This window comes from Klebsiella electrica (genome assembly GCF_006711645.1).
Taxonomy (GTDB): Bacteria; Pseudomonadota; Gammaproteobacteria; order Enterobacterales; family Enterobacteriaceae; genus Klebsiella; species Klebsiella electrica.
In genome coordinates this window covers 55975-109982 of the sequence record NZ_CP041248.1, presented here as the reverse complement: position 1 = coordinate 109982, position 54008 = coordinate 55975, and the positions used below count along the sequence as shown (strand labels likewise).

Here is a 54008-nt window from a genome sequence, read left to right as displayed (position 1 = left end):
CGGTTCAAGGTCGGCGATCGAGTCATCGGACAGGCGGTCGGGACAACCGTAAATCAACCTGCGCAGGGTGCGTTCCAGCACCACACGATCGTGCTGGACCACATGGCGGCGCCGATCCCCAACAACATTGCCTTCGCTGATGCGGCAGTCCTCCCGCTTGGCCTTGGCACCGCCGCAAGCGGGCTCTACGGACGGACACAGTTGGCTCTCGCGCCACCGTTACACTCGCCGACCGCGCGTCCAGAGGTCGTTCTGGTCTGGGGTGGATCGTCGAGCGTTGGCTGCAACGCCATCCAGCTCGCGGTGGCGTCGGGCTACAGGTGCGTCGCCACCGCTTCGGCGCGCAACGTCGGCCTGTTGAAGGAGCTGGGTGCAAGCGAGGTTCTTGACCACTCGAGTCCAGCCATCGTGGAAGACGTGATTGAGGCAATGCGCGGGCGCAGTCTCGCTGGAACGCTTCACGCGACCGGTCACATGAAAGACTGTTTTGCCGTAGTTGCGAGATGCGAGGGCTCGCGCCGGGTGGCAGCGACGCTGGCCCCGCCCGACGAGCGTTCATTTGGAGTCGAGGCGACGCACATCTCCGGGACGAGCCTCAAGGATGACGAGGTTGGTCCAATGATCTACCGCGAATTCCTGCCGCAGGCTCTCGCGGCGCGCACGTTCGTCCCCGCCCCTCCGGCGAAGATCGTGGGCCAGGGCCTTGAAATGCTCCAGGCTGCCTTGGAAGCCCTGAAGGCGGGTGTATCCGCAGCGAAAATCGTCGTTACCCTGCCTTGAGTGACCAGCCAGGCGGTTTTTCGCGTTCGCAGTCTGAGGTGGCCCGCACTTTGCCGATTGGGAAGCTCTACCGGGAAAACGCGTGTGGGACGCGCGCTGCGCTCCTGCCGGAGCATGCGTTCCCGAAACCTGTTCCCGACTGCTTTTCCCCGAAACTACCTATCGGACATAGAGAAATGGGAATGCAGCGAGTGGTTTGAACGGCCGCTTCCGAAACCGCGTTCCGATCAATTGAGCGGCTAAAAGTGGGGCGATCACCGACATATTAGAATGAGACCGCCATGCCCGATCGGCCGGCTTGACGCGTAGCCAAAAGAATGCGGCTGATGGTAGGCTCGCTGACATTATGAAGCCCCGCCATCTGAGCAGCGTTGAGCTGCCGCAATTGCGAGTCTCCTACGCGTCGTCGTTCTTCTCGCGGTCCACACCTCGCTCATGCAATTCGGCATCGACGGGGCAGTTCGTGCAGCCCTCGTAGCAGCACAAGCGGCAGATGCGGTATGACTGCTCGAGGTTTTCCAAGCGATTTCGGAGAACGCGTTCAGCGATGTCCGATAAGGTTTTCAGTTCGTCTGGATTAAGGATCGATAGCCCTTCGGCAATCACTTGATCGCGCGAGGCCAGGACCTCGTCGCTCGCGACCTTGCCAGTTGGAGTAAGATAGAGGGATCGCGCGCGCCCGTCTGTCGAATGCTCCCTACGCTCGATCAATCCCTCGCTTACCAATCTATCCACCAGGCGAACAGTTCCAGCATGTGAAAGGCCCACCCCGATCGCAAGCATACGGATCGAGAGCCCGGGCTTGTGCGCGAGCAACGCCAGCGCTGAGGCGGCGGGTCCAGCTTCCGGCGCCCGCGATGAACTAGCGCGAACGATGTCGTCGCTGATCATGAGTGCGAACGCCCCGAAAATGTTTCGATCTCGAGGTCCATCCATTGCCACATCTATATGTGCGCGGAGCATAGACAGCAAGCCATACCGTGGTCCTCTTCCTCCGCGCGGCTTGTGGAAAATGTCCTGTTTTAGAAGGGTTTCGGAGGATTTCGACTGATCGAGCGCGCCGAAAAAAACGGGTCCGGCTCGTTAAGGCCGCGGAACCGTTGATACCTGGCGGCTATAGGGCAAGCCTTTTCGCTCGGAATCGCCGTAGGTCGCGCCCGAGAATCACTCCGCGTCAGCGCTGTCATCCAGGCCGCGCAGGTGCAGATCAGCGAGACCTAGCTTGCCCCCGGCGTCGCACTTCCATCGTGTCACCGCGCGCGATCACGATTGTATCAATCCCATTGAGGAACAGTCCGTGCTCCACGACGTCGGGGATTGCGGCGAAACGGGCGAAGACCGCGTCGCCATGCAGCTGAGCGCCTCCGGGCTCGATATCGCGACGGAGCATCCATGCCCCGCGGAGGTTCTGCAGGATTTGCACGCCCGCCGTCACGAGAGGACCACAGTCACGAGAGCACAAGCGCCCCTCTGTGGCGGACCGAAGCACGCAGCAGCACGAGGGACGCCGCTAGCAGAACTGCGTCCTTCAGTAGAAACTGCCCTGGTGCAGCCGAAATCGCAGGAAAGCCGCCGGCAGTCTGCTCCGCGACACCTGGAGTGGTGATGAAAAAGGTCAGCGTGATCAGATAGGTCGCTGCTGACATTAGTGCGCCTAGCGCAGAGAAGAGTGGACGAAATGCACCAAGGATCAGAACGAGACCGGTCGATAACTCGATAACGCCGATGAAATAGCTTTGCCCCTGCGTCCCGAACATGCCGAGCCAATTCATGATCGGGCTGTGTTCGATAAACGGGGCGATACCATAGGCCTCGTACGCTGTGAACTTCATCGCGCCGAACCACAGAAATACGATCACGAGAGCCCATCTAAGCAGGCCAAGATCCCTCCGACCGTGCTCGGGGACAAGAAATTCATAACGGTCGAAAATGCTCATCTAAAATTCCTCAACAGTGGTCCCGTGGGAACGTCACGAACGTCGTCTACGTGCTTCGGGCAGGCGTTGCAGTATATGCGCGACGCATATACCATATACTAATAAGCGAGATATGTCGAGCGGCTGGCTCGCGCTTCGCTGCCTCACGAAGCCATCCTCATCGGCGATGCCTTTACCCAGCAAACGCGCGACCTTTGCGGGATTTTGACTTGATGGGGCTGGCGCTCCGGGTGGGCCTATAGCCCGTTGGCAAACGTCCAGCCTGTACGGATGGACGCGGCCCTGGACGAGATAACCATGCCCACCGAAATCGTAGCAGCGATCGGCGAAGGCGCGCTCGCTTATCGAGAGAGCGGCATTCTCTCACTGGCAGATGGCAGAGTATTCTCCGCGTGCCGGCAGTATCGCTATCGCTTGAGCGAGGACAGTGTTGTCGTCGAGTTCGCAGACGGACCTCATATCGGGACGCAGTTCCTCAGCTTGAGTTTCTCGCGGACGGATACCGGGTTGGAAGCGAGTGGCGTCTATGCCTGCGGAGACGACACCTACCATGCAACCTACAGGATTCTGGGGCCGGCGGCCTTTGAAGTGGTCATCATGGTCCAAGGGCCTGCAAAGGCATACGAGCTAGTCAGCCGATATTCCCGGTCGGGATAAATGCTCATGTCAGGAGGGCAAGTCCTCTGTTGCCCTTATCATGGCCGTGAAAGGCAGCGCCGGAATAACTTACCACGCGCTGCAAATCCGAAGACGATTGTCGTCGTCATCAGAAGGTAGGCGACTATCCCACCAGGTGAAAGAGTCGGAACCGCTGCGAGGATCAACCCATCATTCCCGCCGGGTATGAGCGCGATGCCGATACCCATCAATGTGCCGCCGACGACAGATCGCAGAATGCCATTGGCTGTCGGCAGTTGGAGACGCAGATTGCCTTGGCGAAAGGAGGCGGTTAGGGCGCCTGCGATCGAAGAGATCACCGCAGTGAGCGCGACCTCGCCGGCCGGGGACATTCTGAGAGGAAGGGCGCGTTGAATCACGTCTGCGAAGGTCCAGGCCGGCGAGAGTGCATATAGAAGTCCGCCAGTGATACCGAGTCCAATCATCGAAGCGCCGAACGACCAACCCGGCTTTGTTCGCAGAACGCTCTTCGTGGAAACGAAAACGAGTGCCAGCACGAGCACAACTAGGAAGGCTAGGAGAGTAACGAGGCCTGTTGCGCTCGGTTTGGAGATTAAGCTTGGCCATGTTGAATCGTAGCCGAACCTGCCATGGTCGGCAGCCAAGATACCAATCGTTAATCCCAAGGGTAGAGCTAGAAGTCGCATCTCCCCATCCCCAAGCCGCGCCAGCGATCCGAGCAGGCATGTGTCATTAATGAGTGCGCCGAGGCCGAAGGCGATGGCGCCGATGAGCAGGAGGAAATTGATGCTGGTCGAGGGTGCGAGTGTTGCGCCCAGTGTTCCCGTCCAGACTATCGGGACCGCAACCAGGCCTGCCGCTGCCGACGCTGCGAGAAATCCGACGAACATTTTCGGCGGCTGTCTTCTGTGTAACTCATGAGCGGCCACCACTAAACAGGTTCCGCCTTGGTTCGCCGCATATCCGAACCCGAAGGCAAGTACGCATAGAAGAAGTTCGAGCGCAAACGATCCCATTATTTCAAGCCTGCCTGATCATATCGTCAGCCTTCTGATGCGACGTTCCAGCGTGGCGAGCGCCCCGGCTTAGCTTTACCACGGGAAGGCGCGATCCTGCTGTAGCCGCACAGATGGCAAAGGCTGACCGAGCCATCTTTGTCGAAGCCGTTTGCCACAAGGAGCCGCTCCGACAGCATGCCTAGAATGTCGAGGTCATTGGGCGACAGGGGCGAAATACATTCGGAGATCACCTGCTCCCGTGCCTTGAGCAAGGCGTCCGTTATCTTCTTCCCCGAATTGGTGAGGTGAATGAAGCGCGCCCGCCTGTCGGTGATTTGTCTTCGTCGTTCCACCAACTGTTCGCGCTCGAGCCTATCGATCAATCGCACCGTCCCGGCATGAGAAAGCCCGATCGAGGTAGCCAAAACGCTGATCGGCAGTCCGGGCTCCATGCTGAGTAACACCATCACGGCGGTCCCCGGGCCGCTTGGTGAAAACGAGGCCGAGACACTGGCGATGCTGTCTGCAACGGCCAACGCGAGTGCACCTAAATGGTACTTGGCGACCTCAGGCTCCATACCGCAAGAATATATGCTTCGCGCATAGACTTCAAGCGTGTGAAAATGTATGACCGCCGCATGCATCTATGACAGATTCGGACATGGTCATGCTCATTGAGGGGCTCAGCTCGGATTCCACATCTGAGATCAACGGACGTGCTCGTTCCCCAGGCGCTAGCGGGGGTGGGCTCGATGAAAGTGGACGTGCATGGGTGCCGCTCACCGGGCGCAGGCGGTTCGCCGATGAGACCGCCGGTATGATCGGACGGGTCTCATGCCCGACCTGACTCTTGATCTCCGATACCTGAAGTACGCCGTTCAGGTCGCCGAGGCCGGCAGCTTCCGCCGAGCGGCGGAGCGCCTATCGATATCGCAATCCACCGTCAGCCGACGTGTGCAGCTGTTTGAGCGCCAACTTGGCTTTTCTCTCTTCAAGCGTACGCGAGCGGGGGCAGGGCTGACTCCAGAAGGTGAGCGCTTCCTTCAACAAGCGGTGGTGGGAGCGCGCTACCTTCGTAACGCCGCAACGGAGATCCGCTCCGCGCGGAAACTCAAGACCGGGCTCGTGAGGTTTGGAATGCTTGAAGCGTTCCCGGCGTGCCCGATCATCAACATTCTCTCGGCATTCAGAAATAGACATCCGACGATCGAGGTAAAGCTTGAGGAAGGCACTTCAGAAGAAAACACTTTGGGGGTGAAGCGCGGATTACTGGACGCAGCAATCAGCCTGAGTGCGAGCAAGAGCCCTCAGTTCCAAGTTCGACGTCTCTGCGAACCAGATCTGTTCGTGGCATTGTCCCCGCTTCACGAGTTGGCAGCACGGCCACAGCTGTCGTGGGAGGACGTTTGTGACGAAGTCTTCCTCGTTCGCTCGGATGGCGCTGGGCGTGAGCTCGCTGGCATACTCCGGCGCATGGTGGGCGCCGGAGACGGAGCGGTTCAACTCTCGATCCAACAAGTCAGCCGAGAAACCCTGCTGACGATGGTCGAACAGGGCTTCGGCTTGACCATCACCAGCGTGATCTACCGGCCGGATATCGCGTTGATCCCGCTCCCATCGGCGCGGGCGCCGACGGCCGCTATAATTTCTTCCAGTGACAACGACAACCCGACTCTGCCGCTGCTGCTGAAGTGTTTCGACACCCCCTCTAGAGCGGGGACCACGGATTAATCGGCGCTCCCCGGCGTCAACGTTCGCCTGGCTTTGGCGAAGCCACGGTCTGTCGCGATGAACCGTTGTAACATCGGGACGATTAACCGAGCTGGGTCAACAGCGGACTGACCTTGCTCTCGGCCCAATAGGTGGGCGTAGTCAACAAGGTCCTGGTGGAGAGCTGCAGGTAGCTCGACCTGTACCTTAAGCGGCTTGTCGTCCGCGATGGGGCCTAGCTTAAGCTTCGACATCATCACCCTCCATATGGCTCCAGTACCAAGTCTCGCGTCACGAGAACGCGCACGGGAAATCCGGGCCGAATAGTGATCGTGGGCGCGACGTTGAGCTGACGCCTCACAATCTGCTGCCCTGCGTCGTTGATGGTGTCCTGCCCACCGTTCCGGATCGCCTGAACGAGCTGATCGTCGTTGTCGACCGCGAGTTCGGCGCCGACGCTCAGCAGTGTCGACAATCCCGCAGCCTTGGCCAGATCCCACCAATGGTAATCGACGCCATCCTGCAGCCCGGCGAACCCTTCAGCGTCAGCACCAGGCTGGCGCTCGAGAACGATCGAGCGCCCGTTCGGGAAGACGAGCCGAGTCCAGACGAGCAGGACTCGGCTCTGGCCGAACTGCACGTTGTTGTCGTACTGCCCGACCACACGAGTGCCTTGCGGCACAAGCAAGATACGGCCGGTTGGGCTGTCGTAGATGTTTTCGGTGACCTGCGCGGTGATCTGGCCGGGTAGATCGGATCGGATGCCGGTGATCAGCGCCGCGGATATCACTGCTCCCGCCTGAAGGACGTTCGGCGATACTGGCGCAGCGACGCGATCGGGCGCAACCGTCCTGCGATCGGCCGCGGCGTTCAGAAACGCGTTCTGCCGGTCCTGCGCCGAGGGCGTGGCGGGCGGCGGAGCGAGGCCAATGCTCGCCAAATCCGGCACCGGCGCGAGCGCTGGGGCAGCTCCCGCAGCAGCGGGTGTGCCCCGGCTTTCCGATCCGGAGAAGAGACGGCTGGTGCGCGCGGTCTCGATTTCCTGAAGGCGGCGCTGCTCTTCCGGGCTGATGCCGGGATTGGGCGTGGCCGTCCCGGGTGTGGGCACCGGCTGTCCGCGATCCTGGGTACTAAGGATCGGCCGGCCGAGGTCACCGGGAAGAGGGGGACCGAGCTGTGGCACGCCACTGTAATCTCGCGGCAGGCCGGCCAGTCCGTCAGCGGTCGAGCGGTTCTCGGTCGAATAGAGTTCGTCGTTCGGCCGACCGGCGTCGCGGGTCTGAAGCGCGTAGATCAGCGCACCTCCGAGCCCGACGCTGGCGACAAGACCGAGGCCGGCGAGAACCTTCCGCGACAACCGGGTGACGCGGGGCGGTTCGGCCCGCAGCCGCATCGGCGCAGGCCCGACCGGCTCGCCGGTCAGGGGCTGCGCATCGTCGTCCGGCACTTCCTCAATCCGGGGCGGGTTCTCGCTCACGAGGTCGGCCTCCCGTCTGTGCGGACGATCCTGACGCGCTTCTGCTCGCGGCCGGAGCCGAAGCGAAGTTCGGCAGCCGCGAACAGACGATCAACGATCATGTGGTGGCCGCGAACGCGATAGTTCACGAGCTCAGAGGTGTTGCCCTCGGGGCCGACGACGAAGAGTGGCGGCATCTCGCCCTGACCGATGCCGCGCGGAAACTCGATAAAGACCTGGCGTCCGTCGTCGAAGGCGCGCAGCGGCCGCCACGGCGCACGGTCGCCCTCGATCGCATAGCGGAAGTTGACGTTCGCGAGATCGACGCCGCTCGCCACCGGCTGGGCCGCCTGCGCCTCGGCGTTCTGACGGCGCAGCGCAATGAGCTGGTCTTGCGGATACTGCCATGAGACCGACGCCATATAGGTGCGCTCTGTCGAGCGCAGCTCCATGTGATAGGTGCGCATGTTGGTGTTGATGACGAGGTTTGTCATCAGGTCGGCGCGGGTGGGCTTTACTAGGATGTGGATCTGGCGCGTTGCCCCCGATCCGCTCTCGGTGTCGCCGATGATCCAGCGCACTGTGTCGCCGGCGGCCACCGGGCCTGCGCCGACAAGCTGCTCCCCGGGTTGGAGCGCGATGTCGGTGATCTGCCCGACGGCGGTATAGACTTGATAAAGCGCCCCTTGAGTCCACGGGTAGACCTGCATCGAGTTAATGAAGCCGTCGCGCACCGGCTGGACTCGTGCCGCCTCGTTTGCCTGGTTGACGCGAGCGGTCGGATTAGAAGGCTCCGGGGCACGCCGCGTCTCCTCCACACGCTGCAATTGGCCAGGCAGCGGCAGCGGCCGGGGCAGCTCGACCACGGTGACCGGCGCGGGTGGATCGACGGTCTGCACCGCCGGAGCCGCATTGTCGTAGGAAATCTCCGGCGGCGGATTGGTGGTCGCGCAGCCCGCGAGCGCGGTCGCCGCTAGCAGAACGACCGGGAATGCGGCTCTACGGAGAGCCGGGAGTACGTGTGTGTGTGAAGCCGGGTTTCCGGCTTTACGGAAATACGGCTTCATTGCCCAAGCTCCCGTGACCAGTTGATGGCGTTGACGTAGATGCCGAGCGGGTTCGCCCTGAGCCGGTCGGCGTTTCGGGGGATCTGCACGACGATCGTCAGGATCGCGGTCCAGCGCGTGGTCTCGGCGAGCTGGCCATTTTCGTATCGGCGCTCGACCCAGGCGACGCGGAAGCTGTCCGGGGACGCGCGGATGACGCTGGAGACGTCGACAGCGACCTGCTGCCGGCCGACCCGTGTAAAGGGGTCGTTGGAGCGGGCGTAGTCATTGAGCGCCATGGCGCCGCGGTCAGTCGTGAAGTCGTAGGCGCGCAGCCAGGGGTCGTCTCAGAAAACGGAATCTATGGTCACTCCCGTTTTTGCAACACCGATTTTGACGACAAGTTGGCTTGCTTGAATCTATCCGGCGTCTGAATGGGATTTTATTCCCGCGCCTTGATGAGTTCCGCGCCTGATGAACCTCCAGAAAATATACGGCTTCAATGAGCCTTTCCGTTTTACAGGTTCCTCAACAGGCCGGTGGGCCGTTAGTATCATCAATATCAGTATTCGCAAAACCAGATCAGTAATTCTTTAAACCGGTGTATTTCTGCCGTTATGCTACATAAGTTTGCTGTCGTGCCGTTAGGGCCCAGGCTATTCTGGCCAGCTTGTTTGCCAGAGCACAAGTGACGACAAAGTTGCTTTTCCGGCACAGTAAATCCCTGACCCAATCGGCCAATTTGCCAGACTGGTGTTCCAGTTTTTGTATGAATACCCTGGCACATTGAACCAACAAAGTTCGGATCTTTTTATTACCTCGCTTACTAATTCCCAGCAATGTCGTCCTACCTCCCGTGCTGTACTGCCGAGGTACAAGCCCTGTTGCCGCCGCAAAGTCACGGCTGCTGGCGTACTGCTTCCCGTCGCCAATCTCAGTTGAAATAGTACTCGCTGTCAGTGTTCCGACGCAGGGAATGCTCAGCAAGCGCTGTCCAACCTCATCTTCGTCCAACTTTCGTTTCAACTGGGATTCCAAATCTTTAATCTGCTCAACAAGATAGTGATAATGCTGTTGTAATTTCAGCAATAACTGGCTGAGGTAAAGAGGCAAACTATTGTCCTCAAGAAGGGTACTCAGTCGGCTAATAACGGCAGCTCCTCGGGGAACGCTAATGCCAAATTCCAGCAGAAAAGCATGCATTTGATTGGTTGTTTTTACCTTATCCTGAACCAGGGATTCACGGACACGATGCAGAGCCCGCATTGCCTGCTGAGATTCCGTTCTGGGCTGCACAAAACGCATAGACGGACGCGATGCAGCTTCACAAATAGCTTCGGCGTCGACAAAGTCGTTTTTATTGCTTTTAACGAACGGGCGGACAAATTGTGGTGATATCAGCTTTGGGGAATGCCCCAACTCTTCCAACTTGCGTGCCATAAAGTGAGAACCGCCACAGGCTTCCATTGCGATGGTTGTAGCGGGGCATGTCGCCAAAAATTCGATCAACTTTGGCCGGGTAAATTTTTTACGGTAAACAGCCTTCCCGCGACGATCCTGGCAATGAATATGGAAAGAGTTTTTACCCAGATCGATACCAATGAGCGCAATGTTTTCCATGATAGTTCTCCGAATGAAAGCCTGTCCTCAGCATAATACCGGGAAGGAGGGAGTGACCATCTCATTAAATAAAGCACGCTAAGCCGGTTGCAGCGGCCGTAGCGGCCTGAACTTGCCCGCGCCGATCTTGGCGCTGCTGCGCCAGAGGTAATCGCCGGTCAGGTTGATGTGCTCCCAGCCGAGCGGCGACAGGTACTGCAACAGGCCGTCATCGACGGCTTGACCGTGGCCACGCAAGGCGTTCGCGGCCCGCTCCAGATAGACCGTGTTCCATAGCACGATGGCCGCCGTCACCAGGTTGAGGCCGCTGGCCCGGTAGCGCTGCTGCTCGAAGCTGCGGTCGCGGATTTCCCCCAGGCGGTTGAAGAACACGGCGCGGGCCAGCGCGTTGCGCGCCTCGCCTTTGTTCAGCCCGGCATGCACGCGGCGGCGCAGCTCGACGCTTTGCAGCCAGTCCAGGATGAACAGTGTGCGCTCGATGCGTCCCAGCTCACGCAGGGCGACGGCCAGGCCGTTCTGGCGCGGGTAGCTGCCAAGCTTCCTGAGCATCAGCGAGGCCGTCGCCGTGCCCTGCTTGATCGAGGTGGCCATCCGCAGGATTTCATCCCAATGGGCGCGGACGTGCTTGATGTTGAGCGTGCCGCCGATCATCGGTTTCAACGCCTCGTAGGTGGCATCGCCCTTCGGGATGTAGAGCTTGGTGTCGCCCAGGTCACGAATGCGCGGGGCGAAGCGGAAGCCCAGCAGGTGCATCAACGCGAAGACGTGGTCCGTGAACCCTGCCGTGTCGGTGTAGTGCTCCTCGATCCGCAGGTCGGATTCGTGATACAGCAGGCCGTCGAGCACGTAGGTCGAGTCGCGCACGCCGACGTTCACGACCTTGGTGTGGAACGGCGCGTACTGGTCGGAGATATGGGTGTAGAACGTCCGCCCTGGGCTGCTGCCGTATTTCGGATTGATGTGGCCGGTGCTCTCGGCCTTGCTGCCGGTGCGGAAGTTCTGGCCGTCCGACGATGACGTGGTGCCGTCGCCCCAATGCCCGGCGAAGGGATGTCGGAACTGCGCGTTGACCAGCTCGGCCAGTGCCGCCCCGTAGGTTTCGTCGCGGATGTGCCAGGCTTGCAGCCAGGCCAGCTTGGCGTAGGTCGTGCCGGGGCACAATTCCGCCATCTTGGTCAGGCCCAGGTTGATCGCGTCGGCGAGGATCGTGGTCAGCAACAGGTTTTTGTCCTTGGCCAGGTCGCCTGACTTCAGGTGGGCGAAGTGCCGGGTGAAGCCCGTCCATTCGTCTACCTCCAGCAGCAATTCGGTGATCTTGACGTGCGGTAGGATCATCGCCGTCTGGTCGATCAGGGCCTGTGCGGTATCGGGCACCGCCGCATCGAGCGGCGTGATCTTCAGGCCCGACTCCGTGATGATGGCGTCCGGCAGCTCGTTGGCCAGCGCCATGCGGTTGACGGTGGCGAGCTGCGTTTCCAGCAGCGTCAGCCGGTCATGCAGGTACTGGTCGCAATCGGTGGCCACGGCCAGCGGCAATTCGCTGGCCTGCTTGAGGCTGGCGAATTTCGCGGGCGGCACCAGGTAGTCCTCGAAGTCCTTGAACTGGCGCGAGCCTTGCACCCAGATGTCGCCGGAGCGCAGCGCGTTCTTCAGCTCCGACAGCGCGCACAGTTCGTAGTAGCGCCGGTCGATGCCGGTGTCGGTCATCACCAGCTTCTGCCAGCGCGGCTTGATGAACTCGGTCGGCGCGTCGGTGGGCACCTTGCGGGCGTTGTCGCTGTTCATGCTGCGCAGCACCTCGATGGCGTCGAGTACGTCCTTGGCGGCGGGCGCGGCCCGCAACTTGAGCACGTCGAGAAATTCCGGCGCGTAGCGGCGCAGCGTGGCGTAGCTCTCGCCGATGCGGTGCAGGAAATCGAAGTCCTCGGGTTGCGCGAGCCGCTGCGCTTCGGTGACGCTCTCGGCGAAAGCATCCCAGGACATGACGGCCTCGATGGCGGCGAACGGATCGCGGCCCGCTTGCTTGGCCTCGATCAGCGCCTGGCCGATGCGCCCGAACAGCCGCACCTTGGCATTGATCGCCTTGCCGGATGCCTGGAACTGCTGCTGATGCTTGTTCTTGGCGGCATTGAACAGCTTGCCCAGGATGCGGTCATGCAGGTCGATGATTTCGTCGGTGACGGTGGCCATGCCCTCGATGGCGAGCGCCACCAGGGTCGCGTAACGCCGCTGCGGCTCGAACTTCGCCAGGTCGGCGGGCGTCATCTGGCCGCCCTCGCGGGCGATCTTGAGCAGCCGGTTCTGGTGAACCAGCCGCTCGATGCCGGAGGGCAGGTCGAGCGCCTGCCACGCCTTGAGGCGTTCGATGTGTTCCAGCATGTGCCGCGAGTTCGGTTTGACCGGGGATTGCCGCAGCCAGGCCAGCCACGTCGTCTTGCCGTTGTCGCGGCGCTTGAGCAGATCGTCGAGGCGACGGCGATGCACGTCCGTCAGCGGCTCAGCCAAGGCGTCGTAGAGACGCCGGTTGGCGCGGGTAATCGCTTCGGCGCTCGCCCGCTCGACGGCGTTGAGGGCGGGCACAATGACCGACTGCCGCCGCAGGTGCTCGATCAAGGCTCTGGCCAGCACGATGCCCTTGTCGGTTTGCATGGCCAGCTCGGTCAGCAACTGGACAGCCTGCCGGTAGTGGCCAATCGTGAACGGCTGGAAGCCGAACACCGTTTGCAGCTCGACCAGGTGCTCGCGTCGGGTCTGCTCACGCTGCCCGTACTCGTCCCAGCTTTCGATGCCGACCTTGAGCTGGTTGGCGACCAGTCTCAGCAATGGCGGGAACGGTGGCTCATCAGCGCCAAGGATGACGCCGGGAAAGCGCAGGTAGCAGAGCTGCACCGCGAAGCCCAGCCGATTGGCCGGGCCGCGCCGCTGCCGGATGATGGAGAGGTCGCTTTCGCTGAACGTGTAGTGACGGATCAACTCATCCTTGGTGTCCGGCAACGCCAGCAGGCTTTCGCGCTCGGCGGCGGAGAGGATCGAACGGCGGGGCATGCGGTTTCCTTCTTCTTGAAAACGTAGGTTTGTGACAAGCCCGCCAAGGCAACCGGCGCGGCACGGGAATCAAGGCATTGCGATTCTCGAAAATAGTTCTTGAAATTCTATTCTTGATTGCATATCATCTCAACGAGTTTCGATAAGAAAGGATGCGCATGCGACCGTCTGTTGTGCTTGACATGAAGCGAAGCGCAGTGCGTGAAGCGGTAGGCCGCTTTCGCGCCGCGAACCCGCGCGTCTTCGGCTCGGTGCTGCATGGCACCGACCGGGATGGCAGCGACCTCGACCTGTTGGTCGATGCGCTGCCCGGTGCCACGTTGTTGGACTTGGGCGATTTGGAAGAAGAACTGAAATCGCTGCTCGGCGTTGACGTCGATCTGCTGACTCCCGGCGACCTGCCGCCGAAGTTCCGGGCCAAGGTGCTCGCGGAGGCGCAACCGATATGAGCGAGAACCGCCTGCCCGATTACCTCGACCACATTCAGCAGGCCGCAACCGATGCGCGCAGCTTCGTGGAAGGGATGGCCAAGGACGACTTCTTGGCCGACAAGCGCACCCAGCAGGCCGTCATCATGAGCCTGATCGTCATCGGCGAGGCGGCCACAAAGGTGATGGATGGCTACGTCGAGTTCACCCAGGCGCATGCCGACGTGCCGTGGCGCAGCATGCGCAATATGCGTAATCGCATGGCTCACGGCTATTTCGACATCAACCTCGATGTGGTGTGGGAGACGGTACAGGAATGGCTGCCGGCGTTGCTCCAGCAATTGCCCGCCGTGCGTCAGGATGCCGACGATGAAGACCGTAACGACAACTGTGAAAGAGGGATCTCCGATGACTGTTGAATCGAGAATATTTTCTGTAGCCGAGTATGTTCAGCCGTCCGAAGGCGAGCCTATTCGTTCCGTTGTGCTTGAAACCCGAGACTCAATTATCGTGGTTTGGCATGTCCATCCCGGGCAGGAAATTGCGGCTCACATTCATCCTCACGGCCAAGACACGTGGACTGTTTTGTCGGGAATGGCTGATTACTTTCAGGGCAATGGGATTGTTCGTGCCCTCAGGGAAGGTGAGATAGCCGTGGCAAGACCGGGCCAAGTGCACGGGGCGCGAAATACAGGTACCGAGCCATTTGTGTTAGTCTCGGTTGTGGCATCAGCCAATGCCGGTTTCGTATTGGCTGAGCGATAGAGCCCAATCTCTGGAGTTGGTCCAATGAGCGGTCGGGGAGATAGGTAACAGACATGCAGCGGACACGGCTGCTAAACCAGGTCGCAAACCTCCTTGCGTCGCAGCGTGCCGCAAGCGACGCGATCAATCGAATGGGGTCGGCATGAGACTGAACACCATCCAGTTCCCGACCGCGTAGCCGCCTGTCCTGCCGATCAGGTCTTGACCATCGACGCCTGGGATCAGTCCTGAATGTTCTTGGAGACCACTACGTTATGAGCCGCAGCCGCCGCAAAACACCCATCGTCGGGCACACGACCTGCGGCAGCGAGCGCGAGGACAAGAAGCTCTGGCATCAGCGCTGGCGCACCCGTGAGCGCACGGCGCTGACCAGCGCGTCGCCCGAAGCCCTGAGCGCCCATCTGCCCCTGCTGGAAAACCAGGCCAGCAGCGTCTGGTCGATGGGCAAGGATGGCCGCTCCTACTGGCCCGTCAAGCGCCAGGCCGCCACGGCGGATCGCATCGCCAATCACAAGGGACGCAACCCGCAAGAACGCGCCTCCCTGAAAAAGCGCCTGCTTACACTGTGATTCCTTCAAAATATCTCAACGAAATTTCCCGACACCTGTTTAAGCTATCTTGCTGATATTTCTGTTTTTCGATTTTTGCCGGCGCGATGCCGGCGACGTTGGCCAGCTGCCCCGGGCGCGATACTGAGATCAGTTTCTTTGAACAAAAAAACCGCCTTTTGGCGGTCAGTATTCAGTAGCTGGAACGGTAGTCTCTCCCCCGATTCCAGCGGTCTTGCCAGTGTTCGAGGAATGATTCAGCGAGCTTAGGCATGTTCCAGATCACCACCGCATTCTCCGAGTTTTTCGTTTCGGCCGCTTTGGTGAAATTAAAGCTGCCAGTTTCAACGGTCACATTATCCACGATGATCACCTTGTCATGCTGGATAGGGAAATCACTGTCAGTACGCAAAGGGATGCCGCTGTTCGCTATGTAGTTCATGGCCGCAATGCTGGCGCGCCCCGTATTGCCCCTTTCATCAATTACGATTTTCACATCAACTCCCCGTTTTTTGGCTGCTACCAGTGCTTTCATAATATCCGGGGCGGTAAAAGAATAAGCCATCATCCGTATCGAGGTTTTTGCGGAGTCAATGGCGCTCAGGACGAGAACGCGGGCGCTTCCTTCAGGCGAGTAGCCAACCTGAACGGATGGTTCCACCGCAAAGGCGGGCAGGGCGGCTGTCGTAAATGCTGCGGCCAGAAGCCAGGTTGCTAAGTTTTTCATTACAGGCTCCCGTTCACACACTGCATTTTATATTCAGGGTCAAAATAAATTTCTTTGATTTTCCGCTTTTCCATATGCACCACAACGTCAATGGTGGAGTAGAGCATTCGCATAATATCGCTCATATCGAGCATACGGCCGATAGGGGTCGCCTTGATAAGCAGCCCAATACGGTTAAAGGCATCGCGCGCAGAGTTAGCGTGCGTTGACATAACACCGCCTGGATGGCCGGTATTAAGTGCTTTAAGATAATCCCACGCAGCATCATCCCTAAGCTCAGTCATGATGATACGGCCCGGTGTCAGACGCATACAGGCTCGCAGGGCATCAGTGGCGCTGACGCGGCCGATCTTTCCTGCATCGCCGTACATCATATAAACGGCTTCTACAACGTGATCGACCGTGACTTCGTGAACGTCCTCTAAAATAATTACACGCTCGTCTTTATGTAGCGATTTTAACAGCGCGCGCGTGAGTACCGTTTTCCCCGACCCGGTTTCACCGCAGATCACGATAGTGCGTTTCTTCTCAACGGCGGTTTGCAGGAATGCGGGCCATTTTTCGCTGCTGTGCAGCTCTTTAAGGAAAAAATCATCATCCGTTAGGCTTTGCTTGCTGCCGGTAATCTTCCGGCAGTCACTGAAAATCCCCTCGCGGGTCAGCTGCTCCAGATTTTTATCGGCCGCCAAATCCTTACGAAACGCTACGGCCGTTGTACCGTCAATCACCGCAGGGGGCAGACAGATAACGCCCCTGATCCCGCCAGGCAGGATCACGTCATTAATGGCCTGCATGGTCAGCTTGTTGCTGCTCACCAACGATTTAGCAAGGTTCCTAATAAAATCTGCCGTAATTGCCGCGTTCTGCACAACCCTGCGGCCGCTGAACGTATCACAGATAACTTCCTGAAAGCAGTTAATGCGAATTTCAAAAACAGTAGGATCTTCTAAATACTCGCGCAGTGGGCCAAGTTGATAGAAAGCTGCATCAGTCATGATTACTCCTGAAGAAAAGCGGGCGCTAAGCGCCCACTTTTTTAGTTGTCTGCGAGCGTATAAACGCCGCTGAAATCGAGGTCGCGGGCAACAAAAATGCTCACCGCATCACCCTGCTGATCGTAGAGGGTAGGGGGGATAGACATGTAAGAGCGGAGTGCTTCAGACGCCAGCTGCTCACCGCTGTTTTCTGTACTGTTGTACTGAATGTTATTACTCTGCGTCTGGTTAACCAGCGCCGTTAAGGTGTCAGAGAACAACGAAATCATGATCGCACCACGCAGACGCTCCCACATATGGGTATCCACCTGGCCCGGAATCCCCGCGCTGCCGAGTGAGTTCGTTCCGGCACTGTCAATATTAACGATTGTTCCGTCCTGGTCATTGCGGATACGCTCCCAGAGAACAAACACGCGCGCCTGGCCGTCTTTGATACCACCGGTAATCTGCCCGTCAACCCATGAGCCTTTATCAATCAGCCTAACGAGTCCATCAGCTGAGTAAACGTCCTGTGAAACCCGGCAGGAAACCTGACCCGGAACAGTGGTATCCAGCTCGGTGCCGGTACCACAGGGGATCATTTTGCCTTTCGGAACAGTCAGGCTGGGATTAGCCATGACTCCAGCGCGGCTAGCCTTCAGCCTTGCAGGAGTCAGGTTTTTAGCGAGTGCTGAACTACCTTCGCTTGTTTCGTTGTCCTGGGGCTGCACTCCGGGACTATTGCTTGTAGCCGCCTGATTAGTCTGGGCCAGCTCGCCGCCCAGACGACGCTGCATAGCCAGTTCTTCAGGCGAAGGTTCTTTACGCTTATTAGAGGTACGCGCGCCGGTATTGCTGCTGCCCGCATCTGCATCTGCCTGTGCGGCAGCCTGCACAGCACGGGCATCAGTGGCGCTATTCTGCGCAGTTGCAGGTTTATTAACATCAGGATCGCTGTTAAAGCTGTAGTTTGGCAGTGTATTGGCCTGTTGCGCTTTACCACCGTCTTTATCAGCTTCAGCTTTAGCCGGGGCGCGAATTTTACCCATGACCGTAATCCCGATGAATACCAAAGCAAGCAGCGCCATCAGTATGACAAAGGCTTTCATACCAGGAGCCGAACGGCGGTTACTGCCATTAAATCCGCCACGCTCGCTTTCAAATTCACCGTCTCCGGTGTTTTCATCGAGTTCCTGATCTACATCGACACTTTTACGGGCCATCAGTTATCCTCCCCAATTTGAACCCTGCGCACATCCGGGGAAGCCGTACCGGTTGCTACCGCACCGGCGCCCGGCGCGAAATTATTATTACGAACGCCAACGACTTTATCGCCCAGACGAATACGCCACTCTTTAGCGACGGTTTCCACCTCGATGATGTTGCGGTTCTCACCCACAACATGAGAGTTAGGCAGCGTTTCTTTGCCACTGGCCGAGATCATGTAGACCTGCGGTAACTCCGCATTGGCCGGAAACTCAAACCGGGTAAAGCGGTAGTTATCCCAGACGTGAACCGGCTGGATGCTGCGCATTTCAGGCTGTTCGCTCATTACGTACTGATAGTTCTTCGCCCCCGCAAAAGCCGTCTGCTTCAGCTTCTGCGTAATGCGTTTTTTATCAGCCGCGCTTTTGGCTTTTTCCTGCTGGGGTCGTCTCAGAATTCGGAAAATAAAGCACGCTAAGGCGTAGTCACCCCGTGACTCCCCCGCGCCGATGCAGCGAGCTTCGTTCCGTCTTGCAGTGACGCAATCAGCGGGCAGGAAACGTTCCCTTTCCGCGCATGGCAGGCGCACACCAGTTCAGACAGCACGGCCTCCATGCGTGCCAAGTCGGCCATCTTCTCGCGCACATCCTTGAGCTTGTGCTCGGCCAGGCCGCTGGCTTCCTCGCAATGGGTGCCATCCTCCAGCCGCAGTAGCTCGGCGATTTCGTCCAGGCTAAAGCCCAGCCGCTGGGCCGATTTCACGAACCGCACTCGTGTTACATCCGCCTCGCCATAGCGGCGAATGCTGCCATAGGGCTTGTCTGGCTCCGGCAGCAGGCCCTTGCGCTGGTAGAACCGGATGGTCTCCACATTGACCCCGGCCGCCTTGGCAAAAACGCCAATGGTCAGATTCTCAAAATTAATTTGCATATCGCTTGACTCCGTACATAACTACGGAAGTAAGCTTAAGCTATCCAAACCAAATTTGAAAGGACAAGCGTATGTCTGAACCACAAAAGTCTGAACCACAAAAGTCTGAACCACAAAAGTCTGAACCACAAAACGGGCGCGGCGCGCTCTTCGCCGGTGGGCTGGCCGCCATTCTTGCGTCGGCCTGCTGCCTGGGGCCGCTGGTTTTGATCGCCTTGGGGTTCAGCGGGGCATGGATCGGCAACCTGACGGTGCTGGAACCCTATCGCCCGATCTTCATCGGCGCAGCGCTGGTCGCGCTGTTTTTCGCCTGGCGGCGCATCTACCGCCCGGCGCAAGCCTGCAAACCGGGTGAGGTCTGCGCGATTCCCCAAGTGCGAGCTACTTACAAGCTCATTTTCTGGATCGTGGCCGCGCTGGTCCTGGTCTCGCTCGGATTTCCCTACGTCATGCCATTTTTCTATTAATCACAGGAGTTCATCATGAAAAAACTGTTTGCCGCCCTCGCCCTCGCTGCCGTTGTTGCCCCCGTGTGGGCCGCCACCCAGACCGTCACGCTGTCCGTGCCTGGCATGACCTGCGCCTCTTGCCCGATCACTGTCAAGCACGCGCTTTCCAAGGTTGAGGGCGTGAGCAAGACCGACGTAAGTTTCGACAAGCGCCAGGCCGTCGTCACCTTCGACGATGCCAAGACCAACGTCCAGAAGTTGACCAAGGCGACCGAGGACGCGGGCTATCCGTCCAGCCTCAAACGCTGATCCGTTAACCGAACTCGGGAGCGACACATGGGACTCATCACGCGCATCGCTGGCAAAACCGGCGCGCTCGGCAGCGTCGTTTCCGCGATGGGCTGCGCCGCCTGTTTTCCTGCCATCGCCAGCTTTGGCGCGGCCATCGGACTGGGCTTCTTGAGCCAGTACGAGGGGCTATTCATTGGCATCCTGCTGCCGATGTTCGCCGGCATCGCGTTACTCGCCAATGCTATCGCTTGGCTCAATCATCGACAGTGGCGACGCACGGCGCTCGGCACGATAGGCCCGATCTTGGTGCTGGCAGCGGTGTTTTTAATGCGGGCTTACGGCTGGCAGAGCGGTGGACTGCTCTATGTCGGCCTGGCCTTGATGGTTGGGGTGTCGGTCTGGGATTTCATCTCGCCAGCACATCGCCGCTGCGGGCCGGACAGCTGTGAATTGCCAGAACAACGTGGCTGACGGCAACAGCCGTAGCCACCACAGAAAAGGAAAAATACATGACCACCCTGAAAATCACCGGGATGACCTGCGACTCGTGCGCGGCTCACGTCAAGGAAGCCTTGGAGAAAGTGCCCGGCGTGCAATCGGCGCTGGTGTCCTATCCGAAGGGCACAGCGCAACTCGCCATTGAGGCGGGCACGTCATCGGATGCGCTGACTACCGCCGTGGCCGGACTGGGCTACGAGGCAACGCTTGCCGATGCGCCACCGACGGACAACCGCGCCGGCCTGCTCGACAAGATGCGCGGCTGGATAGGGGCCGCTGATAAGCCCAGTGGCAACGAACGCCCGTTGCAGGTCGTCGTCATTGGTAGCGGTGGAGCCGCGATGGCGGCAGCACTGAAGGCCGTCGAGCAAGGCGCGCAGGTCACGCTGATTGAGCGCGGCACCATCGGCGGCACCTGCGTCAACGTCGGTTGTGTGCCGTCCAAGATCATGATCCGCGCCGCCCACATCGCCCATCTGCGCCGGGAAAGCCCATTCGACGGCGGCATGCCACCCACACCGCCGACGATCTTGCGCGAGCGGCTGCTGGCCCAGCAGCAGGCCCGTGTCGAAGAACTCCGTCATGCCAAGTACGAAGGCATCCTGGACGGCAATTCAGCCATCACCGTTCTGCACGGTGAAGCGCGTTTCAAGGACGACCAGAGCCTTATCGTTAGTTTGAACGAGGGTGGCGAGCGCGTCGTGATGTTCGACCGCTGCCTGGTCGCCACGGGTGCCAGCCCGGCGGTCCCGCCGATTCCGGGCTTGAAAGAGTCACCCTACTGGACTTCCACCGAGGCCCTGGCGAGCGACACCATTCCCGAACGCCTTGCCGTAATCGGCTCGTCGGTGGTGGCGCTGGAGCTGGCGCAAGCCTTTGCCCGGCTGGGCAGCAAGGTCACGGCCCTGGCGCGCAATACCTTGTTCTTCCGTGAAGACCCGGCCATCGGCGAGGCGGTGACAGCCGCTTTCCGTGCCGAGGGCATCGAGGTGCTGGAGCACACGCAAGCCAGCCAGGTCGCCCATATGGACGGTGAATTCGTGCTGACCACCACGCACGGTGAATTGCGCGCCGACAAGCTGCTGGTCGCCACCGGCCGGACACCGAACACGCGCAGCCTGGCATTGGAAGCGGCGGGGGTAGCCGTCAATGCGCAGGGGGCCATCGTCATCGACAAGGGCATGCGCACCAGTAGCCCGAACATCTACGCGGCCGGCGACTGCACCGACCAGCCGCAGTTCGTCTATGTGGCGGCAGCGGCCGGCACTCGTGCGGCGATCAACATGACTGGCGGCGATGCGGCCCTGGACCTGACCGCAATGCCGGCCGTGGTGTTCACCGACCCGCAGGTCGCCACCGTGGGCTACAGCGAGGCGGAAGCACATCACGACGGGATCGAGACCGACAGTCGCCTGCTAACACTGGATAACGTGCCGCGTGCGCTTGCCAACTTCGACACACGCGGCTTCATCAAGCTGGTCATCGAGGAAGGTAGCGGACGGCTCATCGGCGTGCAAGCGGTGGCCCCGGAAGCGGGTGAACTGATCCAGACGGCGGTGCTCGCCATTCGCAACCGTATGACCGTGCAGGAACTGGCCGACCAATTGTTCCCCTACCTGACCATGGTCGAAGGGCTGAAGCTCGCGGCGCAGACCTTCAGCAAGGACGTGAAGCAGCTTTCGTGCTGCGCCGGATGAGGAAAAGGAGGTGTTCAATGAGCGCCTACACAGTGTCCCGGCTGGCCCTTGATGCCGGGGTGAGCGTGCATATCGTGCGCGACTACCTGCTGCGCGGATTGCTACGGCCGGTCGCGTACACCACGGGCGGCTACGGCTTGTTCGATGACACCGCGTTGCAACGGCTGCGCTTTGTACGGGCTGCCTTCGAAGCGGGTATCGGCCTGGACGCACTGGCGCGGCTGTGCCGGGCGCTGGATGCTGCGGACGGTGACGGTGCGTCTGCGCAGCTTGCCGTGTTGCGGCAACTCGTCGAGCGTCGGCGCGAGGCCCTGGCCAGCCTCGAAATGCAACTGGCCGCCATGCCAACCGAACCGGCACAGCACGCGGAGAGTCTGCCATGAACAGCCCAGAGCACTTGCCGTCTGAGACGCACAAACCGATCACCGGCTACTTGTGGGGCGCGCTGGCCGTGCTCACCTGTCCCTGCCATTTGCCGATTCTCGCCATTGTGCTAGCCGGCACGACGGCCGGCGCGTTCATCGGGGAGCACTGGGGTATTGCAGCCCTCACGCTGACCGGCTTGTTTGTCCTGTCTGTGACGCGGCTGCTGCGGGCCTTCAAGGGAAGATCATGACCGCTTCCCAGCCAGCCGAGAGTGGGCAGCTTTGAGCTTCGCTACCAATCTGGAGGAGTACCACCATGAACGCAAACGCCCCGAACACTGCCAGTTGCACCACCTGCTGCGAATGCTGCAAAGAAATTCCGCTCGATGCCGCCTTCACCCCGGAAGGCGCGGAATACGTCGAACATTTCTGCGGGCTGGATTGCTATGAACGCTTCCAGGCACGCGCCAAGGCCGCGACAGAATCTGACATTGCGCCTGTCCCTGGCGGTTCGCAGCCGTCAGATTGAGGCATACCCTAACCTGATGTCAGATGTTGAGCACAAACAACGTCAGAGTAGGGTATTAATTTATATTTATTGATACATTCAGCCAAGGGTAATAGATTTCATCCTGACATTTTTACCTTTGGAGGCATCTTGCAAGGTCAACGTATCGGCTACGTTCGCGTCAGCAGCTTCGACCAGAATCCTGATCGACAACTGGAACAAATAGAAGTCGGCAAGGTATTCACCGATAAGGCTTCAGGCAAGGACACACAACGTCCCGAACTTGAAAGGCTGCTGGCCTTCGTCCGCGAGGGCGACACCGTGGTGGTGCATAGCATGGACAGGTTGGCACGCAACCTTGATGACCTGCGCCGCATCGTCCAAGGGCTGACACAACGGGGCGTGCGCATGGAGTTCGTCAAAGAAGGGCTAACGTTCACCGGCGAGGACTCACCGATGGCCAATCTGATGCTGTCGGTCATGGGAGCCTTTGCTGAGTTCGAGCGCGCTCTGATCCGCGAACGTCAGCGCGAGGGAATCGTGCTGGCTAAGCAGCGCGGGGCCTACCGGGGACGAAAGAAATCGCTGAACAGCGAACAAATTGCCGAGTTGAAACGGCGAGTTGCGGCAGGCGACCAGAAAACCTTGGTGGCCCGTGACTTCGGCATCAGCCGCGAAACCTTGTACCAGTACCTGCGGGAAGACTGACCATGCCACGCCGCTCAATCCTGTCCGCCACCGAGCGCGAAAGTCTGCTGACACTGCCAGATGCCAAAGACGAACTGATACGGCACTACACGTTCAACGAAACCGACCTGTCGGTGATCCGTCAGCGTCGCGGCGCCGCGAATCGATTGGGCTTCGCCGTGCAGCTTTGCTACTTGCGATTCCCTGGCATCTTCTTGGGCGTCGATGATCCTCCATTTCTGCCCCTGCTGCGCATGGTGGCCGCACAACTCAAGGTGCCGGTGGAAAGCTGGAACCATTACGGCCAGCGCGAGCAGACACGGCGGGAGCACTTGGTCGAGCTGCAAACGGTGTTTGGATTCAAGCCCTTCACCATGAGTCATTACCGGCAAGCCGTGCATACATTGACCGAACTGGCCTTGCAAACAGACAAAGGCATTGTGCTGGCCAGCACCCTTGTTGAAAACCAGCGGCGGCAGAGCATCATCCTACCCGCCATGAATGCCATCGAGCGCGCAAGCGCCGAGGCCATTACCCGTGCCAACCGAAGCATCCATGCGGCATTGGCCGATTCCTTGATACCTGTCCATCGCCAGCGCCTGGACGAACTCCTCAAGCGCAAGGATGGTAGCAAAATGACGTGGCTAGCGTGGCTGCGCCAATCGCCCGCCAAGCCGAACTCGCGCCACATGCTTGAACACATCGAACGCCTCAAAGCCTGGCAGGCGCTTGACCTACCTGCTGGCATCGAACGGCAGGTACACCAAAACCGCTTGCTCAAGATCGCCCGCGAAGGCGGCCAGATGACGCCCGCCGACCTGGCCAAGTTCGAGTCGCAGCGGCGTCACGCCACCTTGGTAGCACTGGCCATCGAGGGCATGGCCACCGTCACTGATGAAATCATCGACCTTCACGACCGTATCATCGGCAAGCTGTTCAATGCGGCCAAGAACAAGCATCAACAGCAGTTCCAGGCTTCCGGCAAGGCGATCAACGACAAGGTGCGGATGTATGGGCGCATCGAGCGCACGCTGTTCATTCTGGATTGGCTGCAAAGCGTGGAGCTGCGCCGCCGCGTCCATGCGGGGCTGAATAAGGGCGAGGCGCGCAACGCGCTGGCCAGGGCGGTCTTCTTCTACCGATTGGGTGAAATCCGCGACCGCAGTTTTGAGCAGCAGCGCTACCGGGCCAGCGGCCTCAATCTGGTGACGGCGGCCATCGTGTTGTGGAACACGGTCTATCTGGAGCGTGCCACCAGTGCTTTGCGTGCCCACGGCAAGGCGCTGGACGACACGTTGCTGCAATATCTGTCCCCGCTGGGGTGGGAGCATATCAACCTGACCGGCGATTACCTATGGCGCAGCAGTGCCAAGGTCGGTGCGGGGAAGTTCAGGCCATTGCGACCGCTGCCACCGGCTTAGCGTGCTTTATTTAATGAGATGGTCACTCCCTCCTTCCCAGTACTATGCTGAGGACAGGCTTTCATTCGGAGAACCATCATGGAAAACATTGCGCTTATTGGTATCGATCTGGGTAAGAACTCTTTCCATATTCATTGTCAGGATCATCGTGGGAAGGCCGTTTACCGTAAAAAATTCACCCGACCAAAGCTAATCGAATTTCTGGCGACATGCCCGGCAACAACCATCGCGATGGAAGCCTGTGGCGGTTCTCACTTTATGGCACGCAAGCTGGCAGAGTTAGGGCATTTTCCAAAGCTGATATCACCGCAATTTGTCCGCCCATTCGTTAAAAGCAACAAAAATGACTTCGTTGATGCTGAAGCTATCTGTGAAGCAGCATCACGTCCATCTATGCGTTTCGTGCAGCCCAGAACCGAATCTCAGCAGGCAATGCGAGCTCTGCATCGTGTCCGTGAATCCCTGGTTCAGGATAAGGTGAAAACAACTAATCAGATGCATGCTTTTCTGCTGGAATTTGGTATCAGCGTTCCGCGAGGTGCTGCCGTTATTAGTCGACTGAGTACCCTTCTTGAGGACAGTAGTTTGCCTCTTTATCTCAGCCAGTTACTGCTGAAATTACAACAGCATTATCACTATCTTGTTGAGCAGATTAAAGATCTGGAATCTCAGTTGAAACGAAAGTTGGACGAAGATGAGGTTGGACAGCGCTTGCTGAGTATTCCCTGCGTTGGAACGCTGACTGCCAGTACTATTTCAACTGAGATTGGCGACGGGAAGCAGTACGCCAGCAGCCGTGACTTTGCGGCGGCAACAGGGCTGGTACCCCGACAGTACAGCACGGGAGGTCGGACGACATTGTTAGGGATTAGCAAGCGGGGCAACAAAAAGATCCGAACTTTGTTGGTTCAGTGTGCCAGGGTATTCATACAAAAACTGGAACACCAGTCTGGCAAGTTGGCCGACTGGGTCAGGGAGTTGTTGTGTCGGAAAAGCAACTTTGTCGTCACCTGTGCTCTGGCAAACAAGCTGGCCAGAATAGCCTGGGCACTGACGGCGCGACAGCAAACTTACGAAGCATAAAGGCAGAAATACACCAGTTTAAACAATCATTCATCTGGTTTTGCGAATACTGATATTGATGATACTAACGGCCCACCGGCCTGTTGAGGAACCTGTAAAACGGAAAGGCTCATTGAAGCCGTATATTTTCTGGAGGTTCATCAGGCGCGGAACTCATCGAGGCGCGGGAATAAAATCCCATTCAGACGCCGGATAGATTCAAGCAAGCCAACTTGTCGTCAAAATCGGTGTTGCAAAAACGGGAGTGACCATAGATTCCGTTTTCTGAGACGACCCCCTTATGGCAGCACTTTAAATTGAGTCTCATACAGTATCTGTTTTCTTTCTCTTCATCTCTCATGACCTGCTGCCCACTTACAGACTCCAGGGTAAAGCAAAAAATTCTCCACCGGTGAGCAGAGTATATTGCATATGCCAGTTTATGAGTGTATATATAGCATATGCCAATAAGGAGCCTTCATGCCAAGACCCAGAATTCCCCGTAACATCTGTGGCCGCCCTGCGGATACCTGTTTTAAGCCCAATGCGCGACCGATGAGCCAGCTTGAACATGTTCATTTAAAAGAAGATGAGTTTGAAGCGTTACGGCTGGTCGATTTACTGGGCATGCAACAGCAGGAAGCGGCTGTTGCAATGGGGGTTTCAAGGCAGACACTGGCCAATGTCCTGAAAGCAGCCCGTTTTAAGGTTGTGGACTGTCTCACTCAGGGCAAGGCCTTAATAATGCACTCTGAAAGGGAAGGAGTTACACAAGATGATCACAGCCATTCCAGTGAATGACGACCGGGTAGCAAATCATTTTACCAAAGCGAGTCACCTTGTCCTGGTGGATGAGCGCGGTGTGGAGCTCAGCCGGACAGAAAATCCCGCGCTGGGCGCAGATTGTTCAGGTAAACGGAAGCTGGTTGACCTGCTGGTTCAACAGCAAGTCAGCCGCGTTGTGGTCCGTAACATCGGGGAACGGATGCTGGGTAAATTACTGGGGCATCAGATCGCGGTGTACCAGACTGACTGTGGTCGTCGTTTGTTCACTGAACTGTGTGATCCGGATACCCGTGTTCTGACTGAACTGAATAAGCCGGAGCAGGGACGCCAGTCCTTTCATCATGAGGCGAAAGGGAAAAAATGCTGTCACTCTGACGGGAACACAGCAGAAAATGCGTGCCAGGGTGGGCGTCAGCATCATCACGGAAACGGGCGCTGTTGCCATTCATGAGTTTATTTCATCACGGGCGGTGATTTTTATCAGACCCGTATTGTGTATAAACCAGGAGCCGGAATGTGTGGAGGAGGCAGTAATGATGCCGGGGGAGCCCCTCAGCTGACTGAATTCCGGATGCCTCCCGTCAGTACAACCGGACGCTGAGCAGAAACAGATGAATTGTTATCTTGATGCCAGAAAGGCCCATACCTGTTGTATGGTCTGTAGTTCCCGCGACAACAACCCTGATACGGTGAACTTAATGTTTTCAGAGCACCCGGATGGCTCTGTATGTGCGGACTACACGGCCAATCACAGGCATCAGGGGTATACGGGTCTTTTACATGGCGGAATGACGAGTACCCTGCTGGATGCAGCAATGACTCATTGTTTGTTCATGCAGGGTGTGCAAGCCCTGACGGCTGAACTGACGGTAAGATTCATTTCACCCGTTTGTACCGGAGACAAACTGATGGTATGTGCCAGACTGCTTGGGCAACGCAGGGGGATTTACCTGCTTGAAGCATGGCTGACAAAAGGACAGCAGACAGTGGCACGTGCCACGGCGAAATTCATTGTTCCGTCGCAGGATATTGCTCTGGCGCATCGCTAGTGTGACAGACGACAGGTGTACCTGGTTATTATAAAAATTTGAGGCGTGTTTTGCTCAGACCGGAAAGAATAATCGCATATCGTATATTCCACTGAAACCGTGTAAGAGGTAGTTATGAGTAAACAAATCATTGATATTGGTATTGCTGAATCATCCCGGGTGGAGATTGCAGACGGCCTGTCCCGGCTTCTTGCTGACACCTATACCCTGTATATAAAAACACATTACTATCACTGGAATGTAACTGGCCCCATGTTTAACAGCTTACATTTAATGTTTGAAAATCAATACAATGAGCTGGCCACTGCCGTTGATGATATCGCTGAACGTATACGCTCGCTCGGATGCTTCGCGCCCGGCACATATCATGAATTTTCACGTCTAACAGCGGTTAATGAAGATAAGGATATTCCGGCAGCAAAAAACATGATTGAAAATCTTGTCCAGGGCCAGGAGACCGTGGTTAAAACTGCACGCTCCCTGTTCCCGCTCGTTAATAATGCGAATGATGAAGCCACAGCAGATCTGCTTACACAACGTATCCAGTTACATGAGAAAACTGCCTGGATGTTGCGTAGCCTGCTTGAATAATGTCACCCCGTGGCAGCAGAAAAAACGGTTTGTCAGCCACAGGCTATTACTGACAGTGCAGAATCATCCGTGTTCCTGTGGCTGTTTTTTCTGACCGTCACAGTATTAAACACCATTGAATCAGTGGGTTAATCAGTGAATGCGTGAACGAGAAATACTGTCCGTGACGGGCATCATCGGCTGGTATATCCGGACCACTGTTGTTTTCCCGTTAAGGTATCGCAGGTTCCGGTCTGGCATTTCACAGCCTGAACAGGGTTAATGATGCACGGATAAAACGGTTTACGGGGAAAGCAGGATCATATTATTCGTTGTTATGGCTTCCTTTACCGGTGCCTGCCTGCGGGCAGTAGAGATCATATAAGGTATTTAACAACGTCATGATACGGTTATCCTCAATACGGTAATATACCATTTTACCTGCCCGTCGGGTCTCGACCAGCTTCAGGCGGCGCATTACACCCAGCTGCTGGGACAGGGTCGGCTGAGTGATACCGACCGCCGCTTCCAGCCCGGCCACATTCGCTTCCCCCAGGCTTAACTGACACATCAACAGCAACCGGTCGCTGTTGGCCAGTCCCCGTAAGACATCTGCTGCCCTCAGGGCCGCATTCTTCATATCTGTCTGACGTTTTGTGTCTTCATTCATGAGCATTGCTGATTTCTCATACTATGTGTTTTTATATAATATAATTTAGTATACTGACGGTATCGTAATTTTGCCATCGTGTTCGTCAGGTCTGCAGCGTCCTGCCGGCCCGGGGAAACGATTATATCTGGCAGGCATTTCGCCCCGGGTGAACAGAGAGGATGTAATGAAAATAGTGATTGTTGGTGGTGTTGCCGGCGGGGCATCCGCTGCAGCCAGAGCTCGTCGGTTATCAGAGGATGTCAGTATTGTTGTGTTTGAACGGGGAAGCGATGTCTCTTTCGCCAACTGTGGATTACCTTATCATATAGGCGGAAAAATTCCTTTAAGGCAGTCACTGATTCTGAAAACCCCGGAGGATTTTAAATCCCGCTTTAACATAGACGTCCGTATCTGTCATGAAGTGACGTCAGTGGATCCGGTTAATAAAACGGTGACGGTTAAAAATCTGACCTCAGGGGAGGTCTATAGCGAAGAATGGGATCGTCTGCTCCTCAGTACCGGCGCCGCTCCGGTTGTCCCTCCTTTGCCCGGGCTACAGGAAGAGGGTGTCTTTACGCTGCGAAATCTTACTGACATGGATGCTATCCTGGGGTGGATTGAGCAACATCACGTAGCTCACACCACGCTTGTCGGGGGGGGATTTATCGGACTTGAAGTGATGGAGGCTCTGAGCGAACGGGGGATCAGTGTGACCCTGCTGGAGATGGGGGAACAGGTTATGGCTCCGGTTGATCCTGAAATGGCATCTGCCCTGCATCAGGAAATCCGGAGTCATGGCGTGGATCTGCGTCTCAGAACGGCGCTCACCGAGGTACTGCGGACAGAGACGGGATTCCGCGTTGCACTGTCTGAGGGTGGGTTTCTGCAGACCGACATGGTTATTCTCGCCATCGGGGTAAAACCTGAGAACAGCCTTGCCACAGGAGCCGGGCTCGCAGTGGGTAAACGGGGAGGCATAAGCGTCAATGCCTGTATGCAGACCAGTATCCCTGACATCTACGCCGTGGGGGATGCCGTTGAAACCCCAGACTTTGTCTTTCAGGAACCCGCTAATTTTCCTCTGGCAGGGCCCGCCAACCGCCAGGGACGCATTGCTGCTGATAACATGCTAGATCGTCACAGCCTTTACCATGGCAGTCAGGGGACATCCATTTGTAAGGTATTTTCGCTGAGTATTGGCAGCGTCGGTGCGAATGAAAAGCAGCTGAAAGTTCATGGCACCCGATACGAGAAGGTTTACGTCCATGCCGCTGATCATGCCGGTTACTACCCGGGGGCAACGATGATCAGTCTGAAACTGCTGTTCAGCCCCGATACCGGTAAAATTCTCGGGGCTCAGGCATCAGGGAAAAAAGGGGTTGATAAACGCATCGATGTCCTGTCTGTCGCACAGCGCGCGGGGCTTACCGTCAACGATCTCGAACATCTTGAGCTGACTTATGCTCCACCTTTTAACAGTGCAAGGGACGTCGTTAACCAGGCTGGTATGGTGGCGACAAATGTAATGAAAGGAGATACGGTCATATGTCATGTCAGCGATGTGTTACAACGGGAACCGGGCAGTTATTGTTTACTTGATATTCGCTCTCCTGCCGAACTGAAACAATTTGGTGAATATCCTGACGCGCTATCCATCCCTCTTGATTCCCTGCGGGAAAACCTTGGAAAATTGCCTAAAGATAAAGAAATTTTTATAGGATGTCAGAGTGGCCTGCGCGGGCATGTGGCATACCGTATTCTGCAGGCTCACGGCTTCCGGACATATAATCTGAGTGGTGGTTTCATAACCTGGCAGACGGTAACGGAGTCAATGAGTAAATAAGAGATGAAGTGCCATACACACATGGCACTTCATTTCTCCAGATTCGTTGAAAACATATTATATGGAATAGAAAATCTACAAAAATTATTAACGCCTTGAATGGCAGCTATAAGCGCATACCCTGAATCACTTTAAAGTGATTCAGGGTGTGAATGACTATTTTTGGATTTGGCACACAGCGTACTTCCAGGCTGCTAGTCATTAACAAGCCCTAACTATGACGCCTATGCAATGATCGCAATAAACACCGTTATTCCAGCCTTTCAGGAAAATTCATTATTTTTATACAGCGCTTGTATCCGACATACCTGCGAAGCACTGTAACCTGTTGCATCTGCGGTTTCACGAATACTCAATTTCTTAACCTGCCGATAATACAGTACTTTCTGGTGACGCTCCCGATCAGCTTGCTTACCTTGGTATTTACCTAGTGTATGAGCCCGTTCAATCCCCTGTTTTTGCCGCTGTCGGCGGCTCAGCCAGTCCTTATGCGACATCGCGGCCATCAGGTCGATTAGCATGTTATTGATGGCGGTTATTACTGCGCGAGTAATCGGGTCCGCCTGCGAAGGATCTTTATCTGACAGCGCCTGCCATGAGGTGGGCACATCAAGACTGACAATCCGCAGCTCATGTTTTTCTATCTGCTTTTTCAGCGTCATCCAGTCGCTGTTGCTCAGACGGGTCAGACGGTCTATCTGTTCGACCAGCAAGATATCATTGTGGTGACTGTCCATCAGTAAGCGCCCCAGCTCAGGGCGATCAAGTTTTGTGCCGCTGATATTCTCCCGGTAGTAGCTGGCGATTTTATGTCCCCGCTGCTGAACGAACTGCTCCAGCATCTCTTTTGCCCGGTCAGCGAACTGATCTTCCGTCGATGCCCTTAAATAAGCTCTGATGAACATTTTTCCGCCATAATATCGCATTTAAGTTATTGCATTTAATCTATCGCATATAGGTTATGGCATAAATCGTGTGATGTCACGTTTTGGTTATACCGTCAGGGTGTACCCTTATGCGATAACCATTTTTGTTAAAAATACCGCATCGGATAATTTATGAGGGAAACTATATGGCAAGGAGGCAGATTCTTTCTCTGTCGGAAAGAGAATCATTACTGGCATTGCCAGACGATGAGTTAACGCTGACCCGGATGGCCTATTTCAGTGAGCATGATCTGGCGCTTATCTGTGCTCACCGTAAACCCGCCAGCCGTTTTGGTTTTGCCGTCCTTCTTTGCTATCTGAAAAATGTTGGCTTTGCCCCGGATAAAAAAATCCCACCCTCTGATGCACTGCTGAAACATATCGCCAGCAGGCTAAATCTTACCGGTGATCTCTGGCCTGCTTACCTTTCCGGCAGGGATACGACCCGGCGCGAGCATTTAACCGAACTGTACCGCTATCTTGGCGTGAAGGCATTTACCGGCAAAATACAGCAGGACTGTATTACACACCTGCTGTCGATGGCGACGCGTACTGATAAAGGTATTCTCCTGGCCGAAGAGATGCTGGTCTGGCTCCGGCAGAACAACGTAATAATCCCCGCGATTGATGTCGTGGAGCGTACCTGTGCTGAGGCCATGGCAGGCGGCGATAAAATCGTATTTCAGACTCTGAATGCCCCGTTAACTCCGGCTCACAGGGATGCCCTGGATCGTTTACTTGAGTCATCGGATAATCAGTCTTCCAGGCTGACATGGCTTCTGCAACCGCCGGGTAAAATCAATGGTAAGAACGTGCTGCAACATCTTGATCGGCTCAGCAGCGTTGAATCGCTGGCATTACCGGAAGGTATAGATCGTACCATTCACCAGAACCGGTTGCTGAAACTGGCGCGGGAAGGCCGGAAGATGAGTAGCCGTGATTTGACCCGATTTTCAGCAACCCGGCGTCATGCGATCCTGGTGTGCGTGCTGGAAGAAGCCAGAGCCACACTGACAGACGAAGTGATTGAGTTGCATGAGCGAATGCTGAACAGCCTTTTCAGCAAAGCCAAAAGAACACAGGCAGAGCGCCTTCAGCAGACCGGAAAGCTGATCCAGTCAAAACTGAGGCAGTACATCGATGTCGGTCAGGCGCTGTCTGATGCCCGCGATTCCGGTGACGATCCATGGCTCGCAATAGAAAATATACTCCCATGGCCTGAATTTGTCGCCAGTCTGGAGGAAACACGCCATCTCGCCAGAAAAAATAATTTTGACCCGCTGCATATTATTACCGAGAAATACAGCATATTACGGAAATATGCCCCACGCATGTTATCCACTTTACAGTTAGTCGCAACCCCGGCAGCGCAACCTCTGGCTGATGCGCTGGTTGTGATCAAGGATATGTACCTGAAGCACTCACGTAAAGTTCCGGCGACTGCGCCGCTTGAGTTTGTCCCTGAAAGCTGGCACAGGGTGGTGATTACACCTGCGGGTATTGATCGGCAGTATTATGAATTTTGTGCGCTCAGCGAGCTTAAGGGAGCGTTGCGCTCCGGGGACATCTGGGTTAAAGGCTCACGGCGCTACAAAAATTTTGATGATTACCTCATTCCCGAAAAGGACTTTGACAAACTCACTCCGGCGCTGCCACTGCCCGTATCTGCTGATTACCATGAGTACATTACCAGCCGTATGACCCTGCTTCAGTCCAGACTTGAAGAGGTCAATGCCATGGCAGCCCTTGGTGAACTGCCCGATGTGGAAATTTCCGACAGGGGCGTAAAAGTCTCTCCGCTGGATAACTGCGTACCGGCGCAGGTTTCACCGCTGGCAGAGCTGGTTTACAGCATGCTACCGCGCCCTAAAATCACGGAAATTCTCGATGAGGTAAACGGCTGGACGACGTTTACCCGACATTTTTCGCATATAAAAAATGACATTACCCGTCCCGATACCCGCCTGCTTCTCACCACCATTCTTGCGGATGGCATCAATCTTGGCCTGACAAAAATGGCAGAAGCCTGCCCCGGGAGTACCAAATCATCACTTGAAGATATTCAGGCATGGTACATCCGCGACGAAACCTATTCAGCCGCCCTTGCAGAACTGGTAAACGCGCAGGGGAAAAGGCCGCTGGCGGCATTCTGGGGAGACGGGACAACATCATCATCAGATGGACAGAATTTCAGAACAGGCAGCACTGGCCGCTACGCAGGACAGGTTAACCCGAAATATGGGCAGGAGCCCGGACGACAGTTTTATACCCATATTTCGGATCAATACAGCCCGTTTTACACCTGCATAATAAGTCGGGTCAGGGATTCAACCCATGTTCTCGATGGCTTGCTGTACCACGAAAGTGACCTGAAAATCAGGGAGCATTACACCGATACCGCGGGTTTCACCGATCATGTCTTTGCCCTGATGCATCTGCTGGGATTTGCGTTCTGTCCGCGAATCAGGGATCTCCATGACAAGAAGCTGTTTATCAAAGGGAAAGCAGACCAGTACCCGGCGCTTCAGTCACTGATATCAACGACCAGCCTGAACCTGAAAGAGATCGAAATTCACTGGCGTGAAGTGTTGCGTCTGGCAACCTCGATAAAGCAGGGAACAGTGACGGCATCCCTGATGCTGAAAAAGCTTGCCAGCTACTCAAAGCAAAATGGACTTGCCAAAGCACTGAGAGAAATTGGCCGTATTGAACGAACGCTGTTTATGATCGACTGGTTCCGCGATCCGGCACTTCGTCGGCGGGTCCAGGCGGGACTGAATAAAGGAGAAGCCCGTAACGCGCTGGCGCGCGCGGTATTCCTGCACCGTCTGGGTGAAATCAGGGATCGTAAACCGGAAAATCAGAGCTATCGCGCCAGTGGACTGACGCTGCTGACGGCAGCTATCTCGCTGTGGAATACCGTCTATATGGAAAGAGCGGTCGATGCCCTGAAGCGTAAAGGGGTGAAGATCAACGATCAATTGCTGTCGCATTTGTCCCCGCTAGGCTGGGAGCATATCAATCTGACAGGCGATTATATCTGGAAAAGCAACCGGATACCGGCTTCCGGTAAGTTTCGTCGGTTGAGACCCGCTAAAGTCGAAAGGTCAAAAAATAGCCTTAACGAATGGAAGGGACTTCCCCTGGATATGCGCCTGATTAACTCTTGTGCAATCATGGGGTAAACATAGCCCCGGAGGGATTCGTTATGACCATCACGACTGTCGGTATCGATCTTGCTAAAAATGTGTTCGCTGTTCACTGCGTTGACCAACACGGTAAAACTGTTCTGGTTAAACCCAAAGTATCGCGTGCTGCCCTTCCTGAGCTGATTGCCAGTTTACCTCCCTGTGTTATCGGGATGGAGGCATGCTCCGGGGCTCACTACTGGGCAAGGTTGTTTCGGCAATATGGTCATGAACCACGGCTGATGGCTGCTAAATTTGTATCTCCTTACCGCATGGCCGGTAAATCAGGCAAAAATGATGCAGCTGATGCTCAGGCTATCTGTGAAGCAGTTCGTCGCCCGCATATGCGGTTTGTACCAGTGAAGGATGAGAGCCAGCAGGCGATGCAATGCCTACACCGTATCAGACAGGGTTTTATCGAAGAGAAAACAGCAACATATAACCGATTGAGAGGTTTGATATCGGAATTCGGTGTCATCGCCCCACAAAGTACAGATGCCCTGCGTCACATGGTTTCTGAGCAGAAGAGTTCTTTGCCACTTCAGGTTCAACAATGTGTTAATGACCTGCTGGAACACATTGATCGTATTGAAGATAATATTACTGAATATGACCGGATTTTGTCCCGCATGGCAAAAACAGATCACCGCAGCCAGCGATTGATGGAACTGAAAGGGATTGGTCCCACAACGGCCTGTGCGCTGGTCGCCAGTATCGGTAATGCACACGATTTTAAAAATGGGCGACAACTGGCAGCCTGGCTGGGACTAACGCCATCGCAGTACAGCAGTGGTGGGAAATCAAAGCTTGGCAGGATAACTAAAGCTGGCGATTCGTATCTGCGAACGCTACTGGTTCAGGGGGCTCGTTCGGTTCTGATTGGTGCCGAGAAAAGGACTGATTTATTCAGTCGTTGGGTCTGTTCACTGGTCGATCGCAGAGGATACTGGCGTGCCGTTGTAGCCATCGCCGCCAAAAACGCAAGGCTGTGCTGGGCATCATTGCATTACGGTGATGATTTCAGGCTGTACTCAGCCAGCTAAAGCACGAAACAAAATAACCATCTGACCTGCAATTCGTTGATGATAAAGGGTTAGACCCCGTGAGGCCTATCTGGCTATTGTACAGGATATACGTATCCGCTTAACGAACAAGAACCTCACGCGCGTCTTTCATCAGGGTCCGAATCGATGACGATTCATCATGGCCGTTTATAGTACCGCAGTCTCTCCCCTTTATTTTTACTGAAGAGCAGACAGAAACCATAAACACCGGCGTTGACACGCCGGGGAAGCCCTTATAGTACAATAATTTTCGATATCCAAACTGACCCCAAGTAAGGACGGTCGCGCCTGTGGTGGTTTTATCTCCGTGGAGCGCCTGGCCCCGGCCATAATTGTTAGTTCGATACCCCATGAGTCACGCCTCCGGGTATTGCCAGAAAGTCGGGGGCTTCAGCCATACCTTTGCGCGATAACAGCACTAATCTGTCCTGCGGGGTCGAGACAATTTCATCCCCGTTATCCAGTACGCTGCCCACCAGCGCGAGCCCTTTCTCGAAGTGTGTAGCTTTCTGGCCAGCGCTTGAAACAATCCGTGCAGATGAACCATCGGTATAAGTGACTGCATCACCCTCCACTGCGATTTTGACCATTTGACCGTTGCCTAGATCCATAACCCTGGCGCTATCAACAGCGGTTACGACACCACCTCGCGCAGTCAGGCTTCCCTCGACCGCAACACGCCAGATTGCTGTTACCGGGTGTTGGCGATCCCTTTCAGCGTTCTGCTCAATAATTTGTCGAGCATCCACATCCATTGCGGCCAGATCAGCGTCAGAGAAAGGGGATTTGTCAAAGTCGGCCAGCATTTGTTGAGTTGCTTCATTTGTAAACTGCTTCATCGTTATTACTCCTTATAAAATGTACGGATAAATTCCGAATTGTATACGAAGTAAGCACGAGTAAATTCTGAAAATGAACTGAGGAATCATATGGTTGCAATTTGTTATGTGCAGTTACCCACTTCTGGACAAGTGATAAGAAAAACCTGAAGAGTGATAGCGGAAAATAACTTTCGGAAAAGGAGGTGCGAAAATTCCTGGCTCCTGTCTATAATACTGTATGGATATACAGCACCACGAAGAGCAGAGCATTATGAAACTTATCCCAGTGACACAACAATCACCAGGCCAATTCCCGTTGTTCGTTGAGCCTGTCAGCGCAGGTTTCCCTTCAGTCGCTTCCGATTATGTTGATGAATTTATTGATCTAAATACTCACCTCATCAAACATCCATCTGCAACCTACTTCTTACGAGTAACAGGTTCATCGATGGTAGAGGCACGTATTCACGAAGGCGATCTGGTCATCGTGGATAGCTCACTTGAGGCGAAAGAGGGGGATATTGTGATTGCGACCGTTGATGGTGATTTCACCATTAAGCGGTTGCAGCTAAGCCCGGCTCCCGCGCTACTGCCAATGAATAGCCGGATGTCACCGATCTATCTGAAAGAAGGCGAAGAACTGGCCATTTTTGGCGTGGTGACCTTCATCGTGTACAAGGCCTTGTGATGTTCTGCCTGGTGGATTGCAACTCATTTTACGCCTCCTGCGAGAGAGTCTTTCGGCCCGATCTGGTGAACAAGCCAATTGTATGCCTTTCGAACAATGATGGCATGGTCGTGGCACGTTCAGCGGAAGCTAAAAAATTAGGTATCCAGAATGGTGACGTGTACTTCCAGAAGAAAGCATTCTTTGAAGCTAACGGTGTACATGTTTTCAGTTCTAACTATGCCTTGTACGCGGAGATCTCCCGTAGGGTGTGTGAGACATTATTTAAATTCTCCAGTAATACTGAGGTCTACAGTATTGATGAAGTTTTCCTTTCGTTTGAAGGAATGCAGAAAAATTATAATTTTGATGACTATGGAAGAGAAATAAAGAAAACCGTATTAAAGAGCACCCATATACCCGTGGGGGTGGGCATATCGACAACTAAAACTTTGGCAAAACTAGCAAATAAAGCTGCAAAAACATGGACTAAAACAGGCGGAGTGGTTGATCTCAGCAGTCCAGAAAGACAACGTAAATTATTGCCATATATTGACGTAAGCGATGTCTGGGGGGTGGGCCGGAGATATGCCACCAGACTGAACAGCATGGGCATCAGGACTGCTCTCGATCTGGCCAATGCGCCAACATCGCTTATCCGTAACACATTTGGAGTCGTACTGGAGCGAACGCAGCGCGAATTGAATGGCGAGTCCTGCATAGCCCTGGAAGAGGTGAGGAAGGTTAAGCAGCAGATCATCAGCTCGCGTTCATTCGGCCAGAAAATAGAGCACTACGAAGCAATGCACCAGGCGGTGTGTGAGTATGCCGAACGTGCAGGCGAGAAGCTGCGCGAAGAGAAGCAATACTGTCGCTGCATAACGGTTTTTATTGGCACAAGTTACTATTCGAAAACGGCCCCTTACAGTGGCCAGCAGACAGTCAAGCTGGAAAACCCCACCGCCGATACCCGGGAAATCATTGCGGCTGCGGTCGCAGGGCTCCGGCATATCTGGCAGGAGGGATACCGATACCATAAAGCCGGAGTGATGCTATCTGACTTTTATGATAGCGCCACCAGCCAGCTCGATTTGTTTGGTGAGAACCGACTCTTTGCCAATGGTGAAGCGTTGATGGGCGTGATGGATAGAATTAACCGGTCAGGTCGGGGGAAATTATGGTTTGCGGGCCAGGGCATCGACAAAGACTGGACGATGCGGCGGGAGTTATTGTCACCATCCTATCTCACTAACATTAATGAAATCCCTCGCGTCAGGATTGGCTAATCAGCAGTGAAAACTTCATTCGTCATCGATAAAATTCGTCTGTAAACAAAACGAACTTGATATACTCGGTTTCGCTTGTTATGAGTATGTATGTACATACAGTCCTCCGTGCAGCGGAGGGAGTTTAGAGCCCTTTTTCGGGGATAGAAATGAATATCTCAACAACTTTCCAGACGCTGGAGAGCGAGATCACACAACTTCGTGGAGTGCTGGGTTCCCGGCTTCCGCTCAAGGCGAGTGTCTGCGTCCTGCCAGCCGTTGCTGATGGCGAAGAAGATATGGCCATCGAACACATCATGCCTGAGCTGAAACAGGGACACGATGCTGTCCATGCTGCCTGCGCGGCATACGCTGACCTGCATATCAGGGATGGCTATTCGCAGAAGTCCGCTCGGCGCACTACCGGCGTATTATGGTACGACAATACAGATGCGGAATTCTCTCAGCTGGTTACCCGTTTGGTGACATCCATCAACCAGCATAAAGAGAGCATTCAACGCCACATCATCGAAAACTACGGTGGTGATCGCCGACCGGAATACATGCGCTTCAACGCGCTGCATAGCGCCTGCCCTGGTGTCATGACCCTGCATCTCTATCGGCAGCTGCGTATGTTTGATAATGCTAACGTCAATCTGGTCAGTTTCGGCTGGAGGCAAAAGACGCTTTTTAGCAGGGTTAACAAAATCGAGTTGCTCCAGAAGATGGGCAAGGACATCGAGGAAGATGAAGATAAATCAGTCAGACTCAACTCGTTGATTAAGGCTATTGCGCGTGTACCGGAAGAAAAGCTTCGCTTACGCCGTCCGGTTAAAGTGCATCCAGCTGCAAACATCGCGATGGCTGATCCTGAACACCCCGACCAGATACTGCGTCTTTCTGCCGCTTCATCTATGCCGTTCATTATCATTCAGGATGAGCACGTGAAAATTCGGCCATTGCCAGAGTTCGTGGCCAATGAAGTAAAGCCGAGGAGTAACCGCCTCAAGACAGATGTGATCGGTATATTCCACGGCGAAAGTATCGAAATGATTCTCTGACCACACCGGCCAAAGGACTGGCCGTATTCCCCCCTCATAATTTCGTCACTCGCCGTCCATGCCATACCCTGAAACTAATATTGAAAATTCATTATGTTCAGCAAGGAATGTGGCGTGAAATACTTTGAATGTGCGCTCAGGTTCAGAATCGCCCCAGGTGACGTGTATGGGATCCACCAGCAACTGGATAAGGTAGTCCAGGAACGTTCTGGGTCGCGACTCCCATACACCTTCTACTCTCGCAAACAAAGTGCCTCCGACACCCAGGTTGTTCTGAGAACGGCTGTTGCACTCGGGCTCCCTGGCGAAGTCATGAAGGAAATCATGTTTGTGTCTGGCCAGAAAATTCGAATCTGCGGCTCGCTGGCCACTATTCGACGCGAGGAAGCTGGAGGCCGGAAAAGAGAGATTTGTCCACCTGCCCATGAACTCCCGGATTATATCCACTATCACCTGGAACGGGCCGGAGTGATCTGTGGACGGTTACGTATCGTTCGAAGCACCAAGTTCCATATTATTAAGCCCGGGAGCGTTGGCCGTACATCCCACAAGATCATTGTACCGATGAGCCAGTACGATGCTGAATGCGTGATTGAAGATGTCGGCGCACTTGAACAGGCATACGCTTTCGGGATCGGCAGAAAGCGGATATTCGGCTTTGGCTATATGAACAGCATCGAAGTGCTTTCCTGAACAGGCCATTAAGCATAGTTATTATCTGAATTTCAAACCGACTCGCAAACTTACGGCATTAACACTTCTGATACACCCTTTAAATGCTGTAAACTGTTGTAGCCCTTACTAAATCGTAAGAGTGGGGATTTGCAGCCCCGACTAATGACACGCCGTTCATGTACTTGAACGGTTCGCACTCGCTCGCCTGTTTTTTGTCAATGGTGGGTCGGGGCGTGGGAGCCTTACGGCTCGCCAGTCGTCATTAGCTGGTACTGCAAACCATGTTCCGATTCACCACCAAAGGAAATGGAGATGGAAAAACAGGACTGGCATAAGGCAGACATCATAGCTGCGCTACATAAGAAAGGTTTGTCACTTGCCTCACTGAGTAGGGCTAACGGTCTTTCAAGCAGCACTCTGGCAAATGCACTGACACGTGACTGGCCTAGAGGCGAGATCATCATCGCTAATGCAATTGGTGAAGAACCTCAAGAAATATGGCCAACCCGATATTTTGATAAGGCAGGAATGCCGATCAAGAGAATCATAAGAAAACCGGTTTAAATGAAAAAGGCTGGCATTTTTGCTGGCCTTATATACCTCCTGGCTCTGCTACTGAAACCACTAACACCGATCAAATGGTCATCAGCGAAATACCCCGTTCATTTCTATTGACCTCTTTACCTCCATGTAATCAAATTGATGGAATAATAACGGTTACGAGAGACAAACTGATGACGGTGTTATCTGCCCCTGAAATGCGCTTTGGAACCAAACAGGATGTTCCCTTTATCATAGCGGTGATTCGCGACGGTATGCGGGATGGGTATTTTAACTTTGATGATGATGACGGACTGTCTCAGTTCGAAAGTCAGATCTCAGAAGCCATTGCCAGGCGGGAACGGGGAGAGAATTGCGCCGATTTCTTGTTTGTCTTTGATGCTCAACATAATGGCGCAGCGATAGGTTTTGCCCTACTGACGGGCAAAAATGGTGCAAATGGACTTGCTTCACATCTGGAAATCAGGATGTTTGGTGTTACCAGGAGTCAAAGACAAAAAGGATTTGGGCGCTCCATGTTGCAAAGTATTCTGGATGCTACTCCCGGCCATAAAGTGGAGGCATCCTGTCTTCCTGCATCAGTTGTCATGGCCAGGATGCTGACTAATGCGGGTTTTCACGTCAAAGAGATAAGCCCGTTTGGAAAGCGTACTTTCAGACGCTAATGTAAAATTCAGATAAAAAAACCGGCTGACGAATTCAGTCGGTTTAGTAATCCTGCAAAAGGATGCTGGACAGCGACGGACGACTTCAGAGCTGTGGCAATGGCCCCTGGTTATCTTCAGTCGCAGCCTGGTCTTTATCCGGGGTGGCCGTTGCAGTCCGCGAGGCATCAAATGAGACCGTTGGGTCGCTGAGAGTCAGGATGCCAGTGTCTTCAACTTCTCGCGTTGTCAGCGTAAGCTCAGATTTACTGTCATCACACTTATTCGTTTTCTCCGCCAGTGCCTTGCACCAGATATAACGACCTCTCTGGGCATCAGAGACTGAAGGCTCTCCATATTTCTCGATCGCCGACTTCAGTAAGAGATCAGGGTTGCTGAATGAAAAGCGGATTTTGTAAGCCACCGGCTCAATGGGGTCAACTGCCGTATCGGGGATAAAATAGACCACCGTCTCCTGGTGAGCATCTCCCCAGAAAATACTATTCAATGAGTTGTTACTGTAGCGCTTTTGAATTTCTTCACCAGCAGACTGGCCAAGTTTGTCAGTGATAGCAGTGATCGCTTCAGAAGCTGTCATCCGCAGGCTTACCGGCCCTATAGAAAAAGACATAACATCAAAGCTATTCAGGGGGGTAATGGTGCTTTCTGGAGCGGTAGATGAATCGGGTACGTCATCACTGTACAGACTGTCATCCCCCGGAGAAGGCGTTACAGGTGCTGAATTTTGGATGTCAGGTGTGTAGCTGGGATCGGGAGCGTATAGGCCCATTGTATCATTCTGTACAGCAGAATATACCGAAGCGGTCGGCAGGACGGTAAGGAGCGCAAGGGCGCAGTATCCAAGGTATCTGGTCATATTCACCTCGTCAGTAGCAGTTGTCCTACTGTAACAGCGCGAGGTTTGAGAACATCATGGAAATGGGGTCAAAGCGGGGCGAAAAACAAGCCTGATTCACATGGCTTACGTAGCAGCATGGAGATCTCCTGAAGTCGGAGAAAATGAGTCAGATAACGCGAATATCGAAAATGGAACGAAGTACTTAATTACCTAACAGGAGGTACATGTTAACCTGACGAACATTGCTTACTGCCTATTTGTAGATTCAGGCTACAGGGAGAATCCAAGTGCCAAACTGCATACCCCTTAATCCGGTATTACCTAAAAACTTCGACGATACACCTAATGAAAAGCGCTCAAAGTCTCAGCTTGATGCCTGGTGGGATCATCCATATGGCATTACTTGCCCGGACGGGAAAATCACTGTTCGATGCCTGAATGGAGGAGCTTGGGATCGTTCGACAGTGCTGGGAGTAGCGGACAATTACGAAGAAGCCTGCGAGCTCGCAGAGCGCGAGCAATCAGCATGGGTCAAACGCCGTGCGGAGCCAATATTCTACTATAGCGGTGAAGCTCCATTCAGAGCGATAAGGGATGCACAACGTCCTGATCAGGAGCAGACCTTTGTCGCGTCTTTTGACACGCAAGATGAGCTAATCAGCTGGCTTAATAGTCAGAAAACCAGTTAATACCAAGTCTGGAAGTCTGCTTCTCAACAGACTTCCACATTTGATTATCAAGCTCCCCATAATTTGGGTTCAGTATAAACATTCCATTACGTTCTATTCCCCTCATTACATTCATCTATCCGTAAATTTCGTTAGCCAGCACATCGGGGTGATACTGATGTCAGGTAAACAAAACGGATGCAAAAATGCAGACATGTTCGGAAGTCCTGGCGGTTGAAATATTCAATCAAGTTGGACGTGAGGCAGCTATTGCTCAATATAACTTAATTTGTGAAATAGCCCAGCGACGTTACGAAGACAGCCTGGCCAAATATGGTTCCGTGCCAGCTGGTTTCACCGCGCTCAATTTCCTCCATCCGGCAGAACTTCAGGAGCGTTACATCCTGGGGTTGGGAATTCAGCTTTGTATCGATGAGCAGCATGAAGCCAGGGAACGGGTTTTAGCTCGCTGCCTGGCAAGAAAAAGGGCCGCATAAACAGGTGATAAAACAACTCAGCTATAGCTGAACACGCACTAATTGGCTATGTTAACAAAACGAACAAGGTGGCGATTATGTACAGTGAATCTATCGATCGTGCTATCAGTATCCTCAAGGACGCGGGCGAAAAAATCGGTATGGAACTGGGTAGTAATGTGACATCTCAGGAATCAGAACTGCTTGAGGATGCGCTGGTGGGCCTGACTAAAGTTAAAGGGCAACTCTGCGGTAATCACTCCTTAACTGATGTAAAAGCGGACGTCGTGCCTTTTAGTCTCAGTTCGACGAAGAACGTCGATAGCCCGCATTAATTAACAACCACCAACTGGACGGAAGGGATATGACTGAAGACAACGCCGGTAGTGTTTCTGGAAAAGCACAGAACGCCCCAAAAGCAAATGCCCACCTGGACAGGCTCTTTGATTTCATTGTGACAGAAATCAAAGAGCAGGGTGCAGCACCGTCTTACGAGCAGATCTGTTCTTCTCTGGGGTATTCAAAAGGGCTCGTTTCCCGGCGTATCCGGCAGTTGCATGACCAGGGACGAATCATTATCGATGGTGAAAGAAAGTCTATGACGCTGCGCGTAGCGAAAGGACAAGGTCATGATGACATTGCCGAACTCCCGGACATGACCAGTGACAGGAAAGCAATCATCACGTATGTCAAAAAATACATGAACAGAAATGGTGGCCGTGGGCCATCAGTTCACGCAATAGGGAAAGCGCTCGGCTTCTCGAATAACAAGGCGCGTAGACATGTGGACTATCTCGACGAAGTAGAGAGGGTACGTTACAGCCCTCATCTTAATGAAGTAATCGTTATCAATCAGGGTGATTACGTTAAAATTACCCAGGACAACGATGAACCACCGAGCCCGGCAGAAGGTTAGCCATGATTCGCATATGGAGAGAAGTTGTAAACGTAAAGGTTCAGGACGGGAGCCGTAACGGACGAATCTGGTTTCTTGAACTTTCGTGTGGCCATCATGCTGTCAGACGTATACCTCGATTACGTCTGCATAATCTGACGCAATTCGAACGACTTGAGCCACCAGCTAAATGTCACTGTGTATTGTGTGAAATAGATGCTATTGCAGGACAAAAATAGCAATAAACACAACATAAAAGCCCTCAATTTGTCCCCATTGTTTTTAGCCTGACAGCATTGGTACTGATAGCCTAATCATATTTAAACGCATAACCCTATGGTGGACATATGAAAAAAGCTGTTTTTGGCCTTTTAGCACTATTGCCCTTCATAACCAGCGCAGAATCGATCGATCCGAACGATTTCTATGCTCAGCAGCCTTCTCAAAACTACCAACAACCTGCTGCCAGCGAGCAACAGGACGATGCTGACAATTCCAGTGACCAGACAGCTGCGATCGTATTGAACCTGGAAAGTTACAAACCGCTGGGGAATTTTGTAGTCCCCCAGGGAGTAGAACGCCCATTCATTGGTCTTATTAACAGCAAAATTTTCATACTGTCTGAGCAACCAGATAAACGCTTGGCTGGCCTATGGATAGGTCGTAGTCAGGATGGTCGTGAAGCACTTTGTGGTTACCTGAACAACAGTATGCAGGTCAGAAAATGTTATTACATCTTATATCGTGAGTAAAAAATGGGGCCGTAGCCCCATTTATTTTAATGTTTGAATGAGGGTATAAAGGGTATTACTGGATTTGTTCCTAGCGAAGCTAATTCGTTAGGCGCAAGATAACGTCGCAGTTCAGTAATCAATATATCAACTGATTTATCCCAGCCATCTCTCACAATGTTTAGAATGTGCCGAGCTGGATAATGTGTTAGAAAAGGATGGTTGGGGCCAAATTTATTAAGGTGTTCAATAGTACCTATTGCATCGAGATAATCTGTAACAAGATGGTGTTCTGACTCAAAAATAGCGACAAATTTATAACCATCAGCAGCGTTTACCCACTGGCAAGTACAGTCATTAAGCTGAAATTGATTAGAACGTTTTTCCCCCTTGGGTTTAGGATTGACTCCAATACCAAAAGACAAATACAAACCTTTCCTTCCCCAGAAGGCCGGTCTCTTCAAGTCCTGACCATTGTTTCCTTCGACCTCTCCAAGAATGCCAAACAAAGTAGCTGATTCTTGGTTAGGATTCGTTCTCATACGGAAAAGAATGCATAGATCTGCAAACTTTAAGCTATTATAAACTGAATTATAAAAGACATTCTCATGGCCAAGTAGATAAGGATTATGCTCTACCGCAAAATTAGTGCCACTTCTAAAGTCACGGCAGCTAATGAATACACCAAACTGGCTCATATTAGCGAGGATATCGACATTGCGATAATCAGACAAATTAATAAGTATAGTATTTAAGACTTCTCTACCTTCATAACTCATCAGATAGTGGCAGAGCAAATTTTGTAGACCGAAGTTTCTGAACTGATCTTTAATTAAAGAAAAATATCCTTCACCAGCTAATGAAACTAGGTTTCTCATTGTTGGTGTATGTTTCCCCATGAGAGGGGAATTAAAACGTACCTTCATCCGGTTATTATCATAAAGGGTTTCAATAATTGAGCAAAAGTGCATCGCCCAATACGCGTTGTTATCACCAATTAAACCGGGTTTCACTACAGTAGTTTTAGAAAAATCCATTCTGTCTCCAAAGCAGTAATCAGTCACTCATAACACGATATTTGCAGTGAAAGTTATATCTGTAAGCAAATTTCGTCAGCTGTTAGCGTCGTATTAGGCTTAGTAAAAAGCCGGAGGTAGATATGCCTAAAGACGATGTTGCAACAATCATAATCCAGAATGGGTTGACGCATAAAGTAAATGTGATCTGCAAATTCAGCGCACAAATCGACAATCAAATGTTCTCATTCATCATCCATCGCACATTAAGCGTATGTCGATATGCGCTTGTCTGTAAGGCAACAGGCCAAAGAATTGCAGTTCTTGATACCAGTCGAGTAAAGGCACTTGGTATGGAAGCAGCAGGTAAACTAGCGCTATCAGATCTGGCCTCATCATTAGGCGAGACTAGACTTGCTGCGATTCTGACAAATTCACTTCAGAGCAGGAGCGCGGCAAGTGAGTGATTTAATCGACGATAACTTTATTATTCCTGCACTGAGTAGCATAGCAGGCATCACCACGCCACTATCAGGACAAACGTACAGGAACGCTCCAGATATCGACATATCTTGCTATGACGTGATAATCATTTGCCTTAGCGGCGGAAAAGACTCCATAGCCTGCCTTCTCCACTTAATTGACATCGGGGTCGATCTGTCCAGGGTGGAACTCTGGCATCACGATGTTGATGGCCGCGAGGGAAGTACTTTAATGGACTGGCCATTTATGGCCGACTACAACCGCAAAATAGCTTCAACATTTCAGATACCGTTGATGTTCTCCTGGCTTCAGGGAGGAATGGAAGGTGAGATGCTGAAAGAGAATGGCTACAGTCGCCCGCAATGTATCGAAACCCCAGATGGATTAATAATCGCGGAACGTGATATCCAGCGAAGCACTCCCGCCACGCGACTTCGGTTCCCTCAGCAATCACCAAGCCTTAAAACACGTTGGTGCTCATCAGCACTAAAAATTGATGTTGGTCGGCGAGCACTCACAAATCAGAGACGCTTTGACGGAAAAAAGGTGCTTTTTATTACGGGGGAAAGGAGAGCGGAAAGCTCTAATAGATTCAATTACTTACAACTGGAGCCACATACCAGCAGTTGCAAAAAAAGACAAGTTGATGCCTGGAGGCCAGTACTTGAATGGTCTGAAGAACAAGTCTGGGAGATTTTAGCAAAACATCGTGTTACAGCCCCAGTACCGTATCGTCTTGGATGGGGTCGCAGTTCATGCTTAACGTGTATATACAACAGTGCTCGCATATGGGCAACCATCAAACATTATTTCCCCGAGCGTATTCACGCAATGGCCAACTATGAAAACCGCTTTGGGGTCACTATCAGTCGTAAACGAATAAATGTTCTGGATCTAAGCCAGAATATTTCTCCTATTAATATCACGGATGAGGAAGCGCTGCTGCAAGCGGTAAATCCGGTCTATACATTGCCCGTCATTAACATGTCAAAAGAATGGGTGCTACCTGGTGGGGCGTACAACCGGGAGAAATGCGGGTCAGACTAATTAGCCATCAGCGATTTATAGCTGAGATTTCGTCACCTGAATATTACGTGGAAAATAGATATCAAATAGCAACATTGATACAGGCTTAACCGCCTCTGAAGGAAATATTATGACGATGGTAACGGCCAGAAATTGTACTGAAACACGGTTCAACCAGTTATGGGATGCTCTGCATGAAAAAAGCAGTGCGGAAAACGAATCCTTGTTTCAGCAAGAATTGCATCGCTGCCGCAGTAAACGTCAGCGAAGTAAACTGGCCGGGCGATTCGCCGGTGCCTGGCAAACCTTATTCGATGCCTTCTGTGAAGGTCGGGTCTTCTGCTCACTTCTGGACTCGGTTATCCACCAGGAGAGTATCAGCGAATGGCAGGTTGAAGAGTTAATCTCATTCACTTCTGCCCAGATGTCGACTCTATACAAAGGGTAGAGGTAGATATGGGACAAAGAAAATGTGCAGCAGCGTTCCTGCTCGCTGAAGAAATGTACCAGATACCAGCGACCAAATCGGTGATACTTGCCCGGGACCTGGAAGAAAGAGGGTTGTATCTCCGCGCTGCCAGGCAATGGGGAGAGGTCATGTTTGAACATACCCAGTGTACTGAGTACATTGTTGAACAACGGGAACGTTGCATTCGGTTATCCAATTCTCGCCATGAAGACCGTATCAGACAGCATGAGCAGGCAAGTGATCTTCAATATATTCACAAGCATATTAATGATGTATACACACGGATGGGACTAAAAGACGATGGTGTCTTTAATACCGCCTGATTTGTCGACCTTTTCCGTTCATTAAAAAATGAAACTGAGGAGAATGAGCGCACTCTTGACTGATTTTGACGGAGGATTACGTAAGTGGTTAAACAAAGTTTATTTGACCTTATAGGAGCTACCACGGGCCCAGAGCGAGATCTGTTGATCGTAAGCCTTCAGTCTCTACATCGTGAACGAGTAAGCTCATACAATGCATTGTGTACAGCCTGCTCAATCTCTGGAGATAAAGTCCCGCCAATGTCTTTATTCGGCATAGACGAGGTTACTGATGCACTACGCCGGTTAGGTGCATTACCGATCAGATAGTTCTTCAAGTAGTCAGGGTGAACAGGTTTGAATTGATACAAACGGCCTATGCTGAAGAGGAACAGAGATAACTGATGAAAACAAACGAAAACCTGCTGAACAGCATTGGAAAAAGTATTCGAATGTGGCGAGATAACTGCTTCCCTCCATTTCAGCGAGCGTATGGAACATGGTTATTGGTTCTGGTTTCGGTTAATGCCGGGATATGGTTTTACATAACCTCTGACTGGTCTGTACAGTTCGTCGGCAATATAGCAGGGCTCTTGGTTTTCCCAATGCTGGGTCGAAAGGTTTTTACAAAACGCGCCAGATCTTGGCAAGAAGAACTGGATATTAAGCTGGCAAAATACAAACCGCATAACATAGCTGCATGGAGGGAGTTGCAGGCTTATGCCTTGGAATCCAATACGCTATCTTCACAAATTGTTGAACGGTGGTATTTCAAAGAGCGGGAATTTATCAAGACGGCCCAAAAAGGGAAGCCGGGTAGTTCTGAACTCAAATTTCTCAAGAATAATACTGGATCAAAGCCTTAAGGAATCTGAGAGCCGGTGCGTAATGCAGAACCCACAGCCGAAGGGTTTTGGGAGTTAAACTGATACAGCTTTTACCGTGAGGTGGGATTTATGTCGAATGTCTTGCAGAAAGAAAACATCATCATGTCTCTGCCTCATCGTGACTGGAGTTGTGAAGTCATCGAGTGCCGATTAAAAGTGTGCCCCGTACCTGACGAACTCGACAGGGGGAATAACATCTTTTTCATCGTGGAAGACCTTTACCAGCTACGCGAGAACAGTGAATCACTTAACGTGCTTGGACAAATTCTGGCGAAACGTTTCCCACACATACCACCAAAAAGAATGCACCTTGTGCTGCACCGACGTGATGTGCAGAAAGCTCATGGAGTAGCCATCCACCTCTACCGCTTCATGCGTAGCGAGAAAGAAAATAACCGTAGTATTTTCATTGGTCGTAACCCTACTGAAGTTTCCCAGAAGACGGCATACGCCTCGATGTGCATTTTCTGACCACCAGCTGTTGAATCGTCACAATAGCCGACATAGTCGGCTATTTTTTTACGCTAAGAAAAACCATTTATGCCCACAAATTGCGGTTGAAAAAGCTATTTATTTTTGGGTGCAAAACGTCCTCATTCTCACTGTAACAATAAATTTCAACATGTGATTATAGTGAGAGTCGAAGCTGAAACATGAATGGTGGCTACATATGCATGATCTCCAGAATTCGTTAACTAGCAAAAATACCAACATTATCCGTGCTGAATTTGAAAATATGCTTTCTGCGCGTGGAACATCTATCGTGCGTTTTGATACCAACGCAGGGGCGAACAGCGGCGAGTATATAGGAAAAGGAATTCAACGTGAGTGGGTTGGGTATTTGCTAAACCATACGAGTTCTGGCCATACGGTCAAGGCATTTGAACCGGTGTATTCTATTCCTTTAAAAATCAGGCCAGACCTTCAATCCAGAAATATTGCAGACCACCAGACTAAAGTAAAAAAGTTATTTGAAAGTTATGATGAAGCGTATCTTACAGCCGCTATAGACTCAGAAGAGTATTGCAAGCCATTCTGGGTTTATCAGAATGCAGATGACGGTCATTACTCGATCAGTACTCGCGGTTTCAAAAATGCAAATGCACCTGCAAGCATTCCGAGCGATAATCGCATTGATATCGCTCAGATGAAAATGGGATATCCCATGCTCGATTATTGCCATAACATTATACCGTCCTCAGTCGTGCGATTAGGATTTAATGGGCGAGTGTTTACGCAAGGTAAGTATTATTACACCAATGAAGAGGTTTTCAGTTGGTTGTCCCGGAACCCGGATAGCGCAGTTTTCATTGCGTTCCCAAAAGTTAACCAGACTGATAGATCTGAATTGATGTCAATTATGAAACGAGAATTCCTGAATTCGTGGGGTTTATTCTCATATTATCGCTGGCTGGGACGCAGCACCGCATTACTGGCATTGAGCCCGGTCAGTTCTAATGCTTCTGTTAAGTTAAGAAGTAGCAATGCACACTTCTTCAAAAATGCAATGCTGGCTGTTAACACGATCATTCCTAAAGGTAACGGAATTTCGTAATCGGAATAGTTACCGTTAGAGTGATTTAAAGATCGATTCATTCTGGAAATTGAACGAAGAAAATTTAATGGGAGTAACTATGACTGCACTACGCCGTATCTCAACAGAACCAAGCTGGACTCCAGTTGGCATCCGGGGCGAAGGGTTACCGACTAAAGCAGGTGTATACCGTTTTATTGTTCCCCGGGAAGCCGATAGCTCAGAACATATTGAGTTTCTGGCGTTAGTGCGCTGGCGTAAACACGGTGTTCATCAACTGTTATTTCCCACCTTTGAATACATCGTATGCGACGAGAATATCGTGCTCCCAGAAGGCACATGCTGGCGTGAACGCGAACCGTGGGATCCAGATACGCTGGGGGAAACCGAGTTCATCATCGTTCCTGAAATGAGCGCGGGTGCTCAACGCTGTCCGTTCTGCAAAGAAGTTCCGCGCATCGTTGGTGATAAATACAACTTTGAGTATAAGGAAAACTACATCACGAAAATGCCTCACCGGTTTAACCGCCTGTGGTTCAGCTGCTGTAAATGGGTTGCTCCTGTGCCCACTTCTGGGATTCAGTCACTGATTACGGCCTGGAACAAAATGCTCGGGTCATCCCGGTAGGAGTAATGATGAAATGTGCGTACCTACGAAAGTTTCTGATCATTGCTTTCATAACCGGCATTAGCGGATGCCAGAGTCTCGGAATAGGGTTAAGCCTGGATGAGCGCTACCAGAAGGCTTATCAGAAAGTACTGGCTGACCCTAATGACGATAACATTAAGACTTTCATGAAACTCAGCCAGGAAAAAGGCGAAAGAGACATGCAAGAGGCAAATTCGAAAGCCGCAGCCGACACTCGTGAAAGCGATAAGGGGTTTACTGAGTATTTTAAATCATATGGCAACGATGGATTTAAGCGGGCCAGACAATAAGAAAGAGGTTATATGTCATTACAGCAATCGCATGAAAATCTGGAGTTCCTGAAGGGGGCGGTCTGGTGCGCCGCAAAACTCGTTCAGGAAATTGGCGATTCAAAAGGTGCAGCTATTCTTATCACAAACTTGCCGGTTGGAATTTTCCCTCAATGTAGCGAAAGGGATTTATTTGTTCTGAGGCAATATGTCAGGAAAGATCTGCCACTTGGTATTGATGCCGAATATAGCGATATCAGGCCGGTCTTAATTGATTATCTGGGAGAGCCAGTAGACCTTCCTGAGTGTGAACTGGATAATTATGAACCGGCTCCTGGTGAAATGCTCCGCTGGGGAGTAACTGGAGATCTCAGTTCCGGGACACGATGTGTGCTGGTGGATAATCTTGCTTATCTCGCTGAAGCAATTGGTATCAGCAACGCACTAAGGCAACAGGCCGCAGAGTCAATCCAGCGCACCCTGTGATTAGTGAGTCGCCCCGAATTTCGTAAGCAGCATAAATGCCCTTAATCTTTATCCTACATATTTCAGGTTGTTGGGGTTTACCATGTACAAAGACCATTTTCCACAAGCGTGTCCTTCATCGATAAAAGAGGGCCAGTCATGCTGGCGGGTATTTATTGATATGGACGTAGACAACCCGTCGAAAATAAAAACCAGCGTCGAATTAATAGAAGTTGGCGTAAAAACAATTCGAATGAAAAAGAATGCGGCAGAAGGCAGTGAAAAAACTGTTTTTCTTGTGGATAAAATCCCTGGAATCACATTTATCAAAATTCGGCCTAGCGACAAAAAGCCAAGCGTCTGGAATACAAGCATCAGCAGTTTCTATAAACATGACGTGGAAATCGGGAAAACATTCCCCGTTGGTATCAGAACGACTAAAAGCGCTGCGTTTCGTACAGCAACAAAAAAAGTTGAACAGAGTATGCAAGAATACACTGATACTATAGCTAAGCTTGAAAACGACTATGTTAAGAATGAGACGGAGATTGCTGAGTACAAAAATGAACTCGCTGCTTACCAAACAATACTCCAAACCCTAAAACGTATGGCAAAAAGGCATCTCAAGCAATAATACATTTCGTCTCTTTTCAGGTAAACAAAATGGAAACACAATGTATTTTCATTGCAGGTTTCAAAAATTGTTTCACTCTGGGCCATACATGTTTAGTATGGGGACATAACAAAGAGAACGCTGGCGAGTACGCTGGCATAAAGATCACCTTTCCCGGCCTGGCCGGGATTTTTTTTGTCTGATGTGCCGTCCTTCTCACCACAAACTTAATATCCTGACTATTTTTATGGATGTGCAGTGCAATTATTTAACGAATTACCATTCGTCACCAGACCGGACAGGCTGATAATAATGTCATCCGATACAGAGCTGGGGAGGGTGTATGACTAATCGTGGCTATAGCAAAGTAATTATCGAAGGTACTGTAGGCCGTGAGCCTGAAATCCGACAACACCCTACCCACGGCATCTACGCAAAGATTTATGTAACAACATCTGAGTCCTCAATGGAGGATAAATCTGGTCTGGAGAAAATTACGGAAGAACACTATCAGATCATTTTGCTTGGTCAATTTGCTGATGTGGCCCGCAATCATCTTCATGTCGGGACAGGAGTGTACCTGGAGGCCCAATTGCGTACCCGCCTAATCAAGGAGGATGGTAAAGAACGCTTCTTTATGGACGTACTTGTCAACCCCGTGAAGGGGCATGTTCTTCGCAAAGTCAATGTAGGCGGTAATAAACTGGTGAGTCGTCACCTCCAGCAGAACCGTGGGCAGGATCACCGGCAGAATACCAGTTATAGCCGCAGGCCACAAAACACGAACGCGAGGCCAGCAACACCACGCAACTCGCCCCCAACAATGGAAAATTATTATTTGGGAAATCAGGATGAAGTTCCAGGAAGCACTGGTGCTTATGGAACTGAGATAGCCTTTTAATGATTAGCAGCATATCTGTTTTAATTTGTATCATAACTAATGGGGAATTATTGCCGTGAATGAATTCAATAACGCACTCCAGACGATACTGGAAAATGGGTCTATGTCATATGGCCAGGCTGCTATTTATGCCGGTGGTGCAATTTGCGTTGCGGCCCTTTTTTCGGCGATACTCAGAAGTGGACTACTGGTAATTTTGGGAATTG

Annotated in this window: 65 protein-coding genes and 3 pseudogenes (2 of these 68 only partly in view); 48 read left to right on the top strand and 20 right to left on the bottom strand. The window is 53.1% G+C overall.

All coding sequences use genetic code 11. The annotated features are described in order from the left end of the window. A protein-coding gene (locus tag Electrica_RS25880; RefSeq protein ID WP_004357654.1) for a zinc-binding alcohol dehydrogenase family protein crosses the window boundary here: on the top strand, nucleotides 1-780 show its 3' portion. Its footprint begins 246 nt before the window's first position; only the last 780 of its 1026 coding nucleotides appear in the window; the start codon falls outside the window, past its left edge; its stop codon occupies nucleotides 778-780. A gap of 396 nt (nucleotides 781-1176) precedes the next feature. Here Electrica_RS25880 and Electrica_RS25875 read toward each other — a convergent pair whose 3' ends face one another. Together Electrica_RS25875 and Electrica_RS25865 are read right to left on the bottom strand one after the other, a co-directional pair. Further along, nucleotides 1177-1671, bottom strand: coding sequence for a MarR family winged helix-turn-helix transcriptional regulator (locus Electrica_RS25875; RefSeq protein ID WP_004099028.1), 495 nt, complete (start codon nucleotides 1669-1671; stop codon nucleotides 1177-1179). A gap of 557 nt (nucleotides 1672-2228) precedes the next feature. Continuing rightward, a complete protein-coding gene (locus Electrica_RS25865; RefSeq protein ID WP_004099027.1) occupies nucleotides 2229-2717 on the bottom strand; it encodes a YkgB family protein in 489 nt (162 codons plus the stop codon). Nucleotides 2718-3014: 297 nt separating this feature from the next. Here Electrica_RS25865 and Electrica_RS25860 point away from each other — a divergent pair, with 297 nt between their 5' ends. Next, the gene (locus Electrica_RS25860; protein ID WP_166479491.1) at nucleotides 3015-3374 is read left to right on the top strand and encodes a DUF6314 family protein; all 360 of its coding nucleotides are present in this window, start codon (nucleotides 3015-3017) and stop codon (nucleotides 3372-3374) included. Between the two features lie 38 nt (nucleotides 3375-3412). Here the strand turns inward: Electrica_RS25860 and Electrica_RS25855 are convergent, their stop codons facing one another. Further along, nucleotides 3413-4372: a YeeE/YedE thiosulfate transporter family protein gene (locus tag Electrica_RS25855; protein ID WP_004099025.1), complete on the bottom strand. Its 960-nt coding sequence runs from the start codon at nucleotides 4370-4372 to the stop codon at nucleotides 3413-3415. 26 nt (nucleotides 4373-4398) lie between these two features. Next, nucleotides 4399-4821, bottom strand: a complete 423-nt coding sequence (locus Electrica_RS25850; protein ID WP_223296479.1) for a MarR family winged helix-turn-helix transcriptional regulator — start codon at nucleotides 4819-4821, stop codon at nucleotides 4399-4401. Between the two features lie 367 nt (nucleotides 4822-5188). Here Electrica_RS25850 and Electrica_RS25845 point away from each other — a divergent pair, with 367 nt between their 5' ends. Further along, nucleotides 5189-6085, top strand: coding sequence for a LysR family transcriptional regulator (locus tag Electrica_RS25845; protein ID WP_011191354.1), 897 nt, complete (start codon nucleotides 5189-5191; stop codon nucleotides 6083-6085). Here the strand turns inward: Electrica_RS25845 and Electrica_RS25840 are convergent. The 6 genes and pseudogenes from Electrica_RS25840 to Electrica_RS25815 form a co-directional block, all read right to left on the bottom strand. Continuing rightward, entirely contained in the window at nucleotides 6082-6318 is a 237-nt protein-coding gene (locus tag Electrica_RS25840; RefSeq protein ID WP_026227538.1) for a DUF2274 domain-containing protein, read from the bottom strand. The two genes, Electrica_RS25845 and Electrica_RS25840, sit on opposite strands and share 4 nt — an antisense overlap. A gap of 2 nt (nucleotides 6319-6320) precedes the next feature. Then, entirely contained in the window at nucleotides 6321-7541 is a 1221-nt protein-coding gene (locus tag Electrica_RS25835) for a TrbI/VirB10 family protein (RefSeq protein WP_011191355.1), read from the bottom strand. Beyond that, nucleotides 7538-8587 carry a P-type conjugative transfer protein TrbG gene (gene trbG / locus Electrica_RS25830; RefSeq protein WP_011191356.1) on the bottom strand — a complete coding sequence of 350 codons (1050 nt, stop codon included), beginning with the start codon at nucleotides 8585-8587 and terminating at the stop codon, nucleotides 7538-7540. Before trbG ends, Electrica_RS25835 begins: the two co-directional genes overlap by 4 nt. After that, nucleotides 8584-8904 (bottom strand): annotated as a pseudogene (gene trbF / locus Electrica_RS25825) (conjugal transfer protein TrbF); the annotation flags it as partial. The gene trbG and the pseudogene trbF, both read right to left, overlap by 4 nt. Before the next feature lie 277 nt (nucleotides 8905-9181). Further along, nucleotides 9182-10186, bottom strand: coding sequence for an IS110-like element IS4321 family transposase (locus Electrica_RS25820; protein ID WP_022542389.1), 1005 nt, complete (start codon nucleotides 10184-10186; stop codon nucleotides 9182-9184). A 78-nt stretch (nucleotides 10187-10264) separates the two neighbouring features. Further along, on the bottom strand, nucleotides 10265-13231 hold the full coding sequence (locus tag Electrica_RS25815; protein WP_032640605.1) for a Tn3-like element ISPa38 family transposase: 2967 nt from the start codon (nucleotides 13229-13231) through the stop codon (nucleotides 10265-10267). Nucleotides 13232-13389: 158 nt separating this feature from the next. Between Electrica_RS25815 and Electrica_RS25810 the strand changes: the two genes are divergently transcribed. From Electrica_RS25810 to Electrica_RS25795, 4 genes are all read left to right on the top strand, one after another. Further along, on the top strand, nucleotides 13390-13680 hold the full coding sequence (locus Electrica_RS25810) for a nucleotidyltransferase family protein (protein WP_001247892.1): 291 nt from the start codon (nucleotides 13390-13392) through the stop codon (nucleotides 13678-13680). Beyond that, nucleotides 13677-14078 (top strand): HepT-like ribonuclease domain-containing protein, encoded by a 402-nt coding sequence (locus Electrica_RS25805; RefSeq protein WP_001293886.1) that lies wholly within the window; start codon nucleotides 13677-13679, stop codon nucleotides 14076-14078. The genes Electrica_RS25810 and Electrica_RS25805 overlap by 4 nt, the downstream gene beginning before the upstream one ends. Next, nucleotides 14068-14424, top strand: a complete 357-nt coding sequence (locus Electrica_RS25800; RefSeq protein ID WP_000215515.1) for a cupin domain-containing protein — start codon at nucleotides 14068-14070, stop codon at nucleotides 14422-14424. Before Electrica_RS25805 ends, Electrica_RS25800 begins: the two co-directional genes overlap by 11 nt. 254 nt (nucleotides 14425-14678) lie before the next feature. Beyond that, complete coding sequence (locus Electrica_RS25795) at nucleotides 14679-14993, top strand: hypothetical protein (protein ID WP_000091613.1); 315 nt, start codon at nucleotides 14679-14681, stop codon at nucleotides 14991-14993. Nucleotides 14994-15165: 172 nt separating this feature from the next. On the opposite strand, the gene Electrica_RS25790 is transcribed toward Electrica_RS25795, so the two are convergent. The 5 genes and pseudogenes from Electrica_RS25790 to merR all read right to left on the bottom strand — a co-directional run bounded on the left by Electrica_RS25790 (nucleotide 15166) and on the right by merR (nucleotide 18809). Continuing rightward, entirely contained in the window at nucleotides 15166-15699 is a 534-nt protein-coding gene (locus tag Electrica_RS25790; RefSeq protein ID WP_000792636.1) for a phospholipase D family nuclease, read from the bottom strand. Further along, on the bottom strand, nucleotides 15699-16694 hold the full coding sequence (locus Electrica_RS25785; protein ID WP_012561144.1) for an ATPase, T2SS/T4P/T4SS family: 996 nt from the start codon (nucleotides 16692-16694) through the stop codon (nucleotides 15699-15701). Before Electrica_RS25785 ends, Electrica_RS25790 begins: the two co-directional genes overlap by 1 nt. A 41-nt stretch (nucleotides 16695-16735) precedes the next feature. Next, entirely contained in the window at nucleotides 16736-17896 is a 1161-nt protein-coding gene (virB10, locus tag Electrica_RS25780) for a type IV secretion system protein VirB10 (RefSeq protein ID WP_012561145.1), read from the bottom strand. Beyond that, nucleotides 17896-18321 (bottom strand): annotated as a pseudogene (locus Electrica_RS25775) (TrbG/VirB9 family P-type conjugative transfer protein); the annotation flags it as partial. The gene virB10 and the pseudogene Electrica_RS25775, both read right to left, overlap by 1 nt. 32 nt (nucleotides 18322-18353) lie before the next feature. Next, the gene (merR, locus tag Electrica_RS25770; protein WP_001166628.1) at nucleotides 18354-18809 is read right to left on the bottom strand and encodes an Hg(II)-responsive transcriptional regulator; all 456 of its coding nucleotides are present in this window, start codon (nucleotides 18807-18809) and stop codon (nucleotides 18354-18356) included. Between the two features lie 71 nt (nucleotides 18810-18880). On the opposite strand from merR, the gene merT reads away from it, so the two are divergent. The 14 genes and pseudogenes from merT to Electrica_RS25695 all read left to right on the top strand — a co-directional run bounded on the left by merT (nucleotide 18881) and on the right by Electrica_RS25695 (nucleotide 28213). Next, nucleotides 18881-19276: a mercuric ion transporter MerT gene (gene merT, locus Electrica_RS25765; RefSeq protein ID WP_001294653.1), complete on the top strand. Its 396-nt coding sequence runs from the start codon at nucleotides 18881-18883 to the stop codon at nucleotides 19274-19276. 15 nt (nucleotides 19277-19291) lie between these two features. Next, a complete protein-coding gene (merP, locus tag Electrica_RS25760; RefSeq protein WP_000732275.1) occupies nucleotides 19292-19567 on the top strand; it encodes a mercury resistance system periplasmic binding protein MerP in 276 nt (91 codons plus the stop codon). Between the two features lie 27 nt (nucleotides 19568-19594). After that, nucleotides 19595-20020, top strand: a complete 426-nt coding sequence (gene merC, locus Electrica_RS25755; protein WP_000522996.1) for an organomercurial transporter MerC — start codon at nucleotides 19595-19597, stop codon at nucleotides 20018-20020. A 38-nt stretch (nucleotides 20021-20058) separates the two neighbouring features. Next, nucleotides 20059-21744, top strand: coding sequence for a mercury(II) reductase (merA, locus tag Electrica_RS25750; RefSeq protein WP_000209296.1), 1686 nt, complete (start codon nucleotides 20059-20061; stop codon nucleotides 21742-21744). 17 nt (nucleotides 21745-21761) lie between these two features. Next, nucleotides 21762-22127 carry a mercury resistance co-regulator MerD gene (gene merD, locus Electrica_RS25745; protein WP_001277466.1) on the top strand — a complete coding sequence of 122 codons (366 nt, stop codon included), beginning with the start codon at nucleotides 21762-21764 and terminating at the stop codon, nucleotides 22125-22127. After that, complete coding sequence (merE, locus tag Electrica_RS25740) at nucleotides 22124-22360, top strand: broad-spectrum mercury transporter MerE (protein ID WP_001087807.1); 237 nt, start codon at nucleotides 22124-22126, stop codon at nucleotides 22358-22360. Before merD ends, merE begins: the two co-directional genes overlap by 4 nt. A 50-nt stretch (nucleotides 22361-22410) precedes the next feature. After that, a pseudogene (locus Electrica_RS25730) lies at nucleotides 22411-22638 on the top strand (DUF3330 domain-containing protein); the annotation flags it as partial. A 129-nt stretch (nucleotides 22639-22767) separates the two neighbouring features. Then, the gene (locus Electrica_RS25725; RefSeq protein ID WP_001162010.1) at nucleotides 22768-23325 is read left to right on the top strand and encodes a recombinase family protein; all 558 of its coding nucleotides are present in this window, start codon (nucleotides 22768-22770) and stop codon (nucleotides 23323-23325) included. Between the two features lie 2 nt (nucleotides 23326-23327). Beyond that, nucleotides 23328-24725, top strand: a complete 1398-nt coding sequence (locus Electrica_RS25720; RefSeq protein WP_045269836.1) for a DUF4158 domain-containing protein — start codon at nucleotides 23328-23330, stop codon at nucleotides 24723-24725. Between the two features lie 78 nt (nucleotides 24726-24803). Continuing rightward, nucleotides 24804-25808, top strand: coding sequence for an IS110-like element IS5075 family transposase (locus tag Electrica_RS25715; protein WP_000427614.1), 1005 nt, complete (start codon nucleotides 24804-24806; stop codon nucleotides 25806-25808). A 459-nt stretch (nucleotides 25809-26267) separates the two neighbouring features. Next, entirely contained in the window at nucleotides 26268-26588 is a 321-nt protein-coding gene (locus tag Electrica_RS25710) for a DUF134 domain-containing protein (RefSeq protein ID WP_001137910.1), read from the top strand. Then, entirely contained in the window at nucleotides 26563-27024 is a 462-nt protein-coding gene (locus Electrica_RS25705) for a NifB/NifX family molybdenum-iron cluster-binding protein (RefSeq protein WP_000626969.1), read from the top strand. The genes Electrica_RS25710 and Electrica_RS25705 overlap by 26 nt, the downstream gene beginning before the upstream one ends. Before the next feature lie 160 nt (nucleotides 27025-27184). Then, nucleotides 27185-27622, top strand: coding sequence for a PaaI family thioesterase (locus tag Electrica_RS25700; protein ID WP_016241611.1), 438 nt, complete (start codon nucleotides 27185-27187; stop codon nucleotides 27620-27622). A 114-nt stretch (nucleotides 27623-27736) separates the two neighbouring features. After that, complete coding sequence (locus Electrica_RS25695; protein ID WP_000043177.1) at nucleotides 27737-28213, top strand: Dps family protein; 477 nt, start codon at nucleotides 27737-27739, stop codon at nucleotides 28211-28213. 304 nt (nucleotides 28214-28517) lie between these two features. Here Electrica_RS25695 and Electrica_RS25690 read toward each other — a convergent pair whose 3' ends face one another. Next, nucleotides 28518-28868 carry an ArsR/SmtB family transcription factor gene (locus Electrica_RS25690; RefSeq protein WP_000928911.1) on the bottom strand — a complete coding sequence of 117 codons (351 nt, stop codon included), beginning with the start codon at nucleotides 28866-28868 and terminating at the stop codon, nucleotides 28518-28520. A 160-nt stretch (nucleotides 28869-29028) separates the two neighbouring features. Between Electrica_RS25690 and Electrica_RS25685 the strand changes: the two genes are divergently transcribed. Then, nucleotides 29029-30687 (top strand): FAD-dependent oxidoreductase, encoded by a 1659-nt coding sequence (locus Electrica_RS25685; RefSeq protein ID WP_025760366.1) that lies wholly within the window; start codon nucleotides 29029-29031, stop codon nucleotides 30685-30687. Between the two features lie 263 nt (nucleotides 30688-30950). Here Electrica_RS25685 and Electrica_RS25680 read toward each other — a convergent pair whose 3' ends face one another. Further along, nucleotides 30951-31592: a recombinase family protein gene (locus tag Electrica_RS25680; RefSeq protein ID WP_045269835.1), complete on the bottom strand. Its 642-nt coding sequence runs from the start codon at nucleotides 31590-31592 to the stop codon at nucleotides 30951-30953. Between the two features lie 167 nt (nucleotides 31593-31759). On the opposite strand from Electrica_RS25680, the gene Electrica_RS25675 reads away from it, so the two are divergent. Continuing rightward, complete coding sequence (locus tag Electrica_RS25675) at nucleotides 31760-34798, top strand: Tn3 family transposase (RefSeq protein ID WP_045269834.1); 3039 nt, start codon at nucleotides 31760-31762, stop codon at nucleotides 34796-34798. 23 nt (nucleotides 34799-34821) lie between these two features. Beyond that, nucleotides 34822-35844, top strand: coding sequence for an IS110 family RNA-guided transposase (locus tag Electrica_RS25670; RefSeq protein WP_001572362.1), 1023 nt, complete (start codon nucleotides 34822-34824; stop codon nucleotides 35842-35844). Nucleotides 35845-36200: 356 nt separating this feature from the next. Here the strand turns inward: Electrica_RS25670 and Electrica_RS25660 are convergent, their stop codons facing one another. Continuing rightward, on the bottom strand, nucleotides 36201-36704 hold the full coding sequence (locus tag Electrica_RS25660) for a hypothetical protein (protein WP_007372141.1): 504 nt from the start codon (nucleotides 36702-36704) through the stop codon (nucleotides 36201-36203). Nucleotides 36705-36957: 253 nt separating this feature from the next. Here Electrica_RS25660 and umuD point away from each other — a divergent pair, with 253 nt between their 5' ends. The 6 genes from umuD (at nucleotide 36958) to Electrica_RS25630 (ending at nucleotide 41580) form a co-directional block, all read left to right on the top strand. Continuing rightward, nucleotides 36958-37374: a translesion error-prone DNA polymerase V autoproteolytic subunit gene (umuD, locus tag Electrica_RS25655; RefSeq protein WP_008786793.1), complete on the top strand. Its 417-nt coding sequence runs from the start codon at nucleotides 36958-36960 to the stop codon at nucleotides 37372-37374. Next, nucleotides 37374-38639: a translesion error-prone DNA polymerase V subunit UmuC gene (gene umuC / locus Electrica_RS25650; RefSeq protein WP_009652912.1), complete on the top strand. Its 1266-nt coding sequence runs from the start codon at nucleotides 37374-37376 to the stop codon at nucleotides 38637-38639. The genes umuD and umuC overlap by 1 nt, the downstream gene beginning before the upstream one ends. A gap of 149 nt (nucleotides 38640-38788) precedes the next feature. Next, nucleotides 38789-39679: a DNA replication terminus site-binding protein gene (locus tag Electrica_RS25645; RefSeq protein ID WP_007372144.1), complete on the top strand. Its 891-nt coding sequence runs from the start codon at nucleotides 38789-38791 to the stop codon at nucleotides 39677-39679. A gap of 312 nt (nucleotides 39680-39991) precedes the next feature. Further along, on the top strand, nucleotides 39992-40372 hold the full coding sequence (locus Electrica_RS25640; protein ID WP_127649377.1) for a type I-E CRISPR-associated protein Cas6/Cse3/CasE: 381 nt from the start codon (nucleotides 39992-39994) through the stop codon (nucleotides 40370-40372). 288 nt (nucleotides 40373-40660) lie between these two features. Continuing rightward, nucleotides 40661-40918 (top strand): helix-turn-helix domain-containing protein, encoded by a 258-nt coding sequence (locus tag Electrica_RS25635; RefSeq protein WP_001333498.1) that lies wholly within the window; start codon nucleotides 40661-40663, stop codon nucleotides 40916-40918. Nucleotides 40919-41088: 170 nt separating this feature from the next. After that, nucleotides 41089-41580, top strand: coding sequence for a GNAT family N-acetyltransferase (locus Electrica_RS25630; protein ID WP_000217395.1), 492 nt, complete (start codon nucleotides 41089-41091; stop codon nucleotides 41578-41580). Nucleotides 41581-41665: 85 nt separating this feature from the next. On the opposite strand, the gene Electrica_RS29050 is transcribed toward Electrica_RS25630, so the two are convergent. Then, on the bottom strand, nucleotides 41666-42349 hold the full coding sequence (locus Electrica_RS29050; protein WP_008786796.1) for a hypothetical protein: 684 nt from the start codon (nucleotides 42347-42349) through the stop codon (nucleotides 41666-41668). A gap of 356 nt (nucleotides 42350-42705) precedes the next feature. Here Electrica_RS29050 and Electrica_RS25620 point away from each other — a divergent pair, with 356 nt between their 5' ends. From Electrica_RS25620 to Electrica_RS25600, 5 genes are all read left to right on the top strand, one after another. Continuing rightward, nucleotides 42706-43107, top strand: coding sequence for a hypothetical protein (locus Electrica_RS25620; protein ID WP_008786797.1), 402 nt, complete (start codon nucleotides 42706-42708; stop codon nucleotides 43105-43107). 185 nt (nucleotides 43108-43292) lie between these two features. Further along, complete coding sequence (locus Electrica_RS25615) at nucleotides 43293-43583, top strand: hypothetical protein (protein WP_007372147.1); 291 nt, start codon at nucleotides 43293-43295, stop codon at nucleotides 43581-43583. Between the two features lie 77 nt (nucleotides 43584-43660). Beyond that, nucleotides 43661-43897, top strand: coding sequence for a hypothetical protein (locus Electrica_RS25610; RefSeq protein ID WP_007372148.1), 237 nt, complete (start codon nucleotides 43661-43663; stop codon nucleotides 43895-43897). A gap of 29 nt (nucleotides 43898-43926) precedes the next feature. Continuing rightward, nucleotides 43927-44478 (top strand): LexA family transcriptional regulator, encoded by a 552-nt coding sequence (locus tag Electrica_RS25605; protein ID WP_007372149.1) that lies wholly within the window; start codon nucleotides 43927-43929, stop codon nucleotides 44476-44478. A 326-nt stretch (nucleotides 44479-44804) separates the two neighbouring features. Continuing rightward, on the top strand, nucleotides 44805-45209 hold the full coding sequence (locus Electrica_RS25600) for a hypothetical protein (RefSeq protein ID WP_008786799.1): 405 nt from the start codon (nucleotides 44805-44807) through the stop codon (nucleotides 45207-45209). A 26-nt stretch (nucleotides 45210-45235) separates the two neighbouring features. Here the strand turns inward: Electrica_RS25600 and Electrica_RS25595 are convergent, their stop codons facing one another. Beyond that, entirely contained in the window at nucleotides 45236-46225 is a 990-nt protein-coding gene (locus Electrica_RS25595) for a hypothetical protein (RefSeq protein ID WP_007372150.1), read from the bottom strand. A gap of 122 nt (nucleotides 46226-46347) precedes the next feature. Here Electrica_RS25595 and Electrica_RS25590 point away from each other — a divergent pair, with 122 nt between their 5' ends. The 13 genes from Electrica_RS25590 to Electrica_RS28510 all read left to right on the top strand — a co-directional run. Further along, a complete protein-coding gene (locus tag Electrica_RS25590) occupies nucleotides 46348-46671 on the top strand; it encodes a hypothetical protein (RefSeq protein ID WP_020996132.1) in 324 nt (107 codons plus the stop codon). After that, nucleotides 46664-47734 (top strand): phosphoadenosine phosphosulfate reductase domain-containing protein, encoded by a 1071-nt coding sequence (locus Electrica_RS25585; RefSeq protein ID WP_007372151.1) that lies wholly within the window; start codon nucleotides 46664-46666, stop codon nucleotides 47732-47734. Before Electrica_RS25590 ends, Electrica_RS25585 begins: the two co-directional genes overlap by 8 nt. Before the next feature lie 109 nt (nucleotides 47735-47843). Further along, on the top strand, nucleotides 47844-48161 hold the full coding sequence (locus Electrica_RS25580) for a hypothetical protein (RefSeq protein WP_020996134.1): 318 nt from the start codon (nucleotides 47844-47846) through the stop codon (nucleotides 48159-48161). 8 nt (nucleotides 48162-48169) lie between these two features. Continuing rightward, entirely contained in the window at nucleotides 48170-48505 is a 336-nt protein-coding gene (locus tag Electrica_RS25575; protein WP_008786801.1) for a PerC family transcriptional regulator, read from the top strand. Between the two features lie 383 nt (nucleotides 48506-48888). After that, nucleotides 48889-49350 (top strand): hypothetical protein, encoded by a 462-nt coding sequence (locus Electrica_RS25565; protein ID WP_009653863.1) that lies wholly within the window; start codon nucleotides 48889-48891, stop codon nucleotides 49348-49350. A gap of 90 nt (nucleotides 49351-49440) precedes the next feature. After that, nucleotides 49441-49842 (top strand): hypothetical protein, encoded by a 402-nt coding sequence (locus tag Electrica_RS25560; protein WP_020996135.1) that lies wholly within the window; start codon nucleotides 49441-49443, stop codon nucleotides 49840-49842. A gap of 199 nt (nucleotides 49843-50041) precedes the next feature. Further along, nucleotides 50042-50926 (top strand): hypothetical protein, encoded by an 885-nt coding sequence (locus Electrica_RS25555; protein ID WP_142255942.1) that lies wholly within the window; start codon nucleotides 50042-50044, stop codon nucleotides 50924-50926. A 79-nt stretch (nucleotides 50927-51005) separates the two neighbouring features. Continuing rightward, nucleotides 51006-51533: a hypothetical protein gene (locus tag Electrica_RS25550; protein ID WP_007372155.1), complete on the top strand. Its 528-nt coding sequence runs from the start codon at nucleotides 51006-51008 to the stop codon at nucleotides 51531-51533. Between the two features lie 5 nt (nucleotides 51534-51538). Then, nucleotides 51539-51844: a hypothetical protein gene (locus tag Electrica_RS25545; RefSeq protein ID WP_032941601.1), complete on the top strand. Its 306-nt coding sequence runs from the start codon at nucleotides 51539-51541 to the stop codon at nucleotides 51842-51844. A 12-nt stretch (nucleotides 51845-51856) separates the two neighbouring features. Then, nucleotides 51857-52309, top strand: a complete 453-nt coding sequence (locus Electrica_RS25540; protein ID WP_007372157.1) for a hypothetical protein — start codon at nucleotides 51857-51859, stop codon at nucleotides 52307-52309. Between the two features lie 82 nt (nucleotides 52310-52391). After that, complete coding sequence (locus Electrica_RS25535) at nucleotides 52392-52922, top strand: hypothetical protein (RefSeq protein WP_007372158.1); 531 nt, start codon at nucleotides 52392-52394, stop codon at nucleotides 52920-52922. Between the two features lie 322 nt (nucleotides 52923-53244). Then, entirely contained in the window at nucleotides 53245-53802 is a 558-nt protein-coding gene (gene ssb, locus Electrica_RS25530; protein ID WP_008786804.1) for a single-stranded DNA-binding protein, read from the top strand. A gap of 55 nt (nucleotides 53803-53857) precedes the next feature. Beyond that, nucleotides 53858-54008: the start of a hypothetical protein gene (locus Electrica_RS28510; protein WP_154050669.1), read on the top strand. Its footprint extends 203 nt past the window's final position; only the first 151 of its 354 coding nucleotides appear in the window; its start codon is at nucleotides 53858-53860; its stop codon lies off the right edge, out of view.

What these genes read in the sequence shown, in the direction of transcription:
- Electrica_RS25805 (WP_001293886.1), top strand. Translation starts at nt 13,677, where the DNA reads ATGAGCGAGAACCGCCTGCCCGATTACCTCGACCACATTCAGCAGGCC.
- Electrica_RS29050 (WP_008786796.1), bottom strand. Translation starts at nt 42,349, where the DNA reads ATGGGCCTATACGCTCCCGATCCCAGCTACACACCTGACATCCAAAAT.
- Electrica_RS25845 (WP_011191354.1), top strand. Translation starts at nt 5,189, where the DNA reads ATGCCCGACCTGACTCTTGATCTCCGATACCTGAAGTACGCCGTTCAG.
- Electrica_RS25865 (WP_004099027.1), bottom strand. Translation starts at nt 2,717, where the DNA reads ATGAGCATTTTCGACCGTTATGAATTTCTTGTCCCCGAGCACGGTCGG.
- Electrica_RS25795 (WP_000091613.1), top strand. Translation starts at nt 14,679, where the DNA reads ATGAGCCGCAGCCGCCGCAAAACACCCATCGTCGGGCACACGACCTGC.
- Electrica_RS25575 (WP_008786801.1), top strand. Translation starts at nt 48,170, where the DNA reads ATGGGACAAAGAAAATGTGCAGCAGCGTTCCTGCTCGCTGAAGAAATG.
- Electrica_RS25640 (WP_127649377.1), top strand. Translation starts at nt 39,992, where the DNA reads ATGAAGGAAATCATGTTTGTGTCTGGCCAGAAAATTCGAATCTGCGGC.
- Electrica_RS25660 (WP_007372141.1), bottom strand. Translation starts at nt 36,704, where the DNA reads ATGAAGCAGTTTACAAATGAAGCAACTCAACAAATGCTGGCCGACTTT.
- umuC (WP_009652912.1), top strand. Translation starts at nt 37,374, where the DNA reads ATGTTCTGCCTGGTGGATTGCAACTCATTTTACGCCTCCTGCGAGAGA.
- Electrica_RS25690 (WP_000928911.1), bottom strand. Translation starts at nt 28,868, where the DNA reads ATGCTCATGAATGAAGACACAAAACGTCAGACAGATATGAAGAATGCG.
- Electrica_RS25540 (WP_007372157.1), top strand. Translation starts at nt 51,857, where the DNA reads ATGTCATTACAGCAATCGCATGAAAATCTGGAGTTCCTGAAGGGGGCG.
- Electrica_RS25550 (WP_007372155.1), top strand. Translation starts at nt 51,006, where the DNA reads ATGACTGCACTACGCCGTATCTCAACAGAACCAAGCTGGACTCCAGTT.
- Electrica_RS25670 (WP_001572362.1), top strand. Translation starts at nt 34,822, where the DNA reads ATGACCATCACGACTGTCGGTATCGATCTTGCTAAAAATGTGTTCGCT.
- merE (WP_001087807.1), top strand. Translation starts at nt 22,124, where the DNA reads ATGAACAGCCCAGAGCACTTGCCGTCTGAGACGCACAAACCGATCACC.
- Electrica_RS25705 (WP_000626969.1), top strand. Translation starts at nt 26,563, where the DNA reads ATGATCACAGCCATTCCAGTGAATGACGACCGGGTAGCAAATCATTTT.
- Electrica_RS25875 (WP_004099028.1), bottom strand. Translation starts at nt 1,671, where the DNA reads ATGATCAGCGACGACATCGTTCGCGCTAGTTCATCGCGGGCGCCGGAA.
- Electrica_RS25675 (WP_045269834.1), top strand. Translation starts at nt 31,760, where the DNA reads ATGGCAAGGAGGCAGATTCTTTCTCTGTCGGAAAGAGAATCATTACTG.
- Electrica_RS25700 (WP_016241611.1), top strand. Translation starts at nt 27,185, where the DNA reads ATGAATTGTTATCTTGATGCCAGAAAGGCCCATACCTGTTGTATGGTC.
- Electrica_RS25535 (WP_007372158.1), top strand. Translation starts at nt 52,392, where the DNA reads ATGTACAAAGACCATTTTCCACAAGCGTGTCCTTCATCGATAAAAGAG.
- Electrica_RS25595 (WP_007372150.1), bottom strand. Translation starts at nt 46,225, where the DNA reads ATGGATTTTTCTAAAACTACTGTAGTGAAACCCGGTTTAATTGGTGAT.
- merA (WP_000209296.1), top strand. Translation starts at nt 20,059, where the DNA reads ATGACCACCCTGAAAATCACCGGGATGACCTGCGACTCGTGCGCGGCT.
- merC (WP_000522996.1), top strand. Translation starts at nt 19,595, where the DNA reads ATGGGACTCATCACGCGCATCGCTGGCAAAACCGGCGCGCTCGGCAGC.
- Electrica_RS25820 (WP_022542389.1), bottom strand. Translation starts at nt 10,186, where the DNA reads ATGGAAAACATTGCGCTCATTGGTATCGATCTGGGTAAAAACTCTTTC.
- Electrica_RS25645 (WP_007372144.1), top strand. Translation starts at nt 38,789, where the DNA reads ATGAATATCTCAACAACTTTCCAGACGCTGGAGAGCGAGATCACACAA.
- merT (WP_001294653.1), top strand. Translation starts at nt 18,881, where the DNA reads ATGTCTGAACCACAAAAGTCTGAACCACAAAAGTCTGAACCACAAAAG.
- Electrica_RS25800 (WP_000215515.1), top strand. Translation starts at nt 14,068, where the DNA reads ATGACTGTTGAATCGAGAATATTTTCTGTAGCCGAGTATGTTCAGCCG.
- Electrica_RS25695 (WP_000043177.1), top strand. Translation starts at nt 27,737, where the DNA reads ATGAGTAAACAAATCATTGATATTGGTATTGCTGAATCATCCCGGGTG.
- Electrica_RS25810 (WP_001247892.1), top strand. Translation starts at nt 13,390, where the DNA reads ATGCGACCGTCTGTTGTGCTTGACATGAAGCGAAGCGCAGTGCGTGAA.
- merD (WP_001277466.1), top strand. Translation starts at nt 21,762, where the DNA reads ATGAGCGCCTACACAGTGTCCCGGCTGGCCCTTGATGCCGGGGTGAGC.
- Electrica_RS25710 (WP_001137910.1), top strand. Translation starts at nt 26,268, where the DNA reads ATGCCAAGACCCAGAATTCCCCGTAACATCTGTGGCCGCCCTGCGGAT.
- Electrica_RS25840 (WP_026227538.1), bottom strand. Translation starts at nt 6,318, where the DNA reads ATGTCGAAGCTTAAGCTAGGCCCCATCGCGGACGACAAGCCGCTTAAG.
- Electrica_RS25715 (WP_000427614.1), top strand. Translation starts at nt 24,804, where the DNA reads ATGGAAAACATTGCGCTTATTGGTATCGATCTGGGTAAGAACTCTTTC.
- merR (WP_001166628.1), bottom strand. Translation starts at nt 18,809, where the DNA reads ATGCAAATTAATTTTGAGAATCTGACCATTGGCGTTTTTGCCAAGGCG.
- Electrica_RS25580 (WP_020996134.1), top strand. Translation starts at nt 47,844, where the DNA reads ATGACGATGGTAACGGCCAGAAATTGTACTGAAACACGGTTCAACCAG.
- Electrica_RS25785 (WP_012561144.1), bottom strand. Translation starts at nt 16,694, where the DNA reads ATGACTGATGCAGCTTTCTATCAACTTGGCCCACTGCGCGAGTATTTA.
- Electrica_RS25685 (WP_025760366.1), top strand. Translation starts at nt 29,029, where the DNA reads ATGAAAATAGTGATTGTTGGTGGTGTTGCCGGCGGGGCATCCGCTGCA.
- Electrica_RS25790 (WP_000792636.1), bottom strand. Translation starts at nt 15,699, where the DNA reads ATGAAAAACTTAGCAACCTGGCTTCTGGCCGCAGCATTTACGACAGCC.
- merP (WP_000732275.1), top strand. Translation starts at nt 19,292, where the DNA reads ATGAAAAAACTGTTTGCCGCCCTCGCCCTCGCTGCCGTTGTTGCCCCC.
- Electrica_RS25720 (WP_045269836.1), top strand. Translation starts at nt 23,328, where the DNA reads ATGCCACGCCGCTCAATCCTGTCCGCCACCGAGCGCGAAAGTCTGCTG.
- Electrica_RS25555 (WP_142255942.1), top strand. Translation starts at nt 50,042, where the DNA reads ATGCATGATCTCCAGAATTCGTTAACTAGCAAAAATACCAACATTATC.
- Electrica_RS25565 (WP_009653863.1), top strand. Translation starts at nt 48,889, where the DNA reads ATGAAAACAAACGAAAACCTGCTGAACAGCATTGGAAAAAGTATTCGA.
- Electrica_RS25600 (WP_008786799.1), top strand. Translation starts at nt 44,805, where the DNA reads ATGAAAAAAGCTGTTTTTGGCCTTTTAGCACTATTGCCCTTCATAACC.
- Electrica_RS25860 (WP_166479491.1), top strand. Translation starts at nt 3,015, where the DNA reads ATGCCCACCGAAATCGTAGCAGCGATCGGCGAAGGCGCGCTCGCTTAT.
- Electrica_RS25590 (WP_020996132.1), top strand. Translation starts at nt 46,348, where the DNA reads ATGCCTAAAGACGATGTTGCAACAATCATAATCCAGAATGGGTTGACG.
- umuD (WP_008786793.1), top strand. Translation starts at nt 36,958, where the DNA reads ATGAAACTTATCCCAGTGACACAACAATCACCAGGCCAATTCCCGTTG.
- Electrica_RS25605 (WP_007372149.1), top strand. Translation starts at nt 43,927, where the DNA reads ATGACTGAAGACAACGCCGGTAGTGTTTCTGGAAAAGCACAGAACGCC.
- ssb (WP_008786804.1), top strand. Translation starts at nt 53,245, where the DNA reads ATGACTAATCGTGGCTATAGCAAAGTAATTATCGAAGGTACTGTAGGC.
- trbG (WP_011191356.1), bottom strand. Translation starts at nt 8,587, where the DNA reads ATGAAGCCGTATTTCCGTAAAGCCGGAAACCCGGCTTCACACACACAC.
- Electrica_RS25560 (WP_020996135.1), top strand. Translation starts at nt 49,441, where the DNA reads ATGTCGAATGTCTTGCAGAAAGAAAACATCATCATGTCTCTGCCTCAT.
- Electrica_RS25850 (WP_223296479.1), bottom strand. Translation starts at nt 4,821, where the DNA reads ATGGTGTTACTCAGCATGGAGCCCGGACTGCCGATCAGCGTTTTGGCT.
- Electrica_RS25680 (WP_045269835.1), bottom strand. Translation starts at nt 31,592, where the DNA reads ATGTTCATCAGAGCTTATTTAAGGGCATCGACGGAAGATCAGTTCGCT.
- Electrica_RS25855 (WP_004099025.1), bottom strand. Translation starts at nt 4,372, where the DNA reads ATGGGATCGTTTGCGCTCGAACTTCTTCTATGCGTACTTGCCTTCGGG.
- Electrica_RS25815 (WP_032640605.1), bottom strand. Translation starts at nt 13,231, where the DNA reads ATGCCCCGCCGTTCGATCCTCTCCGCCGCCGAGCGCGAAAGCCTGCTG.
- Electrica_RS25545 (WP_032941601.1), top strand. Translation starts at nt 51,539, where the DNA reads ATGATGAAATGTGCGTACCTACGAAAGTTTCTGATCATTGCTTTCATA.
- Electrica_RS25635 (WP_001333498.1), top strand. Translation starts at nt 40,661, where the DNA reads ATGGAGATGGAAAAACAGGACTGGCATAAGGCAGACATCATAGCTGCG.
- Electrica_RS25615 (WP_007372147.1), top strand. Translation starts at nt 43,293, where the DNA reads ATGCAGACATGTTCGGAAGTCCTGGCGGTTGAAATATTCAATCAAGTT.
- Electrica_RS25610 (WP_007372148.1), top strand. Translation starts at nt 43,661, where the DNA reads ATGTACAGTGAATCTATCGATCGTGCTATCAGTATCCTCAAGGACGCG.
- virB10 (WP_012561145.1), bottom strand. Translation starts at nt 17,896, where the DNA reads ATGGCCCGTAAAAGTGTCGATGTAGATCAGGAACTCGATGAAAACACC.
- Electrica_RS25630 (WP_000217395.1), top strand. Translation starts at nt 41,089, where the DNA reads ATGACGGTGTTATCTGCCCCTGAAATGCGCTTTGGAACCAAACAGGAT.